35 protein-coding genes are annotated in these 42,375 nt (G+C 57.9%); 9 read left to right on the top strand and 26 right to left on the bottom strand.

The window, feature by feature from the left end; translation table 11 throughout:
- Positions 1-101: 101 nt before the first annotated feature.
- Positions 102-779, top strand: a complete 678-nt coding sequence (locus P0D70_RS28910; RefSeq protein ID WP_408186958.1) for a dTDP-4-dehydrorhamnose 3,5-epimerase — start codon at positions 102-104, stop codon at positions 777-779.
- Positions 780-1,363: 584 nt separating this feature from the next.
- Here P0D70_RS28910 and P0D70_RS28905 read toward each other — a convergent pair.
- The 13 genes from P0D70_RS28905 to P0D70_RS28845 are packed head-to-tail and all read right to left on the bottom strand — an operon-like array spanning position 1,364 to position 18,050.
- Positions 1,364-2,890 carry a right-handed parallel beta-helix repeat-containing protein gene (locus P0D70_RS28905; RefSeq protein WP_408186957.1) on the bottom strand — a complete coding sequence of 509 codons (1,527 nt, stop codon included), beginning with the start codon at positions 2,888-2,890 and terminating at the stop codon, positions 1,364-1,366.
- On the bottom strand, positions 2,887-4,131 hold the full coding sequence (locus P0D70_RS28900) for a glycosyltransferase family protein (protein WP_408186956.1): 1,245 nt from the start codon (positions 4,129-4,131) through the stop codon (positions 2,887-2,889). Before P0D70_RS28900 ends, P0D70_RS28905 begins: the two co-directional genes overlap by 4 nt.
- Positions 4,132-4,156: 25 nt before the next feature.
- Entirely contained in the window at positions 4,157-5,293 is a 1,137-nt protein-coding gene (locus P0D70_RS28895) for a glycosyltransferase (protein WP_408186955.1), read from the bottom strand.
- On the bottom strand, positions 5,293-6,387 hold the full coding sequence (locus P0D70_RS28890; protein ID WP_091801816.1) for a glycosyltransferase: 1,095 nt from the start codon (positions 6,385-6,387) through the stop codon (positions 5,293-5,295). The genes P0D70_RS28895 and P0D70_RS28890 overlap by 1 nt, the downstream gene beginning before the upstream one ends.
- A gap of 3 nt (positions 6,388-6,390) precedes the next feature.
- Positions 6,391-7,344, bottom strand: coding sequence for a polysaccharide pyruvyl transferase family protein (locus tag P0D70_RS28885; RefSeq protein ID WP_408186954.1), 954 nt, complete (start codon positions 7,342-7,344; stop codon positions 6,391-6,393).
- Positions 7,345-8,637, bottom strand: coding sequence for an MATE family efflux transporter (locus tag P0D70_RS28880; protein ID WP_408186953.1), 1,293 nt, complete (start codon positions 8,635-8,637; stop codon positions 7,345-7,347). It abuts the gene before it with no gap.
- A complete protein-coding gene (locus tag P0D70_RS28875; RefSeq protein WP_408186952.1) occupies positions 8,634-10,016 on the bottom strand; it encodes an O-antigen polymerase in 1,383 nt (460 codons plus the stop codon). The genes P0D70_RS28880 and P0D70_RS28875 overlap by 4 nt, the downstream gene beginning before the upstream one ends.
- Before the next feature lie 9 nt (positions 10,017-10,025).
- On the bottom strand, positions 10,026-10,961 hold the full coding sequence (locus tag P0D70_RS28870) for a glycosyltransferase family 2 protein (RefSeq protein WP_408186951.1): 936 nt from the start codon (positions 10,959-10,961) through the stop codon (positions 10,026-10,028).
- Complete coding sequence (locus P0D70_RS28865) at positions 10,958-13,198, bottom strand: polysaccharide biosynthesis tyrosine autokinase (protein WP_408186950.1); 2,241 nt, start codon at positions 13,196-13,198, stop codon at positions 10,958-10,960. Before P0D70_RS28865 ends, P0D70_RS28870 begins: the two co-directional genes overlap by 4 nt.
- A 13-nt stretch (positions 13,199-13,211) precedes the next feature.
- Positions 13,212-13,655: a low molecular weight protein-tyrosine-phosphatase gene (locus P0D70_RS28860; protein ID WP_091801831.1), complete on the bottom strand. Its 444-nt coding sequence runs from the start codon at positions 13,653-13,655 to the stop codon at positions 13,212-13,214.
- Positions 13,652-15,040 (bottom strand): polysaccharide biosynthesis/export family protein, encoded by a 1,389-nt coding sequence (locus P0D70_RS28855; RefSeq protein WP_459252448.1) that lies wholly within the window; start codon positions 15,038-15,040, stop codon positions 13,652-13,654. Before P0D70_RS28855 ends, P0D70_RS28860 begins: the two co-directional genes overlap by 4 nt.
- 56 nt (positions 15,041-15,096) lie before the next feature.
- Positions 15,097-16,476, bottom strand: coding sequence for an undecaprenyl-phosphate glucose phosphotransferase (locus P0D70_RS28850; protein WP_408186949.1), 1,380 nt, complete (start codon positions 16,474-16,476; stop codon positions 15,097-15,099).
- Between the two features lie 47 nt (positions 16,477-16,523).
- Positions 16,524-18,050 carry a mannose-1-phosphate guanylyltransferase/mannose-6-phosphate isomerase gene (locus P0D70_RS28845; protein ID WP_408186959.1) on the bottom strand — a complete coding sequence of 509 codons (1,527 nt, stop codon included), beginning with the start codon at positions 18,048-18,050 and terminating at the stop codon, positions 16,524-16,526.
- Positions 18,051-19,576: 1,526 nt separating this feature from the next.
- Here P0D70_RS28845 and P0D70_RS28840 point away from each other — a divergent pair.
- Positions 19,577-19,801 (top strand): hypothetical protein, encoded by a 225-nt coding sequence (locus tag P0D70_RS28840; RefSeq protein ID WP_091801841.1) that lies wholly within the window; start codon positions 19,577-19,579, stop codon positions 19,799-19,801.
- A gap of 25 nt (positions 19,802-19,826) precedes the next feature.
- On the opposite strand, the gene P0D70_RS28835 is transcribed toward P0D70_RS28840, so the two are convergent.
- Together P0D70_RS28835 and P0D70_RS28830 are read right to left on the bottom strand one after the other, a co-directional pair.
- Complete coding sequence (locus P0D70_RS28835) at positions 19,827-20,216, bottom strand: hypothetical protein (RefSeq protein ID WP_408186948.1); 390 nt, start codon at positions 20,214-20,216, stop codon at positions 19,827-19,829.
- Positions 20,217-20,292: 76 nt separating this feature from the next.
- Complete coding sequence (locus P0D70_RS28830) at positions 20,293-20,670, bottom strand: hypothetical protein (protein ID WP_091801846.1); 378 nt, start codon at positions 20,668-20,670, stop codon at positions 20,293-20,295.
- Between the two features lie 584 nt (positions 20,671-21,254).
- On the opposite strand from P0D70_RS28830, the gene rfbC reads away from it, so the two are divergent.
- Positions 21,255-21,803 carry a dTDP-4-dehydrorhamnose 3,5-epimerase gene (gene rfbC / locus P0D70_RS28825; RefSeq protein WP_091801848.1) on the top strand — a complete coding sequence of 183 codons (549 nt, stop codon included), beginning with the start codon at positions 21,255-21,257 and terminating at the stop codon, positions 21,801-21,803.
- A gap of 91 nt (positions 21,804-21,894) precedes the next feature.
- On the opposite strand, the gene P0D70_RS28820 is transcribed toward rfbC, so the two are convergent.
- From P0D70_RS28820 to P0D70_RS28790, 7 genes are all read right to left on the bottom strand, one after another.
- Positions 21,895-22,896, bottom strand: a complete 1,002-nt coding sequence (locus P0D70_RS28820; protein WP_091801851.1) for a GlxA family transcriptional regulator — start codon at positions 22,894-22,896, stop codon at positions 21,895-21,897.
- 204 nt (positions 22,897-23,100) lie between these two features.
- Positions 23,101-23,982, bottom strand: a complete 882-nt coding sequence (gene galU, locus P0D70_RS28815; protein WP_091801853.1) for a UTP--glucose-1-phosphate uridylyltransferase GalU — start codon at positions 23,980-23,982, stop codon at positions 23,101-23,103.
- A 623-nt stretch (positions 23,983-24,605) separates the two neighbouring features.
- Positions 24,606-25,595: a GlxA family transcriptional regulator gene (locus P0D70_RS28810; RefSeq protein WP_408186947.1), complete on the bottom strand. Its 990-nt coding sequence runs from the start codon at positions 25,593-25,595 to the stop codon at positions 24,606-24,608.
- Positions 25,596-26,906: 1,311 nt separating this feature from the next.
- Positions 26,907-27,857 (bottom strand): dimethyl sulfoxide reductase anchor subunit family protein, encoded by a 951-nt coding sequence (locus tag P0D70_RS28805; protein WP_408186946.1) that lies wholly within the window; start codon positions 27,855-27,857, stop codon positions 26,907-26,909.
- Positions 27,858-27,877: 20 nt separating this feature from the next.
- Positions 27,878-28,633, bottom strand: coding sequence for a 4Fe-4S dicluster domain-containing protein (locus tag P0D70_RS28800; protein ID WP_408186945.1), 756 nt, complete (start codon positions 28,631-28,633; stop codon positions 27,878-27,880).
- A gap of 25 nt (positions 28,634-28,658) precedes the next feature.
- Positions 28,659-31,583, bottom strand: coding sequence for a molybdopterin-dependent oxidoreductase (locus P0D70_RS28795; RefSeq protein ID WP_408186944.1), 2,925 nt, complete (start codon positions 31,581-31,583; stop codon positions 28,659-28,661).
- Between the two features lie 272 nt (positions 31,584-31,855).
- Positions 31,856-32,788 carry a 2-hydroxyacid dehydrogenase gene (locus P0D70_RS28790; protein ID WP_408186943.1) on the bottom strand — a complete coding sequence of 311 codons (933 nt, stop codon included), beginning with the start codon at positions 32,786-32,788 and terminating at the stop codon, positions 31,856-31,858.
- Positions 32,789-33,022: 234 nt separating this feature from the next.
- Here P0D70_RS28790 and P0D70_RS28785 point away from each other — a divergent pair, with 234 nt between their 5' ends.
- On the top strand, positions 33,023-34,510 hold the full coding sequence (locus P0D70_RS28785) for a sensor domain-containing diguanylate cyclase (RefSeq protein ID WP_408186942.1): 1,488 nt from the start codon (positions 33,023-33,025) through the stop codon (positions 34,508-34,510).
- A 27-nt stretch (positions 34,511-34,537) separates the two neighbouring features.
- On the opposite strand, the gene P0D70_RS28780 is transcribed toward P0D70_RS28785, so the two are convergent.
- Entirely contained in the window at positions 34,538-34,840 is a 303-nt protein-coding gene (locus P0D70_RS28780) for a putative quinol monooxygenase (RefSeq protein WP_091801873.1), read from the bottom strand.
- Positions 34,841-35,110: 270 nt separating this feature from the next.
- Between P0D70_RS28780 and P0D70_RS28775 the strand changes: the two genes are divergently transcribed.
- Positions 35,111-35,452 carry a zinc ribbon domain-containing protein YjdM gene (locus P0D70_RS28775; protein ID WP_091801875.1) on the top strand — a complete coding sequence of 114 codons (342 nt, stop codon included), beginning with the start codon at positions 35,111-35,113 and terminating at the stop codon, positions 35,450-35,452.
- Positions 35,453-35,482: 30 nt separating this feature from the next.
- On the opposite strand, the gene P0D70_RS28770 is transcribed toward P0D70_RS28775, so the two are convergent.
- Positions 35,483-36,883, bottom strand: coding sequence for a heavy metal sensor histidine kinase (locus P0D70_RS28770; protein WP_091801878.1), 1,401 nt, complete (start codon positions 36,881-36,883; stop codon positions 35,483-35,485).
- Positions 36,880-37,551: a heavy metal response regulator transcription factor gene (locus tag P0D70_RS28765; protein WP_091801881.1), complete on the bottom strand. Its 672-nt coding sequence runs from the start codon at positions 37,549-37,551 to the stop codon at positions 36,880-36,882. Before P0D70_RS28765 ends, P0D70_RS28770 begins: the two co-directional genes overlap by 4 nt.
- Before the next feature lie 195 nt (positions 37,552-37,746).
- Here P0D70_RS28765 and P0D70_RS28760 point away from each other — a divergent pair, with 195 nt between their 5' ends.
- From P0D70_RS28760 to P0D70_RS28750, 3 genes are all read left to right on the top strand, one after another.
- Complete coding sequence (locus P0D70_RS28760; RefSeq protein WP_408186941.1) at positions 37,747-38,379, top strand: hypothetical protein; 633 nt, start codon at positions 37,747-37,749, stop codon at positions 38,377-38,379.
- A 90-nt stretch (positions 38,380-38,469) separates the two neighbouring features.
- On the top strand, positions 38,470-39,102 hold the full coding sequence (locus tag P0D70_RS28755; RefSeq protein WP_408186940.1) for a cytochrome b/b6 domain-containing protein: 633 nt from the start codon (positions 38,470-38,472) through the stop codon (positions 39,100-39,102).
- Positions 39,099-39,875: a molybdopterin-dependent oxidoreductase gene (locus tag P0D70_RS28750; RefSeq protein ID WP_091801887.1), complete on the top strand. Its 777-nt coding sequence runs from the start codon at positions 39,099-39,101 to the stop codon at positions 39,873-39,875. The genes P0D70_RS28755 and P0D70_RS28750 overlap by 4 nt, the downstream gene beginning before the upstream one ends.
- An 18-nt stretch (positions 39,876-39,893) precedes the next feature.
- On the opposite strand, the gene P0D70_RS28745 is transcribed toward P0D70_RS28750, so the two are convergent.
- Positions 39,894-40,862: an AraC family transcriptional regulator gene (locus P0D70_RS28745; protein ID WP_408186939.1), complete on the bottom strand. Its 969-nt coding sequence runs from the start codon at positions 40,860-40,862 to the stop codon at positions 39,894-39,896.
- Between the two features lie 318 nt (positions 40,863-41,180).
- On the opposite strand from P0D70_RS28745, the gene P0D70_RS28740 reads away from it, so the two are divergent.
- Complete coding sequence (locus P0D70_RS28740; protein WP_091801893.1) at positions 41,181-42,233, top strand: NAD(P)-dependent alcohol dehydrogenase; 1,053 nt, start codon at positions 41,181-41,183, stop codon at positions 42,231-42,233.
- Positions 42,234-42,375: the final 142 nt, after the last annotated feature.

Genomic DNA, 42,375 nt, shown 5'->3' with positions numbered 1-42,375 from the left:
TCTCGTCAAGAATGCTTACGGCAAGTATCTGCAAAGCCTTCTTACGGAGCAGGTGGCGTGGCAATCAAGTTAATCGCAAGCGCGTTACATCGCAAACCGAAATGAAATTCTTCGACCTGTCAGGAGCGGCAGTGAGACCTTTGCGCGCGTGTTTGCTGTGTCTTTTTGCAATGTCCACGTCCGGCTTCGCTCAATATCACACCGCATCGAGCCGGCAAACCGCTCAGTCGACTTATTCCACCGGCAATGCGAGCGACCTGGACTATACGTCGGTTGATCCGGCCACATTGACCTCTTACTCATCGACCGGTTTGCCTGTGCCGGAGGACTCGAACACGTCGAAATTGGGGCATTACAGGCGTCGCTATGCGGACCACCAACGTCGTCGGGACCTCGACGACAAGAAGGACGCCAACAGTTCGCCTTACGCGCCACCCAGCCTGACCAAGGAAGCGACCGTAGGGAAGGATTTGATAGATGAGCCGGATTACCTCACCGACATGATGCTTGAGTCCGCATCGGAAAGCGGCGACGATCTTGCACTTGGCGACAAAAACAAAAAAGGGCGTCAATTGAAGTTTCAAATGTCAAAGAAGCGCGCACTTCAATCGTCGCTTCTATCCCAAGGCAGTTCGGCGGACACGAGTAACCTTGCGTCCTATTCCGAAATGACTTCAACGCATGGCGACACTGAGGCGCCGTCCGGCAATAAGCGCTTCAGGCTAAGCCCCGCAATGAAGTCTTACAAAAGCATGCTCGGCGGCGCGGACGCCAACTGACAAAGCGCTTTCCGAACAAATACGCTGCTCATTCCACCTCCGCTAATACGGCTTGCGACGCTAATCGTGGTCCCCGCCGGCAGGACTGCCCTTCGCGAGGCGTACCGATCGCGCGCGCAAATGCTTGCTCAAGGCTTGTCGAAGCCCGCCGTTCCGAACTGGTAGACTAAGGCGCTGCCTGCCTTGGAGCCATCGTGCGAGATTCGCGAACACTGACACGCTTACGGAACATTGGCGAAAGTCTCGCCCTGTTGTTCCTTGCCATGGCCGTTTGCATTGCCGTCGTGATCAGCAAGGTCTGTGGCAGCGTAGGTCGCCTGTGGGGACGCCGTAAGCGTCGCCCTCAGCAGGACGTTGCAATGGACGATTACGTGCGGTCGCTGCAGGAGGCGCGCACGAGGAGTGCGTCGGCAGATCGGATCGAGCATGGTCTGAGAACGCCGAACGGATCCGACCAGCAGTTGGAGCGATCGGCTAACCACGAGAATGCCTCGGCTCCGCGCTGCGCGGCCGAAGACGCTCACGGCCGGGACTGAGCGCAAGATCAGAACTCGGTCTTGCACGCGCCGACGCCGGAAACCAACTTACGGATCAAGAGTGGGCGCATCGCGGAGATCCTGAACCACGTTGTCTTGCACAGAAACCCTCCCCGGATTGTCGGAGCGAATCCAGGCAGTAATCCTCGCCGCGTTTTTCTGCCCCGCTTCAGTGGAGAGCAAATTTGCGGACTGAGTCGTGTCAGTCGAAACAAAAATCCGGTTTCTGGCAACCTGCCATTGCCTGGAAAGACTTCCCGGGCCAATCCAGATTGCGTAATAGCAATCGCCAATCAACTGGTTCTCGTCAATTCGGCCAAAATTCCATCCCTTGCTTGCCGAATTGGCGCCCGTTACGATGTGGCTGCCCCGCCCCAGCATCTGTTCTTTTCTCACCCGTCCACCCGCGACCCATTGGGGAGAAAAACTTTTATTCTGGTAAATCTCCGCATTCCCAGCACAGTAGAAGTGAATATTATTGCATTTATACAAAATATTATTCATTACCCTGATACCGCGATTCCGCTCGGAGATCCAGATCCCACCTACCTCCGCATATCTGCTATTGGACGCGATAGCGCATTGATTCAACGCGTTATGGTGGATATCCACGTTCAGATTCGAGTTATTCACACCGTTAGCATAGAAAAACTCGGAAGACCGGTCCACTGTATCTCTGGCCAGTAGAATGCCAATGGCGTCGGTTCTCGATATCCTGTTGAAACAGACCTCGCCTCCCGACACGCCCCCAAGAAAAATTCCCCGAGCAGCACCATCCTCGCAAATATTATTCGCTATTCTGACGTTCGAGCTATATTTCTCACCCGCGCTATTTCCGACGTAGGATTCATTATTTCCCGTGAACCACGTTACGGCGACACAGTCGTCGCCCGGCAAGCTCACGCGGTTGGAAATAATGCGTATATCGTCTCCGCAACCCTGACAGGTTATGCCGTCTGCTTTGGTGTGATGGACATAATTATCGTGGATATAAACATGGGTCGATTTTTGCACCCAGATCCCCGCCGACCAGCTTCCATCGATCTCAATTCCGGAAATCTCCAGGCCCCGAGCGCCCTCCACATAAATCGAGAAATTGTTGTCGATTCTTGCAGAGGGCCCCGATACATAAGCGATTTTTCCATGACTCAATTTCAGATTCTGACATCCACCTAAGCTGGACGAAGATTTGAAGGTGAGCCCCGACGGCGAAGGACCTGTCGGGGTAGGACGGTCTACCAGCAGGGTTGAACCGTTCAGATCCAATGCTGCGTTTTTTAAATCAACGAATACGAGCGGCCTGACGCGATAGACCTTTCCCTTTCCTGCCACGACCGTGACGCCGGACCGCATGGCACGCGTGAAATATTCCGTATCGTCGTCAACGCCGTTGCCCTTCGCACCCAGCTCGTCGATACGCACGCTGCTCTTTGTACCGTCTGGCCTTGCAATGCCGGAAGAAGCAGATGCATCGCTTTCTGCCGGTCGCGCCAAAGAGGGCAACAGACAATACACCCCGGTCAGGATAACTTTCACAACGGAGCGTCTTTTCTCCAGGCGATCGACCGGTTTCATCGGCTCTCCGTCGACCGCGAACCGAACGTCTTCGCCGGCTGAACGGCCTCCTCCACCAGTTCGTCAGTCAGCGGTTGCGACGCGGGCATCATTGCGGCATACACCCCCTCGTGTTGGGCCGCTATCTCGTCCCAGGTAGGCGCAATCGTCCTTCTCACCGGTGGACTCCATGGTCGCGTCCAGTCCAGAATCCTCGCCGCTATGTTGGCAGGATCATCGTCTGCGGGAACCAGCAACACACGCTCGTCATTCGAAGGCTCATAACCTGTTCCACACTGCTCGAACTCGTCCTGCGCGCCCGGAAACGTGGAAAGAACCTGCGTGCCCAGCTCGGCCGAGTACCAGAAACTTCCTCGTCTTGCCGAAAGACCATCAGAGAACAGCTGAAGAACTACGTCACACGCAGAAAGCCGTAACGCCAGTTCATCCGCCCGCTCGACATAGCCGCACAATTCGACATTGCCTTCGAGCCGATACTCCGCGATTTTCTTGCGAAAATTTTCCCGTTTCTCGTCGTGCCCATCCGGAAAATCGCCGCACATAACCAGATTCACCGCGCAACCTTTGTTCAGCAGCGCATTGACAATATGGAGCATTTTTTCCGGCTGTTTCCATTCATAGACGAATCCGAAAAAGCCTAGCACCAACTGGCGAGCGGACTCGCCGTGGCCGAGCCTGCTTCTTCCGAGGGCCAGCCGCGACAGTGCGCTTTCACGTGCCGCCAGAATATCGGCTGTTTCAAGCTCTGGAATATCAACATTCACGGCGATCGGAATGACCACCTGTTGTTGAGCGCTCCTCGTATACTTTGCAATCCGTGAACTTAAAAATGCTTTTCGTTCCCGTTCAGAGGCAAAGATCAGGACGTCTGCCAGAAGAATCGTCAAATAGACGCTTGCACGGCGCAACACGTGCATGCTTCGCCATTCGTGCAACGTGATAGCCAGGCGGCTCGATCGAAAAAAGAGCCGACCTATGACTGGCACGACGCCAGGCATGACGGATGTGCCCCACCCCTCAACCGGATACTGGATATGTACAATGTTCGATCGGTTAAAGAATCGAAGAAATCCAAACCATTTAAATATACTCGCCGGTTTGAATCTCGAATGAACAAAGCCAATCTTCGAGCCGAGCGTTGCGCGTCGGCCCAGAGCTGCTGCCACTTGTTCCGCATAGTCCCCGATACCGTCACGATCAATTGCGGGATCGTGACCAACCACATAGTCGACATGAATCATATTGTCCTCGATAAATCGGGGCCACCTACTCCATAAACCCCGCGGTGCCCACCGCCTCTGCGTGCGGAATGACGGCCTGATACATCTGCAGCATCTTTTCGTTCATCGCCTGGGATTTAAAAACGCTGGTATAGCGCTCACGCGCTGCATGCCTCAAGTGGGCCAGATTTTCAAGCTTCAACTCAGCGAAGAAAGCCACCGCCTTCTCTGTATTTTCAAAATCGAGGTGATAACCGCTAATCCTGTGTTCCACGATATCCGGCAACGCTCCCGCCACGTTGCATATCACCGGCGTGCCCGATCGGAGTGCTTCGACAGCAACGAGGCCAAAACCTTCCCAACGTGAAGGCACCACGAGAGCGTCGGCGAGCTCATAAAAAAGCTGCAACGCATCTCGCTCCTGCCAGCCAATGATTTGTACATTCTCAGGACACGATCCGCGAACCTGTGCCCACCAAGCGGAATTGACAACAGCCTCCCCGACTATCGTCAACTCGATATCGTTTCGCGCAGCCGACCGAAGCGCATTGAACAACAGATCGATACCCTTCTGGTAATCCAGCCTGCCGACGAATAACAGGCGTATCGCGCGGCCTTCGCGTGAGATGACCCGATTCCGCGGCGCGTCCGACACGACATCCGAAATTCCACTTACGATCAGTTCCAGCTTATGTTCCGGCAAGCCGGCGTTGAGTGCGGCGGTGTACTCGTGCTCGGAAATGCAAACGATCTTGTGGCACGCTACCGCCAGCATCGTTTCGATCTTTTTCCACAGCCAGTTCGTACGTTCTGCACCCTGGCGCAGATAGGACCAACCGTGCGGACAATAGACAACCTTCGTCTCCTTGCGTAAAGCCATCAACACAACGCGACCAATGGCGCCGGCAAAAGAACTGTGCAAATGGATAACGTCTGGCGCCTGCGTCTTGACGAGCTTGAGAATCGCCACGCAGAGATTCAGCATCGTAGAGAAAGAACGGCCTTTTCTCCTGAATTCCCAGACAACGGCTTCGTGAAACTCGCTTCGCCCGCCCGCTCCGTCGCGGGGGACGATGATGTGGACATTGTCCGCTCCGTAAAGACCCACCTGGAACGGAATAATCTCCGCCAAATAGGATTCGATGCCGCCCTTCAGCGTCTCGCATACGTGCACTATTTTCATCAGGTCCCCCCGATTGCATCTCGAGCCAGAATCAAACTCACTTGCTGGGCAATGTAGTTTTTCGAGGTCAGCGTTTCCTTGCGCGCACGCTCGAACGCCGCACGCTGATAACTCCGTCGCGCCGAGACATCCGTGGCAAATCTCCTGACTTGCGAACCAAGCGATTCGGCACTACCCGTCTCGTAGTACATCACTTCGCCATCTTCGAAATAGTCAGTCAGGCCTCCGGTATTTGCCGCGATGACAGGCACGCCCAGAAATGCCGCTTCCAGTACGCAGGTAATGCCGGACGCGTGCATGTTGCTTTTCAGCGGCACCACGACGAGGTCCGCCCATGCATACGCGTCCTTTACCTCACCGAGCGAATTCGCGGACTCTATTTCCCATTCATCCGGATATGACGCAACCGATTTCTTGAAGGTACGGCTAAGCACTCGTACGCGGATGTCACTCACTTCGGAGAGAGCCGCACAAAACGTGTTCCAGTCTCGATGTTCGTCATTACCGATCGCAAGAACTCTCACTGCCGAATCGTCCCGAATAGCCGGAAGCTCCTCAGTCAAAAAGCTGTCGCGACAAATGCCGAATTTCACCGATCTCGCGTTGATCCGGCTGTCGAGCTGGTTCAACCAGTCCTGGTTCTGGCTGGACAACGTGATGACCAGATCCGCCTTCCTCAACACAGCTCCGAGAATCCTTGCGCCGAACTTACTCTGCTGTTTCAGCACGTCTGGGGTCCAGATAATCTGGCACACGGTCCTCGCTTTGATCAGCCACGGGAAAACTGTTCTCAACAGCAGAACAGAGAACGTCTCTTTATCCGTATGGGTAAAGATGTAGTCCGCTTTTGCCATTCCCCTGATATTTCTCAGCGCATGTACGAGATCGGCACGAAATATCCTGGATACAATTTTTCTGAAAATACGGGAAAGGGGGTTTTCGTTAAACGACTTCGAATAAAGCACGTCGAATCCAGACTCCTCCAGATAATGATATCCATAGGGCGTTCTGTCCGGCCTGAGGCCTTCGTCGAATGACTTCTTCCAGTTCTCAACGGAAATCTCAGCCCAAAGCAATACGAATGCTGTGCGCACGGCTCACACTCCGCTGGCAGAGAGGACCACATTCGGAAGTGCCTTCGTCCAGCACTCGTAATAACCTGAGTTTTTGCCATACGAGTTATCAATCAGAACAATTTCTTTGTCCAGCAAGGCACCGAGAATGTGCCCATGCAATCTCGATGTCACAACGCGCTCGTATTTCGAGAAGAAATTCACATTCGCCTCGATAATTGAGCGCACCACCGGCAGGTACATTTTCCATGGACGAACCACCCTGACCGGAGCCATTCCCGCTAAGCGATGAAATTTGGTCGACCACTGTTCGAGAAACGGCGCCGAAAACTTCTGCAAATCGTTCCAATCTCCTTGAAAGTCCCGCCCAGGGACCGGCAGTTCCGAAACTTGCGAAGCCTGCGGCTGCTCTTTGTCTCCACGAATCAACCAGAGCGTACCGTTCGCTGCATCGCGCATTGCCGGTTTGAACGGTGATGATCCGTAGAGCCAATGCGCCATGTCGGGCAACAAATACACTTTGTCGCTCAGAAAATCCGCGGCAAACTTGTAGCTTTTTTCGTCTCGAACACAGATATGTAGATTTTTATGCCTTTTGAAAATTGCAGCCGATTCCTTGGCCTTCTTCACATCAGAAAAGTGGATCGTCTGCGGCAGGAGAACAATCTTATTGTCGGGAAATTGACTTACGATCTGCTCACGAAATGACTGATGCCACGGATAAAGGTCACCGAAGTTACCTCCCCCCTGCAATACGATCGCCCTGTCGCCAACCGTATTTCTGGAAATCTGCGACTTTTCCTTCAGACTGAAGCGGTCATCGATGATGATATTGTTATCACGAAAGAAATTTTCACTCCCCTGAAATATCAGCAGATCCCCGATGTTGAAATATACGGGATAGTCGGCAAATATTATGTGCTCGCCTTGCGGAATGATTTCCAGCAACGACGTCAGTTTGTGTTTTAGTGAATTCATTTAGCCTCCCCGTTTTAAAAAACCCAATGCCCCACCCCAATCGGTGCGCGAAGGCATCCAATTTTCAGATCGCGTTTCAAAAGCGCCCTTGAACATGACCCACGCTACAGTGAGTTTTAGAACGGAGGACATCAGAATCCCGGTCGCAACGCCGACTACACCGAGCTGCAACCCGAGCAGATAGGCAAATACAATCGCAGACAAGCCGCCCACCAGTTGGCGGACCGCCCCCTTGTGCGGCTCGCCTACAGCACTGAACGCCTGAGAAACAATCAGGCTTCCCCCCGCTACACAGGAATCAATTGAGAGAATGCACAGGACCTTGAGGAATCGGGAAATCTCCACGTTCGTGATAAAGAACGAGGACAGCATGACCGGGGTCAGGCACGCCGCCATCAGCACCGACAAAACCGTGATATATCGGAAATTGACGGCAGTTTGTTCCACCACTGCATTTCTTGATTTCCCAATCGCCTTTGCCAGCAGCACCTGACTCAACGAAATCGGAATTTGGCCTACGCCCCGCGCAATTGCTGCGACGATCGTATAGATGCCTACCTCCCGCATCGGCATGGACAATGCGATTAACGCGATCTTGTCCACCTGCCAAACCAGGATGTTCATTACATCGCCAATCCAGTACAGCGAGGCGAGACGGCCGAGTTCGCGTACATCCTTCCGTCCCAACACGCCTCTATTTTTATATTCCTTGATGCACACGACGATCGTGAACGCACTGCTTGCCAGTGATCCAGCGGCGTAGGCAGCCAGATAAGCTTGCGTTTCCACCACCGAGAACAGACCGAAAACGAGAATTCCCACCGTGGTCACCGCTGGCGACATCAATCGCGAGACACTAAATACATGGAACAGCTTTTCGGTTTGACAGGCACCCGAAAACAGCGCGTAGACGATCGTAGAATCGGTCAGAACGATGGTCCAAATCGTCACCAGCGTCCTATCGGCCGAAATTTTGCTTGCGATATACGGTGCAATTGTCAAGCTGACGAGCGTGCCTGCGCCAAGGGAGAAAATGGCGCAGACAATCAAACATTTAAAGAGACTTTCCGCACGTTCAGGGAACCGTTGCGTCAGATAAACGAACCCCAGATGAAGCCCAAAACAGCATATCGAAGCTAATAAGGGCGGATACGTCATAATCGCCGTCACCGCGCCGCGCGTGTTTAGACCGGCGAACAGCGATGTAAGGGCTACATTGCCGAAATTCAGCCCCAATATGGCGACATTCGATCCCAGCGCCTGACGGAATAGTGAATTGAAGTGTCGCGTCATATCCGCACTCTCATTGAGTTCGCGGTAGCCATTCGCCTCGAACCACGGTTAAACACCCATTCAATCAAGGCAACGAAAATCACCAGGAACAGGTACCGATTGGTATAAAACACCGCCAATACAGGGTCACCGTTTCTAAATAGAAACCAGCAATACATGATGAAAATCATGTATGCGCTCAGGAAACTCCAACTCTTTCGGGTTCGATTTTTCAACCAACGGTCAACACGGCCGATCAGGTATCCAAGCGCAATACCATACGGAATCAGACCAATCCAGCCAAATACCAGAAAGGCGTAACCAAAAATTGTCGGCGGAATTCCCCAGCCGGAAATTCCCATTGATCGCTCAACCAGAATGTGGTCCAGGGGGACATATGAATCGAACGGCATGAAAGGCGAGACGAGCGCCATGACATGAAGCCAGCCATAGTCGTAATCGGTCAGTCCGATGCCATTCTGGTACACGTTGATAATCTGATCGAGCACCCAGAATTCGGAGGTGTCGAGTAGCGCCAACGGAACCGCAACGGCATCGCCCGGCTGAAATCCGGATCTGACGAGAAACAGCAGGAAGAGCATTCCGGCTGCCGCAAAGCCGATCAGGGCGAGCTTTCGCAGTCTAACCACGGACTTTCTTGCAACCAGCGTGACGATAATCGCCATCAATACGTCGAACGCATACTCGCGCTTGATGAAGCAGACCGCCATCACCAATGAGATGCCGCACAAAATGGAATAAGAAATAACCATTTTGCGAGATTTGCGAAGTGCAAACAGCGCCGCACTGACGATAGCGAATCCCGAAATCAGCGTGTAGATCGACCCATTCTTGCTTGCAGATCCCACCTCGTCCTGAGTTGCCGCGAAATAGGTTTCCGCGTTGTAATTCGCAATCAGGCCTTGCACTCCACCCACAGCCTTCAAGTAGCTGAAAAAGAACAGGATGGAACAGGCAATCATGAACAGACTGATCACGACTGCCAGCTTTGAACCCTTTGCCGGTGCACCAAGTGCAACGCCATCGGTCCCACTGAGCTTGGTTCCGGATAGAAACGCATAGACAAACAGAACCGTTCCAATGATCCATTGGTTGTCGTCACTCAGGTCGAAACCCGAGAATTTGTCGATCGCACCTAGCAGAACCAAGGCGGCGCGCGGCAACACGTAAAGGCTGAACACAATGAGCATGACGAACGCCGGCCCGGCGAGATTCTTCTTTGTCGCCTCCAATAGCGAACACGCGATCGTCGCCAAACAGATGATTCCGAAAACGGGAAAGATCTGAGCGCCGAGCGCGGCAAAGAGCGCGCTCAACGCCAACAGCAAACTTAGCGGGAGCGGCCGTCGTGGTGCCGTATAGGTTCCAATGGTTGCCATAGCGGTTCGTCAGCCCGGACGCCGAAGTTGACCGGACAGGCCATGTGCTACTCCGGTCGCAATTGCCACGGCCCCTGCGTAATTTCCCTTGATTACACGGCGAGCAAGCCTGCCCGACAAGGAGACAAGCAGTGGAATGACCCAGTGATATTTGAAATGACTTCTCAGGAAAATGACCGAACCGCGAGAAAAGAAGTAGTCGAATCGAGGACTCCCCTTACCAACCGTGTTCGACTCCGCATGCATGACGATTGACTTCTCGGCAAAGGAAATCAACCAGTTCCTCTTTGCCAGCCGGAAGCTGTAATCGGCGTCTTCCCAGTAAAGAAAGTATTTCTCCGAGAGTGGCCCGATATCCAGGTACGCGTCCCGGCGAATCAGACAACTTGCCCCACACAGGTAGTCCAACTTTGTCTGGGCCGTGAAATCCTCGATGTGCATGGATCGACCGGTAATACGGCTGATTACGCCTCCGCCGGCACAGATCGTCTTCTCAACATCGTGTAGATCGACGATCCTCGATCCGACGGCGCCTATGGCATCACTTTGTTGAGCGATCTTGACCAGCTCTGAAAGCGTGTCTTTGCGAACGATTGTGTCGTTGTTCAGCAACCAGAAGTATTTGACGGCCGAATCCCGCAACGCATTCATCGCCAGGTTACATGCGGCAGCGAAGCCGTCGTTGGAATCCGAGCGTATAACCCTGACCGACGGCCCAAGCTCCAGGAACTTCTCGTAGGAGCCGTCACCCGAACAATTGTCCACAACGACGATGGAGTAGGAGCCATAGTCCAGTTGCCCGATCGATTCGATACAGCGCAATGTATCCCTGGCGTTTTTATAATTCACCAGGATCACTGCCACGTGATGGCCGTTCGTCAACGGGATCGACGGATCACATTGTCCGTCGCGACGACGCTTCCTGTTTGCCAAGCGTTCGTTCATTTCGTTAGCTGCCCATATTCGTACGCGTAATACCGCCCATACCTGCGCCCGTAGCCGAGAGCGGTTCGCGGCAGATCATTGAGCAATGCACCTTTCAGTGCAACGCCACCGTGCTGCAATCGCCGAACGGACTCAACGATCTCGTGCAGTGGGTGCTGCGCATAGCGCAAGGCCAGAAGTGTTGTCCCGGCATGTTTGCCGATAATTGCCGCATCGGTCACGGCGAGGACCGGTGGACTATCCACGATCACTACGTCGTACGAAGTGCGCAGTTTCTCCAGCAATTCCGAGAATCTCGCGTTTGTCAGCAGCTCGGAGGGATTCGGCGGTACGGTCCCGGTCGAAATGAAATCCAGACCGGGAAGAACGTCCCGCTGAATAACCTTCTCGAGACTGATCTCACCCAATATGAAGTCACTCACGCCCGGCTCCCGTGCCAAACCGAAGCAATCGTGCACGTGGCCTCGCCGCAAATCACAATCTATTAGCAGCACCTTTTTACCGGACGAGGCAAGTATCGTCGCGAGGTTGGCGACAATGAACGACTTACCCACACTGGGGCTGGGACTCGTGACCATCGCAACGTTATTCTCAGCCTCAAGCATGGCAAACTGAATTGCCGTTCTCAGGCTGCGCAGACTTTCGACTGCCGTATCGGCAGGATTCTGGTGCGCAAGGATATGAAAGCCTTTTACGCGCTGACGAACGGCATCATCCAGCGCGCGTTGTTCGTCACTGTGCGGAATCGTTGCGTAGATGGGCAGGCCAGTGGCGCGCTCAATCGCGTCACCACTCTCGACGCCACCAAAAAACGCCTTCCGCACGAATGCGGTTGTCACGCCGAAAATCGCGCCCAACACAACGCCCATTACGATCACCAACGCCTTCTTCGGCTTGATCGGTTCTTCCGAATCCTGCGCAAAATCGACCACACGCACGTTGCCGACTTTGCCTGCCTTCAGGACACGAAGCTGCTGCGCGCTATTCAGAAGACCCGTGTACAGATCGGTATCTACAGCGACGTCGCGCATGAGACGCAATGCGCCCTGCTCCAGGTTGGGCAACCCGGAGATTCTGCCGCCAAGGGACTCTGTTTGACCTTTTGCAGCCGCAATCTGCTTATCAAGCGCGACGACACTCGGATGTTCTTCGGTGAAGCGCTGCCTCAACTCGAGACGTCTTTGCTGCAGTTCGAGAAGCGCTGTATTCGAATCGACCGATTGCTGCAATATGAGCTTCGCTTCCTCGCTCAGATTGACGGTTCCCTTCTCATTTCTGAAGCGGTTGTACTTGGCTTCGGCGTCGTCAAGCTGGCTTTTCAACTGCGGGAGTTGACGATCGAGAAACTCGATGGTTTGTTGTGCTTCCGCTGATTTCAACGCGACGTTTTGCGTTACGTATTCGCTGGCCACCGCATCCAATATACTCTTCGTCTTCTTTGGATTGGGTCCGTTCAAGGTAACACTGAGGATGCCGGATTGCTTGCCCTTTTCCTCAATCTTGAGATCGTCCTGAAGGTCTTCCACCGCCTGAAGTTCGGAACTGCGCTTGATAATGAACTCGGTTTCTGGACGCGCGGTCAGCCTGGATACGAGCAGCGTGACTTCGCCGTCGTCGATCCGGCCTTTCGCGACGCGGTTCAGCTTCCCTTCGAGCACCACGTCGCCTGAGCTCTTCAATACATACGAGTCACGACCGATAGCCACCAGCGTGAACTTCTTCTTCCAATACGTTCTTGGAACGTCGAATTGATCGACTTGAATGCTCTCACCACCCCACGCAAAACGACTCAGGCCAAGAAATGCGGGCGCGATCTCTGCCGGGCCAGTCGCTGACATCCGGCTCTCGTAGCGATTGCTCACCCATCCGCCAATGATCGGAAAGTGCCGGGGCGTAGCCTCGATAAAAAGCCTCAGACTCGAAACCGCGGACCCGACCACAAGCCGCGACCGCAGAAGTTCGATCTCGGCGGTGGTTGCCGATTTGGCGTCCAATAAGGGAGCAAGATCTCCAAGCAGATTCTTTTCGGAGAGGTCGGAATCTTCGACCTGAATCAGAATATTGGCTTCGTAGATGGGGCGCGCGCCGAAAGCGTAGATGACACTGAGCGCGACGACAAACGCCATGATTCCCGCAATGAGCCACCGCCCTTCGTATATCAGCGAAAGGTAATCAGCAAACGAAACGTCTTCATTGGCACTCGTGGCGTCAAGCGACGCGGGTAGATTAGCAGCCATTTGTTACCTATATTTATACGTTCAGTTCTTCCAGCACGTAAGACCAATGCTTCAGGCCGGCTTCGATCGACGCAAACGCTTCTTCAAATTCGGCTTTGCTTTTCTGGTAAGGATCAGCCACGTCGAATTTCTGAAAGTGCCCCACTCGATAGGTTCGCCCTGTTGCGAATCTGTACGTGTCTTCGACCCTCTTCTTCTGCTCTGCGGACATCACCAGAATCATGTCCGCGGCCTTCACCATCGACCAGCCGAGTTGCCGGGCCACGTGCGTATCCAGACAGAGCCCTCGCTCCGTCACGACCGATCTGGCAAAAGGATCGGCCTTTTTCCCAATCAGCGCGTTTAAACCAGCTGAGCTGATATGAAGCCGTGGAAACAGATCGATGGCCAGCGCTTCGGCCATAGGGCTTCGGCAGATATTTCCCTCACAGACAATCAGAATGGAATGGACGCTCATTTCGTCACAATTGCTGCGGTTAGACCTGCGTTGATCGCTGGCAGGAGCAGGCTAAGGACACGGCTGAATCGGACAAGTCCGCTGCCATCCACATACACCACGTCCTTGGGTTGCAACTGGAATTCGTTCGCCAGAATCATTGAAACGGGTGATCGGGCATCCAGATGGAAGACTTCGGGATTAGTGCCCTGCGAACTGCGTATCACGTAGAGCTGAGCGGCGTCGGCAGAATTCGAGTTGATACTTCCCGCCTGAGCCAGCGCTTCACTCAGTGTCAACGCGCCGGTTCTCAGCGGATAGGCGGTAGACGGCTTATTCACTTCGCCCATGACGTAGACGCCGCTTTCGTCTCGCGAGACCACTCGCAACAGGTCCCCGTTCTGCAGCACGATTTTCGAAGGGTTCTCTCCGCGAGCGAGCATCTTCGCGAGATCCAATTGATAGGAGACACCGTCGCGCACCAGTATCAAGCGGCTCTGGTCAGCGCTATCAGCGAGCCCGCCTGCTCGAGTAATCGCCTCGTAGAGCGTCATCGGGATGTCGGTTATGGACACGACACCGGGACTTCTGACCTGACCGTCTACGTAGACCTCTTTTGCACGGTAGGACGCCACCCTGACAGTGACCTGCGGATTCTCGAAAACGCGCTTCAACGCCGCGGCAATTCGATCCTGAGCTTCGCCTACCTGAAGACCACGGACAGCGATCTTCCCTGCGTACGGAAAGCGGACAGTACCGTCTCTTTCAATAATGAAGCCAGCTGCGGGATCGGTACTGCGCTGCACGTTTGTCTGGGTCTGCTGCATGCCTTGCGCGACTGCGAGTTCAGGATGATCCCAAACCGTAATCTGCAGTACGTCACCGACTCCGAGCGTATAGCCGGACGTGTTCGAAAACAGCTTATTGCTTTCGACCGCGGTGGGTTGCCCCACTTCATCACGCATCTTCCTGATCAATGCGGTATTGATGTCGACTATCGGAACCTGGAGGTCGACCGGCGGAGTCTGTGCGTCGCCACTTGTCAGCGGCAACGTTGGAGGTGTTGTCATTCGCATTCCGGGGGCAACCGAGCACGCCGACAGAATGACGCTTGCAGCCAGTCCGGACAGCAATTGATAACCGCGACGGCAATCAGTTTCTTTACAGCGACTGACCCACTTCCAAAATAATGCCATCAGATAATCCTTCAAATTCTTTTTCATTGATTTCGAATTCGGCGGCAGCGTCAACTGCAAAAAAATTCGCACGATCTCCCTGCGAATCGTGTATGAAAATTGGTGTTGCCGTCTTTCGGGTTGCGGTCTGATTGACCAGCGGATTTCCGTGGAAACGTCACCGAAGCCTCGCCAGGACTGCCGTACACGCCGGCAGGCTTGTGTTTCCATGCCGCTGCGAAGACCACGCACTGAAGTAGATAAAATTCGTTCGAATGGCTGACGTGTTAATAGGCGTTACTGCTCGCCAGCCCCTTTACCATCGTCGCAATCACGATCCGCATGTCCAAACCAAACGACCAGTTCTGCAGGTAGTAGAGATCATGCTCGACTCGTTTCTGCATTTTCTCGAGTCGGTCGGTCTCCCCCCTGAACCCATTTACCTGCGCCCAACCAGTGATACCAGGTTTAATCCGATAGCGATGGATATAGCCGTCAACAACCTCTTTATACATCTCGTCATGTTCGATCGCATGCGGCCTTGGCCCGACCACTGACATTTCGCCGCGCAGCACGTTGAAGAATTGCGGCAGCTCATCGAGACTAGTCCGGCGCAGAAGCGCACCTACTCGCGTGATGCGCGGATCGCCCTTGGTGGCCTGAGTGACGACGCCCGCTTTCTCAGCATGAGCACGCATGGACCGGAACTTATAGATGCGAAACACCTGTCCATCAGCCCCCTTCCGGTATTGCGTAAAGAAGACCGGGCCGCGCGACGAGCACTTCACCGCGATCGCGATGATCAGCAACAAGGGTGTCAGCGCGAGTAGCGCCAGCGCTGCGAACAACCGGTCGAAGATCTCTTTCTGTACCATTGCCCGAGCGGGCAGCGGCGACGCAACCAGGCTGATCGCCGGCGAGCCGATCAGATCCACTACGCCGGCGTCGAACAACGCCATGCTGCGCACATCCGGAATGAAACGGATGTTCACCAGATCACCACGAAATTCGTTGACGAAACGGAGCATGGTCTGGGCTTCCGACAACGGCAAAGCCAGCCAGATCTCCTTAATCGCGTTTTTTCTAACGTGTTCGGAGAACTCGTCGAAGTTCTTGAATACCGGAATGCTCTTGGGTGCGAAGACTTCGCTTGCGCCGACCTCGAATAGAGCCGACATGCGAAATCCGCTTGCCGGAATCGCCTGCACCTTACTCACAACATCCTTGCAATGAGACCCGCCGCCTACCACAGCGACGTTGCGCAAGTTCATACCAGCGTGGCGCATGCTACGCAGCACCGAATGCAGCACCAACCGCGACCCAATCAAGCCAGCCGCGCTCGTCGCGGTCCAATAGATGAACCAGAGCCGCGAGATCATATCCGTGCGATGAACGGAGAACATCAGAACGAGCCCACCCGCCTGGACCAGCAGCCAGGCCAACGAGACCTGCCCGGTCAGCCGCCACAATGAGCGACCGCGCCACGATTCATAAAGTCCGAATGCCGGGAACGACACCAGAGCAAGCGCGACCGAGAACGTAATGAATGCGCCATCCACCCGAGTCTGAACGAGATCTTCAAAGCGAATGTGCGACGCCAGAAGTGCGCCCGCCACGATCAGAATCACGTCGACAAGCCGCGCCAATAACCCCTGTAATCCGAGCATGTTGTGATCTCCCCGCCAGAAGGTGGACAGCGTGCGTAACCGAAGCGTCACGCCCGCCCGTATGTATCATCAAAACGAACAATGTCGTCTTCACCGAGATACGGCCCGGACTGAACTTCGATCAATTCGAGCGGCAGCTTCCCCGGGTTCTCGAGTCGATGCGTCACGCCCAATGGAATGAAAGTCGACTGGTTCTCGCTCAACAGAAATTCTTCGTCCCCACGCGTGACCAAAGCAGTGCCACTCACCACGATCCAATGCTCGGCGCGGTGGTGATGCAGTTGCAGCGACAAGCGACCGCCGGGATTGACCAGGATCCGCTTGACCTGGAAGCGCTCGCCATGATCGACCGAATCGTAATAACCCCACGGGCGTCGAACCTTGCGATGAACCTCGGCTTCAGGGGCCTGCAATGCCCGCATCCGGCTGACCACGCTCTTCACTTCCTGAACACGGGAACGGTCGACCACCAGCACGGCGTCGTCCGTTTCAACCACCACCACGTTGCTCACGCCAACGCATGCGATCAGACGCTTCTCCGAACGAGCGAAGCTGGACGTGGCCCCCTCGAAAACGACCCGACCATGGGAAGCATTTCCGTCACCGTCTTTCTCTAGTGCATCCCAGACCGCATCCCACGAACCGAGATCGGACCAGCCCGCGCTGAGCGGCACTACGACACCTTCCGCCATGCCTTGTTGCGCCCCGAGGTGTTCCATCACCGCGTAGTCGATCGAGTCGGCCGGGCACGACTTGAATGCTTCAGCGCCCGGCCTGAAGAACGAAGCGTCGCTGGAACCCTGCGCCTGCGCTTGAAGACACGCGTCATACATTGCCGGTTGGAGCCGCTTGAGCGTCGCAAGCCATACACTCGCGCGCAAAACAAAGATGCCGCTGTTCCACCAGTACTGACCCGACGCCACGTATTGGGCAGCGATCTCCGCTGCGGGTTTTTCGACGAAACGCTCAATGCGATGCGCCTCGCCACTAATCTCGTCGCCAAGCTTGATATAGCCGAAGCCCGTCTCGGCACGCGTGGGCGGCACGCCCAGTGCCACGATCGCACCCCGCTCGGCGTGCTCTGCGGCTTGAGCGACTGCCACCTGGAAAGCAGCGACGTCGACGATCGCGTGGTCCGCCGGCATGACCAGCACAATCGCATCATCCCCATCCGCGCACGCAGTCGTGGTCGCCAACGTCAGTGCAGGTGCAGTATCGCGACGAGCCGGTTCCACCACGATGCGCGCCTCGACACCCCGTTCACGCAACTGTTCCGCCGTCACGAAACGGTGCTCCTCTCCACAGATAACAATCGGAGCACCCACCAATCGCCCGTGCGCGCCGAAACCTTTCATCCGCTGCACGGTAGCTTGCAGCAGCGATTCCGAACCGAGTACGTCAATCAACTGCTTCGGATACTGCTCACGCGACATGGGCCACAACCTTGAACCAGCGCCGCCCGCGAGCACCACCGGAACAAGCCGGACGGACGCCGCGGAGAACTCCTGTTCCGTCGGAACCGACCTGCTGTCACCAGCGTGCACAACAGCTTCATCCGTTGAGGTGTTCAGCATATGCAGTCCTATTCGTAGTTCCGGCTTGAACAGATTCACAGAGCATTTTTTTCTTTGCATCAGTCACTTCTTGTCACTCAACCGCTGATTCCAGTCAACACTCAAGCACTCGGTTACACGAGCATTTAGACAGCAGATCAAACAATGCGATGCCATACCCTTCGTGTACTGGTCATCGTGATCCAGCAACGGGGGTAGTTCGTGGTTCCAAAAAAAGGGACTTGCCCATCGTCACGACAGCGTCGGCGGTGGGCTTACCGATGTGGTGTTCGTGGCGTCTCCAGCCACTTCCGGCTTCCGCCCGCCTATCGCGCGAGCGAGTTCAACTTGAAGGCCGAACCTGCTTTTGCATCCGTTAGCGATCGTCCGGCTAACGACCTGCCCCAATCCAATCGGTCAATGCTCATTTCTCTTTCACTGATAACGCTGTTAGTGGTCGTGTTATCAGCAAAAAAATCGAGATTTCCCTTTCGTATTTCGGGTGTCGCCCCAACCGCTCACTTTCTACAAGTACCCCGACCTCAGTTGCAGTGCATCATACATAGGCCATCTTCTGACTTTGAGCGACTGACGGAAAACGCCAACATGTTGGCGTTTTAGCCCATTCGCTTGCCATGCCCTGAATCAGGCACTATCCCGATCTCACGAATGCATCCATGTATTGGCAAGAGGAAGCTGCAATCCCGGAAGCAATCGCTTTTTCCGCACTTCAAAATTTCCTCTCGCGCCATCTTATGGATCGCAAGATTCCTCGGTGACCGGTGCGTTTTAGCGAGTTATCCATGCAGGTCATGGCCCACATTCTGGCCGTCCGGCGCCAATTCTATTGGCGACTGCAGACAAGAGAAGGCCGCAGAAAGTCCTCTCAGCGACGGCCTTTAAGGGAACGATAGAGCCGCGGTCAGAGAGCCAGTTCCAATCAACACGCCGAGAATTGCCCATAGCCGCAAGCGGATCATGAGCCTCGCCCGCGATGCTTCCCAGTTCCCACGCGCCCGATGCGGCTGAAACTCAAGAAATATCAATGTCTGGAAGTGCCGGCGCCCAACCTTCAACGCGGAAAACACGCTGAAAAGCAGGTAGGCGATCGCCCCACCGAAGCAGAGATTTGCGAGAATCGAAAGGACAATTACCATATATTTCACCAACTTAGAACCAGCGATTGAGGTTCTTGAAGACTACCGGCCGGCGCGTCCCGTTTCATGACAAACATTTGGCCGTATCCGTCTTATTCATTCATAGTCCAGATATGCTTCGCGCTCACTGCGCATAACACGATCATCCTTCGTCGCACGAACGCCGAGCCGACATCCGTTTCCTAAACGCATCCGTCAAAGATGTGGCTCAATCCGCCAAAGGGAACATAGCTCTCCGCAGTGGTGTGTACAGTACGGTAGCCAGCAGGCCCGTATGAGAGGACGCCTTGTCCTGCCCCACCGTGGCACAAGGATTTGGCTACACGCTCATGACCGCGTCACATCTCAACAGCGGCCAGCTCGCCGCCTTTTCACCGCATAGAGATTCACATGTTAGAACCGACTATCGACTCCCTGCACGGCCAGATCCTCGCTCTGCTCAGCTTCCAGAGCTCGCTTCTCGATGTTTTACCCGCCGAGCAACGCGCGATTCTCACCGGCGCTTTCATTTCGTCTCTGGAAGCAAATCGGAAAAACATGACCGCGCTTGCCAATAGCGACGCGACGGTCAATGCATTTGATAGAACCGCAGCAGCGCTTCTCGCGTTGATCTAGCGCATTCCTTGCAATAGCCGATTCCCTAATCCGCGTCGCACCAAAACTGGTGTTCGGTGCATTTGTATGCTGACGTGACCTGCAGCCTGCAGGCTTGGTGAACGGCGACTACCACGGGAGACCGATAGTCGAGATGCCCTGAACCGACGAATGCCTCCGCAAGGGCCTTGGCGTCGAACAACTGCTTCGATTCACGCAACATTTTCGCTGCGAGTGCTTCCGAACGGCCGGCCAACGATACGCGCGCCAGCAGATCAAGCGGGCCATTCACATACATCCACAAATGTGTGAATTCGGCTGCGTGCTCGGCGATCAGCCATTTTCCGGTTAGATGATGCCTCAACAATTGAGACAAGACGAGATAGGTTAGAAGTTCAGTACAAGAACGAGTGTCGGCGTAATTTGACCAGGACATGTCGAGTCAGTGGAATTAGCTAGGTCACACATGCGGCGTGCACCGAGCTACTCTGTTGCGAGGGTTCGCATTACCTTCAACCGCCCTGCCTGTGAAAGACGATCTCTCCGGGCAGATTCGCCACACACGCGACGAAGATTTCGATCACCACCTGGGAGCGCCAGTCCAGCCTCACGCCGCAAAAAAACATGCGCGCCAGACTGCGTGCGTCGAACCGCTCCGGCGAGGTTCGCTCGAGTTGCTCGGCCAGCCGTTGCGTACGGCATGCCAGCGTCACACGCTGCAGCCAATCGGCGCGACGGCCATTCAGGCGCAGCCACAGTCGAGTGGATTCGATCAGTTGGCCAGGCTTCAACCACTGGCCGGTTTTCTGGCGTGCGACCAGTTGTAACGCAACCAGATAGGCGAGCAGTTCCGTACGCGCCTGAAGATCTAATTCGAGCAGACGGTTCATTATTGGTGACTTAAGTGGACGCGCCCAGTTGGTCGCGTGCTTTTGGAAATAAGCATGGCGCCCCGGGTATGCAGTGGATGAAGCCGACCCACTCCACCGCCTACGGGTAAATGCCTAACGCCAGCCGGATTTGTTATCACGCGACGCATAGTCCTATGGACAATCTGATCGGGTCCGCCAAAACATTGAGGGATTCCGCCGAGCTTCGAAATTCGCGGGTGAGGAGTCGCGACTTCGCCGATCACACAACCTGGCATCGCACGATGCCGATCGGCTCCCCTTGCCGAAATACGCAAATGGCGTATCACACCAAACTTTTGGCGATCAAGGATAAACGGCCACTTGTAAGATTAACGGCTTAACAGATAGGTACTCCCGCGATGTGGTTTCCGGGGCTCATCAGAACTGGCCTCCAATCCGTTTTGCAGGCAATCGATATGGATAACGACGCACCGAAGGCGCCAGCCAGTGGCTGCCCGCTGCCGAGATCGACCGTACACACGCGGCGCTATCGCACAGAACGAACAGCACCTCCCGCAGAACGCCATGCAGGGTGTCCGCAATTCTTCATCCTATTCGTCACAATGGCAATCCAGGTCAAGCACACGGCAATTCGCGACGTCAAACTGATCGAGCCACGCATTGTTCACGACGCAAACGGCATTTCGTTCGACAGCTTCGATCAGGAGGAATTCGAGGAACACGTAGCGCGTGGCTATCGTTTTGTGCAGGAACGTCATACCGTTTACCCCCACAACGTATTGTGTGGTCTGCACTATCAGATTCAACGGCCACAGGGAAAGCTGGTGCGCGTCGTCAATGGAGAAGTCGTGAACGTCGCGGTCGATCTGCGCCGTTGGTCGCCCAGCTTCGGCCGTCATATCAGCGCGCGACTTTCGGCTGCCAACTGTCATCAGCTATGGATTCCGCCTGGCTTCGCGCACGGTTTTCTGGTGCTGTCGGACGTGGCGGAGGTTCTCGGCAAGACTACCGAACGCGGTTTAGCGGAGCACGAACGCACGCTGCAGTGGGACGACCCGGATATCGCTATTGAGTGGGATCTGAAAACCGCGCCGATCACGTCGGAGCGCGATTCCGTGGGTACTCGCTTCAGCATGGCTGAAGTGTACTGACAAGAGCCGTCATTCTCGCCTTGAACGCCCTTCCCGTTGAGCGATTACTGGTTCTCCCACTGCCGGTCTCACGAACCTGGGCGTGGCCTCCTCAAGCCGGGTTGAAAGCGCGCTTGCTCGCGCGGTACTCGGTCGGCGTCACGCCAAGATACCGGCGAAATACTTTCGAGAGCTGGCCGCCGCTGCCCATACCGCAACGTCGCGCGATCTTGTCGACAGGCAGATCCGTTTCCGACAGAAGGTGGCGACACCTATCGATACGAACGTAGAGAAGATAGTCTGACGGCGTCACGCCCATTTCCATCTTGAAGCGACGCAGGAAATTGCGCTCGCTCATCGCGACGAACTGCGCCGCTTCTTCAATCGTGATCGCCCTGCCGCAATTCATCTCCAGCCACTGCACCGAAGACTGAATTTTTTCGCTCACCACGCCGAGCACGTTTTTGTTTGGCGCGGCAGTAAACTGCGCCTCAAAGCGCAATCTGACCACTCCTGTGATCTCGCGCGCGACTTCTGCTCCAAGGTCTTCTTCAATTATCGTAAGTGCTCCACGCAGCGGAGTATTGGATCGGTGTGGAATCGACACTTTCAATCCGCGCTGGTCAATCGTATGAGCGTCTTCGCCAAGGCCGAATTTGCGGGACTTGCTCGGGAATTCGGCGGCATCCAGAAGCAACTGTCCTTCGGCAATTGGAAAAATCCTTTCGCTTCGCAAGTCGAGCCAGCGCAGCCATGCAATGAGACGCTCCTCGCTTAACATGTTTTGAACGCCGGCGCCGCCGGCAATGAAGAGTGCGTGAAAATCGTCAGCGCGACCGCGTGATTCGATACTGTCGGTCCAGACGAACACCGACGATGAACTCGCTATTCTTCCACCGCCTACCGAGAGCAAATGAACATCGTAGAGCGGGCCACCAATGCGCATGGAGGTACAGAATGCATTAGCCGACTGAAAGATTTCCGCTACCGTGGCGGCCTCCGGCAGCGCGAATCCATTGAAAAGAGTTATCCCGATGCGTTTCACCGAGCGAACGCCATGTAACACCTGAGGCTGAGCCGCATGGCGACTAGCACGGGAAAAGAAACCTGCCATCCAGCCATCCCCTGAAGATAATTGGCCGCCCACGGCTACGTATGGGCCGTTTGGGAAATCGTACACAGGCGCTCTGCATAAAACTGATGGCTGGCTGTCCGGATGACCGTGCTTCTGCTGATCCAATTGGCGGGTCGGATTCGGTCGCCCACGTGCGGATTCTTACCGTGCAAGCGAGCACCGAGTCCGGACACGCTGACGATTTCACAACGGCGACAGAGACAGATACTCATCGAGGTACTCACGAAACTCGGCACCGACCTCAGGATGGCGCATCGCGAATTCCACTGTGGCCTTCAGATAGCCGATTTTGCTGCCGCAGTCAAAGCGTGTGCCGCGATACTTGTATGCCAGCACCTGCTCATCGGCGAGCAGCGACTCGATTGCATCTGTCAACTGGAGTTCGCCACCGGCTCCCGGCTTGATTGCGCGCAGATGTTTGAAAATGCGCGGCTTCAATACATATCGGCCCACAACCCCGAGGTTTGAAGGAGCCACGCTCGGCTCAGGCTTTTCAACAATGCCCGACATCTTGATGATCGACTTTTCCCATTCCTTGCCGTCGACGATTCCGTAGGACTTGGTATCCTGCGCCGGGATTTCCTCAACGCCAATCACCGAGCTATGGTAGTGATCGAACACCTCGATCATTTGCGTCAACACTGGGGGACTGCCGTATAGCAGGTCGTCCGCGAGAATCACCGCGAACGGGCTATCGCCAACCAGCTTCTCCGCGCACAGCACCGCGTGCCCGAGGCCGAGAGCCTCCGGTTGGCGTACGTAAAAACAATCGACATGGCTGGGCTTGATGCTGCGTACCAACTGCAGCAGCTTGTCCTTGCCGCGCGCTTCCAGTTCCGCCTCCACCTCATACGACTTGTCGAAATGGTCTTCGATCGCGCGCTTGCTGCGACCCGTCACGAAAATCATTTCAGTGATGCCGGCGGCCATGGCCTCCTCGACGGCATATTGAATGAGAGGTTTATCGACAATCGGCAGCATCTCCTTTGGGCTCGCCTTCGTGGCAGGGAGAAATCGTGTGCCAAGACCCGCTACCGGAAATACTGCCTTCGTAACTTTTAGCATGAGGGACTCCGAGTGTCATTAATATGGCCAAATCGCACGTGCTTGATCCCGACCCCACGGATAGGCACGCAAGGCGAGGCGCGTTCAACGGAATACGCCGAGGCAAAATGCGCTAAGGTCAACGCGTGAAGCCGGGACCGGTGGTTCGGCGGATGTTGCCGCTCACGCGGGTCGAAACAAAGAAGCGGGAGCATAAGGCTGAAATGGGTCACGTAGCCGCGCATGGCGCAAGCGATTCGAATTTTGGCCGAACCGGCCCTGCTCAATGTATTTTCTCTCGATCAGTTCGCCATCGCGCCGGTCTTTCGTTTGGCTCTCGACCGTTAATACAGCTTGAATTCAGGGATTTTCTCCAGCAATTAGTAAGCCCTCGCACATCGCTTTAACATAAGCCAATTTGCCGAGCCTCGCTGTGCGCGGGCAATGAATATCGCCGAACTATCACGGCACAAATTATTCACAACGAACACTGATCTTTTTGTCAGCAATCTGATTCGCGTCACTTTAACCAGAAAAGTCGAGGCATAACGAAAACCACGGGAATTTCCAAAAACAAACAATTTGAATTACTTCCACCATGGTCAATCAATGAAGGCGGCGTGAAGATGAGCGCGATTCCGCGATCAAACCCGCGTGCGCATACGATACTCCGTGGGCGTTGTCGTTAGATGCTTGCGAAAGAGTTTCGCTAGCCGGCCGCCGCATCCAATGCCGCAATGGCGCGCCACCTTGTCGACTGGCAAATCAGTTTCGACAAGCAGGCGACAACTCATATCAAGCCGCACGTACAGCAAGTAATCGGACGGTGTCACACCCATTTCAATCTTGAAGCGCCTGAGAAAATTACGCTCGCTCATGCCCGCGATCTGCGCTGCCTCGTCGATCGAAATATGGCGTTGCCCGTTCGTTTCCAGCCATTTTGCCGATGCCTTGATCTTTTCGCTCACGCCAACCGAAGCACTCTTGCGCACAATCGCCGTAAACCTGGTATCCGCGGATGGCGCAACCCAGTCAGCTATCTGACGCGCAATCTCGGCGCCGAAATCTTCCTCGATCACCGCAATAGCTGTTCGAAACGGGCTGACGGAAGCGCTCGAAGAGCCTTTACCAGCGCCAGTCTGCGCGATTTCGCCCTCGCGTTCGCCGTCACGCCTGACACCGGCTGCGTGTCCGAAACCAGCGGCGTCGAGCAACGCTCGTCCTTCACCGATCGGGAATACCAGTTCCCCGCGCCCATGCGTCCGCCGAAGCCACGCAACCAGCTGTTCATCGCGCAGCGCATCGATCACGCCTTCGCCACCAGCAATAAACAAGGCGTGAAAGCGCTCTGACTCGCGCTGAGCTCCTATGCTTTCGGTCCAAACGAACACCGATGAAGAACTCGCGACCCTGCCTCCCGTTGCCGACAACAAACTCACGTCGTAACGCGTCTTGCCATACTGTTCCCCTTCGGTGAGCGCATTTGCCGACTGGAATACCTCCGCGATCGCTGCTGCCTCGGGAAGGGCGAAGCCGCCAAACAAAACGATACCGATACGTTTCGCGGTGCCGCTCTCTGGCAAAACGTGACGTACCATTGGGCTGTTGCGGTCAGCGACTGAAAAACACCCCATCAGATTTTCCCCGGAAATTGTTGTCCGCTCCGATTTGCTTTGAGTCTGACTAATTATGCGGATTGATCCTACATAAGGATGGTCTGCGACGTATTTTTCTGGCTGAATCGACCAAGATGTTGGCGGATATGATCAATCCTTTAGACAACATATAAGGCGATCACGCCAAAGCAATGAATTTAATAGTCTTATGAAAATAATCAGAAAAACGCAAAAAATAAATCAGGTTATTGAGAACACCAATATTTATATTTGACGCTTTCAATTTCATAAAGCATTGGATGAACACTTGAAGTTCGCGTGCGTGGCGGCCGCTCGCAACCAGCGTGGCATGCGCACCCCACGATCCTGTCGTGCCAATCGTCGCTAATCGCGCATAGTGGCTCGCCAATGCGGATCACGCTGAATTGGCAGGACTCCCTATAACAAAACTACCGAGCCACGGATGCAGTTTCCCTGCCAGCCACTCGACGAAATGATCACGCTCCTTACCATGGGAACACTCGCATGAACGAGACGGGTAGGCGCTTGCAGCGAACGGTAACGAAGAATGGTCGACAAGCATATGTGTCGACATAAATGCGTCACCGGGAACGGCGAGTCGTCCACGGCTCTGTGAGCCGGTATCACACTCGAACGTCGAGGTCGTTCCTGCCCGGAAGACACTTTCTCATGTCCCCCTCAGTCAACATTTTGACTCAATCCGCCATGCACATCCGCTGCCCGCATCGACCGACTAGACTGTGCTTTGGTCTTTCGAGGGGGCGCTTTTCCAAGGCAACCCCGCCCCTCGATTTCGCCTGCCGCGCTTCGGGCGGCAGGCTTTTTTTCTTGGACCCTTCTTTTGAGTTCGCTCGATTGGGTCGACGATGCATCAGCCAGCACTGCGTGCGCGTGCATCCAAGTGCTCAATTCGTGCCTCCTATATGGAAGTCACGAGCATCGGACTCGATACACGTAAACGGAACAGGTATGGACGAGAAGGTAACGTATGTGTACGAATACACGGGCGGCTGTGGTACTTACCGTACCACTGGGTCGCAGATGGCACATCTGCTTCCTCTTGTGGGAGACAACGTAACCATGGTGGTCGACGAACCAGGGTTCGATGGTGTTCTAAAGGTGAAGTCGCGGCTCTTTGAGTACGACAGGATGGGCTCATTGACTATCATTTTCAGTCTCTCCCATACAATCGCTTAAGATTCCCAATTACTCAGTCATCTTTGGAACAGAGCACATTAGCACCTGGAAAGATGAAGGTTGGTCTTATTAGATTTTTTGTAAGCGCACAAGAGCGCGCCGACTCGCACCTCAACCAACCCTCGCGTAATACAGATTCTGCGGATGCTTCGCCTCGGCAAAGAAAAACCAGCGTTCCGCGACCAGCCCCGCGTATTGCACGAAACACGCGGCGGCCAGCAAGCCGAGCGAAGCGCCGATCGAATGCAGGGCCGCGCCGAGCGCCATCAACACGACCGGCGCGACGAACGCCGTCGCCAGAAAACCCCATTTGACACCGCGCAGGGTGCGCGCCGATTTGCCGTGAAAGAACTCGCGCAGATTGAACGCACCGGCGGTAAAGCCACGCGACACCTGCACCAGCTTCGGATTGTGAATACCGGTGGCGCTCTGTACCGTCGACTTCGGCCGCAAGCGCGCATTGCGCATGAGCGATGCCGAGCGGCTCGCGCAACCGGCGAGCGTCAACCCGCACGCGCACACGGCGAGCCCCGCGGTCAGCGCGGGCGCGAGCCACGCGCTCAACGCTGTCGCCAGCGTGAAGCCCGAAGCGCAACCGAGCAGCGCGAAGTTGACCAGCGTGAGCGGCGTGGCCCATTCCTGCAGAAAGCGCAAACACGCGTAGATCATCGCCGTGCAGACGAACAGCACCGCGCTCGCCAGCACACCGAGCCAGCCTATCGCCAGCGCCCAGGGCGATGCGAACCCATGTGCGACGCCGTAGAAAAACGCGCAAGCGAGAAACGCCGGTAGGCACAGACATTCGCGCGACAGCCACGAGGTTCGCCACATGGCGATCGCGCGCCATGCACGTTCCGGATGGCCAAGATGGAAGAACGATGCGAGCAGGCCGAGTGCGCCCAATATCACCGACACGGCCGCGCCGGTGATATAGAACGGATCGGTGGGCGACGCGAGCAGGCCGAGATGCGCGGCCGTTTCCACGCCGACGAGCGCAATCAGCAAGCCCTGCGCCGCGCCGCTCAAGGTGGTGAGGAAAACCACGGAGAATGCGGGGTTCATCGTGAGGTCCTATCGGTGTTTCAGATGCGCGTCGCCATCGACGCAAGATGCAACTCACCGCGCTCGATTTGCGCGTCGAGCGATTCCGGCGATTGGACCGGCTCCGACATCGAGCCGGACGATTTGCACGAGCACGAATCGCTGCCACAACCCGCGGCCTGCGTCGGCACGCGCGGCAAATAATGGTTTGCCGGCCGCGTGTTCCACTCAGGCATCAACTGATAGCCGCCGCGCTCCTCGATGGCTTTCGACACCACCGAGTCCGGGTCGTGAATATCGCCGAACAGCCGCGCGGAGGTCGGGCATGCGAGCACGCACGCCGGCTGGCGGTCACGTTCGGACAGATTCTCATCGTGGATCCGATCGACGCACAGCGTGCACTTCGTCATCTCCTTGCGGCTTTCGTCGAGTTCGCGCGCGCCGTACGGGCACGCCCACGCGCAATATTTGCAGCCGATACAGCGGTCGAAATCCACCAGCACGAGCCCGTCTTCCTTGCGCTTATAGCTCGCGCCGGTCGGACAGACCGGCACGCACGGTGGGTCCTCGCAGTGCAGACAGGACTTCGGAAAGTGGATCGTCTCGGCGTTGGGAAAGCTGCCGGCTTCGAAGCTCTGCACCCGGTTGAAGAAGGTGCCGGAGGGATCCGCGTCGTACGGATTGAGGTCGGCGAGGCTGCCCGACTCACCCGAGGTATTCCACTCCTTGCAACTCGTCACGCAAGCATGGCACCCCACGCACACGTTCAGGTCGATCACCAATGCCATCTGTGTCATCAAAGGCTCCTTGCGGCTGACTATGCTATTTGCGCCCCGTCGCGCCACGCAGCCGCGCAGCGAACTCCCCGCGTCCCGCGAAATAGGTTTGCACGATGCGTGAGATCACGCCGTTCTCACCCGGCACCGCGGGCATCGCCGCGAACTGCGGCAGTGTTTGGCGCGCGTCGGCTTCCGCCGGATAGATGCGCACGCGCACGTCGTACCATGCGGCCTGGCCCGTCACGGGATCGGAGTTCGACATGCGTCGCGCCACGTCGTCGTCTCGGCCTGGCAACTCGTCGGTGATCAGGTGATTGAGCAGGAAACCGCGTTGTGATTCGTTCGCGCCCGGACCGAGGCTCCATGCGCCCGATGCCTTGCCGATTGCGTTCCATGTCCATACCGTGCCGGGCTCCACAGTCTCGCTGAAGCGCGCCATGCAGCGCACGCGACCCCATTGCGATTCGGCGTAGATCCAGCTGCCGTCGGCGATGCCGTTTTCGGCCGCCATCAACGGATTCATGTAGAGATAGTTCTCGCCATGAATCTGCCGCAGCCACGCGTTCTGCGAGTCCCATGAGTGGTACATCGCCATTGGCCGCTGCGTCACGGCGGCGAGCGGAAAACGCGCGAGGTCCGTAGCCCCGCTTTCGAGCGGCGCGTACCAGAACGGCAGCGGATCGAAGTACTTTTCAACGCGCGCGCGTAAATGGTCTGGCGGCTGCCTGCCGCTCGTGCGGCCCTGCGCGGCGAGCCTGAACTTTTGCATTACGTCGGAGTAAAGCTGGATCAGAATCGGCTCGCGGAACTTGCGAAAACCGTTTTTGACCGCCCACTCGAGATACGGTCCGTTGCAGTTGCGCATGTATTGCAGCGTCTCGGGCAGCGGGTAATGGAACACACAGTTGTTCTTCGCGTACTCCTCCCATTGCCGCGGATTGGGCTCGCCGACCAACGCCTTGTCGCCGTCCGTACCGCGCCAGCCACTCAGAAAGCCGACGCCGGAATTGGGTGAAGTCGTGAAGTTGATGACGAAGTCGGGATAGTCCCGAAAGCGCCGTGCGCCTTCGGCGGTCGTGAAAGCCGGAAACTTCAGGCGCGACGCGAGTTCGATCAGCACTTCCTGGAATGGCTTGCATTCGCCGGTGGGCGGCACGACCGGCACGCGCACCGAATCCACCGGACCGTCGAACTCGGAGATCGGCCGGTCGAGCATCGACATCGCGTCGTGCCGTTCCAGATAGGTCGTGTCGGGCAGGATAAGATCGGCGAAGGCCGTCATCTCCGACTGGAACGCGTCGCACACCACCAGAAAAGGAATCTTGTACTCGCCGTCGTCGTGCTTGTCGACGAGCATCTCACGCACCTTCATCGTGTTCATCGACGAATTCCACGCCATGTTGGCCATGAAAATCATCAGCGTATCGATCGGGTACGGGTCGCCGCGCCATGCATTGGTAATCACGCTGTGCATCAAGCCATGCACGGCCAGCGGATATTCCCACGAGAAGGCCTTGTCGATGCGCACCGGGCCGCCCTGGTCGTCGATGAACAGGTCCTCGGGCGCGGCGGGCCAGCCGAGCGGACCGGTGGCGAGCGGCGTATTCGGCTTGACGGCGTCGGGGCTGTTCGGCGGTTTCGCCGACGGCGGCACGGCACGCGGAAACGGTGACTTGTGACGAAAACCGCCGGGCCGGTCGATCGTGCCGAGCAGCGACATCAGCACGGCCAGCGCGCGGATCGACTGGAAGCCGTTGGAGTGCGCCGCGAGGCCGCGCATCGCGTGAAAGGCCACCGGGTTGCCGCTGACCGTTTCGTGCGTCTCGCCCCATGCGTCGGTCCAGCGGATCGGCAACGTAATGCGGTGATCGCGGCAAGTCTGGATCATTTCACCGGCAAGGCGTCGAATCGTCTCCGCCGAAATGCCGGTAATGGCGGCGGCCCACTCGGGCGTGCAATCGGCCACCCGTTCGCGCAGCAACGCGAACGACGGCGTGACCGGCGTGCCGTCGTCGAGCGTATAGCGGCCGTCGAGCGCGGGCGTGACACCCGCCGTGTGATGCGGCACGGCGCGCGCGGCATCCGCATCCCACCACAAATGATTCTGCGGAAACAGTGGATTGCCGACCGGCCGCTCAGGATCGCGCACGAACAGGCCGAAGTTTTCGCTGGCTTCGTCGAGATCGACGAGTTCCGCTGCGTTGGTATAGCGGCGCACGAACTCGTGATCCCATGCGTTGGCGGCAATCAGTTCGTGCAGAAACGCCATGAACAGCGCTCCGTCTGTGCCGGGTTTGATCGGCACCCATTCGTCGGCGATCGCCGCGTAGCCAGTGCGGATCGGATTGATCGCAATGAAGCGGCCGCCCGCGCGCTTGAACTTCGAAATCGCGATCTTCAGCGGATTCGAATGATGATCTTCCGCCGTGCCGATCATGAAGAAGAGTTTGGCGCTGTCGAGATCCGGGCCGCCGAATTCCCAGAACGAGCCGCCGATCGTATAGATCATGCCGGCCGCCATGTTGGCCGAGCAGAAGCCGCCGTGCGCCGCATAATTAGGCGTACCGAACTGTTTGGCGAAGAGTCCGGTCAGCGCCTGCATCTGGTCTCGCCCGGTGAAGAGCGCGAATTTCTTCGGGTCCGTGGCGCGAATCGCGCCGAGCCGTTGTTCGAGCACCTCGAAAGCCTGCTCCCACGACACCGGCTCGAACTGCGCACTGCCCCGCTCCGCGCCGGGCTTGCGCATCAAAGGTCGCGTGAGGCGCGCGGGCGAGTACTGCTTCATGATGCCCGAGGCGCCCTTCGCGCAGATCACGCCCTGGTTGAGCGGATGCTCCGGATTGCCGTCGATGTAGCGCACCTCGCCTTCACGCAGATGCACTCGAATGCCGCAGCGGCAGGCGCACATGTAGCAGGTGGTTGTCTTGACGTCGAGACGTTCGTTCTGCGTGCGGGCGTGGTGTTCCATGCGGGATCTCCGTCGCGGCTTCGGGCGGGCCGAAGCAGTGGTGATGCGATACCGCCCATCCTATGCGCGGCGACCTCACAAGGGAAATCGCCATTTTCGACGGAAAGTATCCGCCACGCCGATAGTTTTGGTTTGCCTTTCAGTGATGCGCCGGCTCGCACCGAGCGAGAAAAGGCGGCCGCGCCGGCGTGCAAACCGGGCGGGCGCGTTGCCGCTCGTCAGCGGACTGGCACTACATGGCGACCCCGCGATGAATGCGCGAGCGCGGGTCGTCAGATCGGCGTCAACACCACCTCGCCCGCGAAATGCCGCGTGGCGTTGCTCAGAAAGTTGTCGACCGAGGCCGTGATTGCTTCCGGCGAGCGGCCGCCCACGTGCGGCGTCAACACGACGTTCTGCAGCGTCAGCAAAGCTTGCGGCGGATCCGGCTCGCCCTCGTAGACGTCGAGCGCCGCACCGGCAATCGTCCCCGCCGTGAGCGCGTGAGCGAGCGCCGCCGTGTCGAGCACGCTGCCGCGCGCGACGTTGACCACGAAGCCGTGCGGCCCGAGCGCCTCGAACACCGCCGCGCCGATCAGATGACGCGTGCCCGCACCGCCCGGCGTTGCGACGATCAAAAAGTCGCTCCAGCGCGCGAGGTCTTCCACACTGTCGAAGTACCGATGCGGCGAGCCTTCACGCGGCTTACGGTTGTGATACCCGACCTCCATCTCGAAGCCCGCGCCGCGCCGCGCGACCTTCTCGCCGATGTTGCCGAGCCCGACAATGCCGAGGCGCTTGCCGGAGACGTTCGGGCGCATCGGCAGGTTGTCGCGCCAGACGCCCTTGCGCGTGGCCTGATCGAGCTGCGGCACGTCGCGCACGACCGCGAGCAGCAAGGCGAACGCATGATCGGCCACGCAATGATCGTTGGTCCCCGCGCCGTTGACGAGAACGATCCCGCGTGAGCGGGCGTGTTCAACGGCAAGGTTTTCATAGCCCGCACCCAGCGCGCTGACGAGTTGCAACAGCGGCATGCGGTCGATTTCCGCGGCGGTGAGTCCGGTCGTGCCGTTGGTCAGCACGGCGCGAATCGTCTCGCCGTGCGCGTCGATGGCGGCGGCTCGCTGGGCGGCGTCGGGTGCGTAGATGACGTGGAACGCCGCTTCGATACTCGCGCGGCTTGCATCGTTCAAATGGATCAGAACCAGAAGGGATGGCTTCATGTCGGCGCTTTCGTCGGCAACGTGGATGGACGGAATAGATCTCGAGCCAGTGTAGCAAGGCTCGTCAAGGCATGCAGGCGAGCGACCGGGCCGCCCCGGCGCGCCTCAAGTCAATTGGAATACGGCCGTTATCTTGTTGAATCGCGGAGGCGAAAATGATGCGTAACCGGTCTTTCTTTTCAGCAACCGCCCAACCGGCTTTAAAATAGCGGCACTTCCGATTCCGAGAACTCCATGCTGGACATCCTGCCGCGTGGCCCCGCGCCCGCCAACGACGATTCCGAGATGTTCGAACTCGCGCCCGTCTCGCTCTGGCTCGAAGACTTCAGCGGCGTGCGCGCATTGTTCGACGCATGGCGGGCCGACGGTGTGACCGATCTGCGCGCGCATTTCGCCGCCAATCCGGGCTGCGTCGCGCAGTGCGCGCATAGCATCCGCGTCATCAAGGTCAATCAGAAAACGTTGACCCAATTCGAGGCTGCCGATTTCGACGCGCTCAACGGCAATCTCGCCTCGGTGTTCCGCGACGACATGCTCAAGACCCATCTGGAAGAGCTATGCCAGCTGTGGGCCGGGCAATCGCAGTTCACCAGCCAGACGGTCAACTACACGCTCGGCGGACGGCGCCTCGACGTGCTGCTCAAGGGCGCCGTGCTGCCCGGCCACGAGGCGCGCTGGGATCGGGTGCTGGTGTCGGTCGAGGACATCACCGAACTGGAAGGCGCGCGGCATCGCGTGACGCTCGCCGAGCAGTATGTGCGCGGCCTGTTCGAGTATTCGCCGGTATCGCTCTGGGTGGAGGATTTCAGCGCGGTCAAACGTCTGCTCGACGAAGCGCGCGCGGCCGGCATCAACGATTTCCGCGTGTTTACCGACGTGCATCCCGAGTTCGTCGAGCGCTGCATGCAGGAAATCCACGTGCTCGACGTGAACCAGCACACGCTCGACATGTTCGCGGCCAAAGACAAGAAAACGCTGCTGGCGCATCTGCCTGATGTGTTCCGCGACGACATGCGCCCGCATTTCCGTGAGCAGTTGATCGATCTGTGGGACGGCAAGCTGTTCCAGCAGCGCGAGGTGCTCAACTATTCGCTCGATGGCAGCGAGGTGCACGTGCACCTGCAATTCTCCGTGCTGCCCGGCCATGAAAAGAACTGGGACCTGGTGCTGGTGGCGCTCACGGACATCACGGCGCGCAAGAAAGCCGAAGCCTATCTCGAGTTCCTCGGCAAGCATGACGTGCTGACCAAGCTGCGCAACCGCTCCTTCTACGTGGACGAACTGAACCGGCTCGAACGCAAGGGTCCGTGGCCCGTCACGATCATCATGGCCGACCTGAACGGTTTGAAACGCGTGAACGATCAACTCGGCCACGCGGCAGGCGACGCGTTGCTGCGGCGCGCCGGCGAGGTGCTCGCCAAAGCGACCGAGACGCCGTTTCATGCGGCGCGCATTGGCGGAGACGAGTTCGCGATCCTCATGCCCGACACCGACGAGCGCGGCGGCGTCGCAATGGTCGATGCAATCAGGCAACTGGTTGAGATGAACAATCAGTTCTATCCCGGCTCGCCGCTGAGCTTCTCGATGGGCGCGGCCACCTGCCAACGTGGCGACCGGCTCGAAGCGGGCGTGCAGCGCGCCGATCTGCTGATGTATGAGGACAAGCGCGCAACCTATGCGAACCAGCCGGCCGCCGGCGCCGGCGACGCGGCGGGCCGCTGACAAACAGACGCGCGGCCCGCCGCTCGTTTAGCCCGGCAGTTTGGCCGCCAGCACGTCGACCTTCTCGATACTGGGTGGCGAGGCGAACAGTTCGCCCGCCTTCGCCATCAACGCGGCGGCCACCTTGCCGTGCAGGTGCGCGTCACGGCCGCCTTCATCCGCGAAGGCATCGAAAATACCGAATGTGGACGGCCCCAGCTTCAAGGCGAACCACGCGATGGTGCCCGGCTCCTCCTCGACGAGCGGCAGGCCGCCGAGCAGGAACGCTTCGACCTCTTTTTCCTTGCCTGGCCTGGCTTCAAGACGAACGTACAGGGCGAGTTTGACCATGACAGAACTCCTGCTGTGAGATTCGGGCAATAGGCGTGCATTACAAATGCATTGCTAGCGTGGCGGCACACGCGGGATCGCCACGCTATCGGAAAAGTATAGTCCGCCGCTCCTTTGGCGCCGCCACGCGCCCTTCAGGCGGGTATTTAAACGTGCCGGTTTGCGCTAGCGCAGCATTGCGCGTGCCGCACACCGGCGCCCCGGCACGCGTCCGTTATACTCGCGGACCCTGAAGTTATCCGCGGCCCGCCGCGGTCCGGAAACACAATCATGTCGACGATTCCCGCCTGCCCGCAATGCGCAATGGAAAACACTTACCCCGACGGCGACAATTACGTCTGCCCGGATTGCGCGCATGAATGGCCGATCCACGCCGCCGCATCCGCCGACGACGCCGACCAACGCGTCGTCAAGGATGCCAACGGCAATCCACTCGCCGATGGCGATGCGGTCGTGCTGATCAAGGACCTGAAAGTAAAAGGCTCGTCGATCACGCTGAAAATGGGCACCAAGGTGAAGAGCATTCGCCTCGTGGGCGGCGATCATGAAGTGGACTGCAAGATGGACGCCGGCAACTTCATGCTGAAGGCCGCTTATCTGAAGAAGGTCTGAGCGAACAGCGCCGCCCGCGAACGCCGGCGCTCAAACGCCCGGAAAGCGCAATTCGAAACGCACCACGCCCGGCGCCGGACACACCACGCACGCGGTGCCGCTGTGCAGATGCATGATCGCCTTGACGATCGCGAGGCCCAGACCACTCGATTCGGTGAACGCGCTGCGCGCCGCATCCGCGCGATAAAAGCGGTCGAACAAACGCCCCAGTTGCTCTTCGGGAATGGGCGCGCCGTCGTTTTCGACCACCACCGTGGCGCCCTCTTCGTCCTGCGAGCCGCGCAAACGCACCACCGTATCGCTCGCGCCGTAACGCACCGCATTGACGACCAGGTTATTGATCGCACGCCGGCACAGCATGGGATTCACCCATGCCATACCGTCTGCCTCGACCACGAAGCGCATGCCGCGTTCGTCGGCGGGACCTTCGAAATAGTCTGCGATCCTGACGAGTTCCTCGCGCAGGTCGATCGGCTCACGTTCGACTGAGAGCGCCGCATGGTCCGCATGCGCAAGAAACAGAATGTTTTCCGCGATGTGACTGAGGCGACTCAGCTCCTCCAGATTCGATTCAAGCACCTGCTGATACTCTTCGGGCTCGCGTGTCCTCGCGAGCGTAACCTGGGTCTGCCCGATCAACGCGCCAACCGGGGTGCGGATTTCGTGCGCCAGGTCGGCGGAAAACTGCGACAGATGTTGATAACCGTCGGCGAGACGGTCGAGCATGGCGTTGAACGCGTGCGTGAGCTGGCGCAATTCGAGCGGCGCCGCCTCGCTGTCGAGCCGCACGGACAGGCTCGCGGGGCTGATCTGCGCGGCCCGCGTGGCAATCTCGCGCACCGGGCGCAACGCTCGGCGCAGCACGCAATAGGCGAGCAGCGTCGCGGCCAGCATGCCGATCAGCGTGGCCAGCAGGATGCGGTTGCGATAAGCGGCCAGCATGCGCACTTCCTGCGTCATCGGGTGACCGGCGATCACTTCGACCTCGGTGCCGTCTTCGCGCGCTCGGGCGGTGGCGATCGCCCAATGCACCGGCACTCCGTCGGCGAGCCGGGTCTGGCGAATGTCGGCAAAGGTCGGCAGACGGCCCTCCTCGCCGGCCTGCAACGCGGGCACCGCCACGCCACCCGGGTTCACGTCGATAAACGGCGCCTCGCCCGGACGGCGAAACAGCAGCACGTCCTGTTCCGCGCCGAGCATGGTCTCGAACAGCAACGGCCGGTCCTTCAGTTCGCCGACCGAGTAGAGATCGCGCACAATCCGGCTGAAATGCTCGACGCGCCCGGTCAGCACCACGTCGGCGCGGCGCTGCAACGACAGCTCCGCGGAGCGGTAGAAATACGCGCCCAAAGTGCCGATCACCACGCAGGCAATCGACGCGAACAGCACGGTGGTGCGAGCCGTGAGCGAGCGCCCGGTCCAGAATTTCATGAGCCGTCGCCGAAGGTGTAGCCGATGCTGCGCACCGTATGAATCAGCTTCTTTTCGAACGGATGATCGACCTTGGCGCGCAGCCGTTTGATGGCCACGTCGACCACGTTGGTGTCGCTGTCGAAGTTCATGTCCCACACTTCGGACGCGATCTGCGTGCGCGACAGCGCTTCGCCCTGACGGCGCACGAGCAGATGCAAAAGCATGAACTCCTTGTTGGTGAGCGGGATCTCGACGCCTTCGCGCGTCACCTTGCGACGCAGCACGTCGAGCTTCAGGTCGGCGATCTCGAACACGTCGCTCTCGCGGATCACGCCACGGCGCAGCAGCGTGCGGATTCGCAGCACCAGTTCGGTAAACGAAAACGGCTTGACGAGGTAATCGTCCGCGCCGAGTTCGAGACCGCGAATACGGTCGCTGACATGGTCGCGCGCGGTGAGGAAAATCACCGGCAGATCGCGCCGTGCCCGCAGCGCGCGCATGATTTCCCAGCCGTCGATACCAGGCAGCATCACGTCGAGCACCACGAGGTCGTAAGGATTTTCGAGCGCCATGTGCAGGCCGTCCGTGCCGGTGCGGGCGAGATCGACCGCATAGCCGCTCTCGCGCAAGCCCTTCTTCAGGTAGTCGCCGGTTTTCGGATCGTCTTCTATGACGAGGATGCTCATGGTGCTCAGTGCTCCAATTCGGGCTTCGGCCCGGAGGCTCGCTCGAAGGCTCGCTGACATGCGGGACGTGGATATGCCGGTCATTTTACGTGGCCGTTGCGCGCCATTCATGACGTTTTTGTCATCCATCTGTCACTCGCCGGAGCCGGTCCCGAGTCTAATCTGCCCCCATCGTTCACCACCTGGAGCAGATTCATGAAGATGGTTTCCGCGCGTGCGTTGCGCACCTTCGTCGCCCCGGCGCTCGCCGCCGCTGCGTTCCTCACCGCCGGTCCGGCCGCATACGCCCAGAACGCCGCGCCGACCGGCGTGCGCGGCACGGTAACATCGTTGTCGGGCGACCTGCTCAAGGTCCACACGCGCGACGGCAAGGACGTCGACGTGAAGCTCGCCAAGGACACGCCGATTCGCGGCGTCGTGCTCGCCGACGTGAACGACATCAAGCCGGACAGCTACGTGGGCACCGCCGCGATCCCGCAAGCGGACGGCACGCTGAAAGCACTCGAAGTCCACGTGTTCCCCGCGAGCATGCGCGGTGCCGGCGAAGGGCACCGTCCGTGGGATCTCGGCGGCAACAGCTCGATGACCAACGGTACGGTCGGTTCGCTCGTGGTCAGCAACGGCCGCACGATCACCGTGAAGTACAAGGACGGCGAAAAGAAGATCGTGATTCCGCAAGACGTGCCTATCGTCGCGCTGGAACCGGGTGACCGCTCGCTGCTCGTGCCGGGCGCGAAGGTCGTGCTGTTCGCGCACAAGGAAGCCGACGGCTCGATGGCGGCCAACTTCATCTCCGCGGGCGAGCACGGCGTAACGCCGCCGATGTAACACGGCATTGCCGTTTTCCGGTTTGTTCGAGCAGCCGCGCTTTTTCAATGGCGCGGCTTTCCAGCTCCCGTTCGCCTCGTGATCCTTTCCATGCCCGAACCGCAAATGCGCCTGCTCGTCCACCCGCTCGTCGTCCGTATCACACACTGGATCAACGCGTTCGCGATGGTCTGCATGGTGATGAGCGGCTGGGCGATCTATAACGCGTCGCCCTTCTTCCCATTCAGATTTCCGGCGTGGGCGACCGTCGGCGGATGGCTGGGCGGCTCGATCGCCTGGCACTTCGCGGCGATGTGGCTGCTCTGCGCGAACGGCCTGCTGTATTTCGCGTATGGCCTCGGCGGTGGGCATTTCCGGCGCAAGCTGTTGCCGGTTCATCCCCGCGACGTAATACATGACGCAAGCCTCGCCCTGCAATTCAAGTTGCCGCACGATACCGGCAGATATAACGCGGTGCAGCGCGCGCTGTATCTCATCGTACTGGCGCTTGGCGTGTTGCTGGTCGCGTCGGGGCTGTCCATCTGGAAGCCGGTGCAATTTTCGTGGCTTACAGCCTTATTCGGCGGCTTCGATTTCGCACGGCGCGTGCATTTCATCGCAATGGCGGGTGTGGTCGGTTTCGTGGTGGTGCATCTGGCGCTGGTGCTGCTCGTGCCGCGCACGCTGCTGCCAATGCTGACCGGTCGCGCACGGCACGCAGCGCATGGAGGAACCCAGGCATGAGCGCATCCGAACGCAACGGCGACGAACGCCGAGCCCGCATCGTCCTTGCCGATCATCAGCCGCAAATCGAGCGGCTGCAGCGGCGCCTGTTTCTGCGCTCGTCGCTTTCCATCGGCGCGCTGGCGATGCTTTCCGGCTGCAACATGCAGGATGGCGATTCGGTCGACAAGGTGCTCTGGGCCATGTCGCGCTGGAACGATCGCGTGCAGGGCTGGCTGTTCGACCGCAACAAGCTGGCACCTACCTACTCCGCGCGTGAAATCACCGATCCGTTTCCGTTCAACGCGTTCTATCCGGAGTTCGACGCGCCGGACATCGACGGTTCGACTTATCAGCTCGAAGTCTCAGGGCTCGTGTCGGACAAGCGCAGCTGGAATCTCGATCAGCTGCGCGCGTTGCCGCAGGTCTCGCAGATCACACGCCACATCTGCATTGAAGGATGGAGCGCGATCGGACAATGGCGCGGCGTGCCGTTTCGCACGTTTCTGGAGCGCATCGGCGCGGATCTGAGCGCTCGCTATGTCGGCTTCAAATGCGCGGACCGCTATTACTCCAGTCTCGACATGGCGACGGCCCTGCATCCGCAGACGCAACTCACGCTCGATTTCCGCAATGAGCCGCTGCCGGCCAAATACGGTTATCCACTGAAGCTGCGCGTGCCGACCAAACTTGGCTTCAAGAATCCCAAGCACATCGCGGCGATCTTCGTGACGAACACGAACCCTGGCGGCTATTGGGAAGATCAGGGCTACAACTGGTTCAGCGGTTTGTAATGCGGCCCGTTTGCCCGCTCACACGGCGGTGACGTAGCGCGCCACCGGTTTGACCACGCGTGGTGCCGGCGAATCGTACAAGGTGCGCATGCGCTTCACTTCGTCCACTGGACTGAGGCCGAAAAGGCGCTTGAACTCACGGCTGAATTGCGACGCGCTTTCATAACCGACGCGCGCCGCGGCCGCGCCCGCATTCAAACCATCCTGCACCATCAGCAAACGCGCATGATGCAAACGTGTGGTCTTCACGTATTGCATCGGCGAAGTGGCGGTGACGGCTTTGAACTGCGCGTGAAACACGGCGAGGCTCATGCCGGCTTCGGACGCGAGCGTATCGACATCGAGAACGCCGTGGTAATCGGCATGAATCCGCCGCAATGCTTTGGCAATGCGGCCGAAATGATTCTGATGCGTGAGTGCCGCGCGAATCGCGTCGCCCTGCTCGCCGGTCAGCACGCGATAACAGATCTCCCGCACCACGCCGGGCGCGAGAATGCGTGCGTCGAGCGGCGAAGCCAGCGCGTCCATCAGACGCTGCACCGCGTTGCACAGCGCCGGGTCGAGTGGCGTCGAATAGATGCCGACGGGTTCGTGCTGCGCGGCGCCTTGCGTCTCGTTCAATGCCATCAGCAATTCCGCCACCATGGTGAGATCGACGCGCACCGAGATGGCGAGAAAAGGCTCATCCGGGCTCGCCTCGGTCTCGCATTCGAATGGCAATGGCACCGAGAGCACCAGGTACTGCTGCGCGTCGTACTGAAACACCTGATCGCCGAGAAAGCCGCGCTTACGTCCCTGGCAGACGATCACGATGCTCGGCTCGTACATCACAGGCATGCGCGGCATGGGACTATTCGCGCGCATCAGATTGACGCCTTCGAGACTCGTGCGCGTGAAGCCCGGGTTGGGCGCGAGCACGTCGAATAATTCGACCACACGCTGCTGGGCGGGATCGAGCGGGACGGGTTCAGCGGAACGGGTTGACATGACGGTATAGTGACGTGCAAGAGAATAATGCTTGAAATTTATCACCAAACGACCTATCGCGCTGCTCGCCAGGAGTTTTAGGCAAACCTTCAAGACATTCAGGTATTCCCGGGCTCCTCGCCCGCTCCTATCATGGGAACCCTGCCGGATCATCTATTTCCGCGCTGCGCCGGGCTCGATTGGCCATTGCCTGTTTGACGAATTTGCCAGTCACCGCCCGCGCCGTGATCCCGGTTCATGACGAGGTTGGCCTCATCGGCGACATGCGTCGCCCATGGCCGGCGCCTTGCGACTTCACCCTCTTTGCTGGAGCTACCCATGAGCACGACTTATGCCTATGCAGCGACCGACGCTACCGCGCCGCTCGCCCCGTTCGAAATCCAGCGCCGCGAACTTCGCCCCCTTGATGTGCAGATGGAAGTGCTGTTTTGCGGCGTGTGCCATTCCGATTTGCATCAGGCGCGCAATGAATGGAAGAACACCGTATTTCCGGTGGTGCCGGGCCATGAAATCGTCGGCCGCGTGACCGCGGTCGGTGCGGACGTGACGAAGCACAAGGTGGGCGATCTGGTCGGCGTCGGCTGTCTGGTCGATTCGTGCCGCACGTGTGCGAGTTGCGAGGAAGGTCTCGAGCAGTATTGCGAGAACGGTTTTGTCGGCACGTATAACGGAGTCGACCGGGTCGACGGTCAGATCACTTACGGCGGCTATTCCACGCAACTCGTCGTGGACGAAGCGTTCACCTTGAGCGTGCCGGACAATCTCGACCCTGCCGGCGTGGCGCCGTTGCTGTGCGCGGGCATCACCACCTATTCGCCGCTGCGCACGTGGGGCGCCGGTCCCGGCAAGAAGGTCGGCATTGTCGGCCTTGGCGGCCTGGGTCATATGGGCGTGAAGCTGGCGCGCGCGATGGGTGCGCATGTCGTGTTGTTCACCACGTCGCCCTCGAAGATCGAAGACGCGAAGCGGCTGGGTGCGCATGAGGTGGTGATTTCGAAGAATGCCGAAGAGATGGAAGCGCATTTGAACAGCTTCGATTTCATTCTGAACACCGTGGCTGCGCAACATGATCTGAATCCGTTTTTGAATCTGCTCAAGCGTGATGGAACCATGACGCTGGTCGGCGCGCCGGAGCACGATCATCCGTCGCCGCAGGTGTTCAATCTGATTTTCAAGCGTCGCCGGTTGGCTGGGTCGTTGATTGGCGGCATTGCCGAGACGCAGGAAATGCTGGATTTCTGCGGTGAGCATGGGATTACTTCGGATATCGAGGTGATTCCTATGCAGGGGATTAATGAGGCTTATGAACGGATGCTGAAGAGCGATGTCAAGTATCGGTTTGTGATTGATCTGGATTCCTTGCGGAAGTAAATTTTGGGTGGGCCGCGCTGCGGGGGTGTTGTTTTTTTGCCTGCGGCGCGGTCGGGGTTGGGTTGTTTTTTTTGGCTTTGGCCTTTCCTTGAATTCGTGGTGGTCTATTGGCGTTGCCCCTGTGCGGGGCGGCACTTACTTT

The sequence above is a fragment of the Paraburkholderia sp. RL17-381-BIF-C genome (genome assembly GCF_046026435.1).
Lineage (GTDB): Bacteria > Pseudomonadota > Gammaproteobacteria > Burkholderiales > Burkholderiaceae > Paraburkholderia.
Note: the sequence above shows the minus strand (reverse complement) of the source record. Positions and strands in the feature narration are given on the sequence as shown.

Coding starts and splice junctions, on each gene's coding strand:
- P0D70_RS28855 (WP_459252448.1), bottom strand. CDS start 15,040: ATGGAAACACAAGCCTGCCGGCGTGTACGGCAGTCCTGGCGAGGCTTC.
- P0D70_RS28800 (WP_408186945.1), bottom strand. CDS start 28,633: ATGACACAGATGGCATTGGTGATCGACCTGAACGTGTGCGTGGGGTGC.
- P0D70_RS28755 (WP_408186940.1), top strand. CDS start 38,470: ATGCCCGAACCGCAAATGCGCCTGCTCGTCCACCCGCTCGTCGTCCGT.
- P0D70_RS28910 (WP_408186958.1), top strand. CDS start 102: ATGAAATTCTTCGACCTGTCAGGAGCGGCAGTGAGACCTTTGCGCGCG.
- P0D70_RS28835 (WP_408186948.1), bottom strand. CDS start 20,216: ATGTCCTGGTCAAATTACGCCGACACTCGTTCTTGTACTGAACTTCTA.
- P0D70_RS28790 (WP_408186943.1), bottom strand. CDS start 32,788: ATGAAGCCATCCCTTCTGGTTCTGATCCATTTGAACGATGCAAGCCGC.
- P0D70_RS28820 (WP_091801851.1), bottom strand. CDS start 22,896: ATGGCAGGTTTCTTTTCCCGTGCTAGTCGCCATGCGGCTCAGCCTCAG.
- P0D70_RS28885 (WP_408186954.1), bottom strand. CDS start 7,344: ATGAATTCACTAAAACACAAACTGACGTCGTTGCTGGAAATCATTCCG.
- P0D70_RS28895 (WP_408186955.1), bottom strand. CDS start 5,293: ATGAAAATAGTGCACGTATGCGAGACGCTGAAGGGCGGCATCGAATCC.
- P0D70_RS28770 (WP_091801878.1), bottom strand. CDS start 36,883: ATGAAATTCTGGACCGGGCGCTCGCTCACGGCTCGCACCACCGTGCTG.
- P0D70_RS28860 (WP_091801831.1), bottom strand. CDS start 13,655: ATGAGCGTCCATTCCATTCTGATTGTCTGTGAGGGAAATATCTGCCGA.
- P0D70_RS28805 (WP_408186946.1), bottom strand. CDS start 27,857: ATGAACCCCGCATTCTCCGTGGTTTTCCTCACCACCTTGAGCGGCGCG.
- galU (WP_091801853.1), bottom strand. CDS start 23,982: ATGCTAAAAGTTACGAAGGCAGTATTTCCGGTAGCGGGTCTTGGCACA.
- P0D70_RS28870 (WP_408186951.1), bottom strand. CDS start 10,961: ATGAACGAACGCTTGGCAAACAGGAAGCGTCGTCGCGACGGACAATGT.
- P0D70_RS28865 (WP_408186950.1), bottom strand. CDS start 13,198: ATGGCTGCTAATCTACCCGCGTCGCTTGACGCCACGAGTGCCAATGAA.
- P0D70_RS28765 (WP_091801881.1), bottom strand. CDS start 37,551: ATGAGCATCCTCGTCATAGAAGACGATCCGAAAACCGGCGACTACCTG.
- P0D70_RS28785 (WP_408186942.1), top strand. CDS start 33,023: ATGCTGGACATCCTGCCGCGTGGCCCCGCGCCCGCCAACGACGATTCC.
- P0D70_RS28850 (WP_408186949.1), bottom strand. CDS start 16,476: ATGCTCGGATTACAGGGGTTATTGGCGCGGCTTGTCGACGTGATTCTG.
- P0D70_RS28840 (WP_091801841.1), top strand. CDS start 19,577: ATGTTAGAACCGACTATCGACTCCCTGCACGGCCAGATCCTCGCTCTG.
- P0D70_RS28880 (WP_408186953.1), bottom strand. CDS start 8,637: ATGACGCGACACTTCAATTCACTATTCCGTCAGGCGCTGGGATCGAAT.
- P0D70_RS28745 (WP_408186939.1), bottom strand. CDS start 40,862: ATGTCAACCCGTTCCGCTGAACCCGTCCCGCTCGATCCCGCCCAGCAG.
- rfbC (WP_091801848.1), top strand. CDS start 21,255: ATGGCAATCCAGGTCAAGCACACGGCAATTCGCGACGTCAAACTGATC.
- P0D70_RS28750 (WP_091801887.1), top strand. CDS start 39,099: ATGAGCGCATCCGAACGCAACGGCGACGAACGCCGAGCCCGCATCGTC.
- P0D70_RS28905 (WP_408186957.1), bottom strand. CDS start 2,890: ATGAAACCGGTCGATCGCCTGGAGAAAAGACGCTCCGTTGTGAAAGTT.
- P0D70_RS28760 (WP_408186941.1), top strand. CDS start 37,747: ATGAAGATGGTTTCCGCGCGTGCGTTGCGCACCTTCGTCGCCCCGGCG.
- P0D70_RS28845 (WP_408186959.1), bottom strand. CDS start 18,050: ATGCTGAACACCTCAACGGATGAAGCTGTTGTGCACGCTGGTGACAGC.
- P0D70_RS28780 (WP_091801873.1), bottom strand. CDS start 34,840: ATGGTCAAACTCGCCCTGTACGTTCGTCTTGAAGCCAGGCCAGGCAAG.
- P0D70_RS28875 (WP_408186952.1), bottom strand. CDS start 10,016: ATGGCAACCATTGGAACCTATACGGCACCACGACGGCCGCTCCCGCTA.
- P0D70_RS28775 (WP_091801875.1), top strand. CDS start 35,111: ATGTCGACGATTCCCGCCTGCCCGCAATGCGCAATGGAAAACACTTAC.
- P0D70_RS28830 (WP_091801846.1), bottom strand. CDS start 20,670: ATGAACCGTCTGCTCGAATTAGATCTTCAGGCGCGTACGGAACTGCTC.
- P0D70_RS28900 (WP_408186956.1), bottom strand. CDS start 4,131: ATGATTCATGTCGACTATGTGGTTGGTCACGATCCCGCAATTGATCGT.
- P0D70_RS28740 (WP_091801893.1), top strand. CDS start 41,181: ATGAGCACGACTTATGCCTATGCAGCGACCGACGCTACCGCGCCGCTC.
- P0D70_RS28795 (WP_408186944.1), bottom strand. CDS start 31,583: ATGGAACACCACGCCCGCACGCAGAACGAACGTCTCGACGTCAAGACA.
- P0D70_RS28810 (WP_408186947.1), bottom strand. CDS start 25,595: ATGGGGTGTTTTTCAGTCGCTGACCGCAACAGCCCAATGGTACGTCAC.